41 protein-coding genes are annotated in these 43,156 nt (G+C 67.8%); 24 read left to right on the top strand and 17 right to left on the bottom strand.

What is annotated here, in order from left to right; all coding sequences use genetic code 11:
- Window positions 1-129: 129 nt before the first annotated feature.
- On the bottom strand, window positions 130-1,236 hold the full coding sequence (locus ABZW96_RS34425; protein ID WP_355080638.1) for a PQQ-dependent sugar dehydrogenase: 1,107 nt from the start codon (window positions 1,234-1,236) through the stop codon (window positions 130-132).
- A 119-nt stretch (window positions 1,237-1,355) separates the two neighbouring features.
- Between ABZW96_RS34425 and ABZW96_RS34420 the strand changes: the two genes are divergently transcribed.
- On the top strand, window positions 1,356-2,237 hold the full coding sequence (locus tag ABZW96_RS34420; RefSeq protein WP_355080636.1) for a DoxX family protein: 882 nt from the start codon (window positions 1,356-1,358) through the stop codon (window positions 2,235-2,237).
- A 210-nt stretch (window positions 2,238-2,447) separates the two neighbouring features.
- Here ABZW96_RS34420 and ilvD read toward each other — a convergent pair whose 3' ends face one another.
- Window positions 2,448-4,289: a dihydroxy-acid dehydratase gene (gene ilvD / locus ABZW96_RS34415; protein WP_355080634.1), complete on the bottom strand. Its 1,842-nt coding sequence runs from the start codon at window positions 4,287-4,289 to the stop codon at window positions 2,448-2,450.
- Between the two features lie 336 nt (window positions 4,290-4,625).
- The gene (locus ABZW96_RS34410; protein ID WP_355080632.1) at window positions 4,626-5,135 is read right to left on the bottom strand and encodes a PH domain-containing protein; all 510 of its coding nucleotides are present in this window, start codon (window positions 5,133-5,135) and stop codon (window positions 4,626-4,628) included.
- A 426-nt stretch (window positions 5,136-5,561) separates the two neighbouring features.
- On the opposite strand from ABZW96_RS34410, the gene ABZW96_RS34405 reads away from it, so the two are divergent.
- The 3 genes from ABZW96_RS34405 to ilvC all read left to right on the top strand — a co-directional run bounded on the left by ABZW96_RS34405 (window position 5,562) and on the right by ilvC (window position 9,224).
- Window positions 5,562-7,496, top strand: coding sequence for an acetolactate synthase large subunit (locus tag ABZW96_RS34405; RefSeq protein ID WP_355080631.1), 1,935 nt, complete (start codon window positions 5,562-5,564; stop codon window positions 7,494-7,496).
- Window positions 7,493-7,996, top strand: a complete 504-nt coding sequence (gene ilvN / locus ABZW96_RS34400; RefSeq protein WP_039799659.1) for an acetolactate synthase small subunit — start codon at window positions 7,493-7,495, stop codon at window positions 7,994-7,996. The genes ABZW96_RS34405 and ilvN overlap by 4 nt, the downstream gene beginning before the upstream one ends.
- Window positions 7,997-8,222: 226 nt before the next feature.
- Window positions 8,223-9,224: a ketol-acid reductoisomerase gene (gene ilvC / locus ABZW96_RS34395; RefSeq protein WP_174372187.1), complete on the top strand. Its 1,002-nt coding sequence runs from the start codon at window positions 8,223-8,225 to the stop codon at window positions 9,222-9,224.
- 72 nt (window positions 9,225-9,296) lie between these two features.
- Here ilvC and ABZW96_RS34390 read toward each other — a convergent pair whose 3' ends face one another.
- Window positions 9,297-9,713: a hypothetical protein gene (locus ABZW96_RS34390; protein WP_355080629.1), complete on the bottom strand. Its 417-nt coding sequence runs from the start codon at window positions 9,711-9,713 to the stop codon at window positions 9,297-9,299.
- A 251-nt stretch (window positions 9,714-9,964) separates the two neighbouring features.
- Window positions 9,965-10,579, bottom strand: a complete 615-nt coding sequence (locus tag ABZW96_RS34385) for a helix-turn-helix domain-containing protein (RefSeq protein WP_355080627.1) — start codon at window positions 10,577-10,579, stop codon at window positions 9,965-9,967.
- Window positions 10,580-10,676: 97 nt separating this feature from the next.
- On the opposite strand from ABZW96_RS34385, the gene ABZW96_RS34380 reads away from it, so the two are divergent.
- The 4 genes from ABZW96_RS34380 (at window position 10,677) to ABZW96_RS34365 (ending at window position 14,859) form a co-directional block, all read left to right on the top strand.
- Window positions 10,677-11,141 carry a nitroreductase family deazaflavin-dependent oxidoreductase gene (locus ABZW96_RS34380; RefSeq protein ID WP_355080625.1) on the top strand — a complete coding sequence of 155 codons (465 nt, stop codon included), beginning with the start codon at window positions 10,677-10,679 and terminating at the stop codon, window positions 11,139-11,141.
- Between the two features lie 187 nt (window positions 11,142-11,328).
- Complete coding sequence (locus tag ABZW96_RS34375; protein WP_355080623.1) at window positions 11,329-12,372, top strand: acyl-CoA thioesterase; 1,044 nt, start codon at window positions 11,329-11,331, stop codon at window positions 12,370-12,372.
- A 31-nt stretch (window positions 12,373-12,403) separates the two neighbouring features.
- A complete protein-coding gene (locus ABZW96_RS34370; protein ID WP_195042272.1) occupies window positions 12,404-13,288 on the top strand; it encodes a MoxR family ATPase in 885 nt (294 codons plus the stop codon).
- Between the two features lie 146 nt (window positions 13,289-13,434).
- A complete protein-coding gene (locus ABZW96_RS34365) occupies window positions 13,435-14,859 on the top strand; it encodes a VWA domain-containing protein (RefSeq protein ID WP_355080621.1) in 1,425 nt (474 codons plus the stop codon).
- Between the two features lie 195 nt (window positions 14,860-15,054).
- Here the strand turns inward: ABZW96_RS34365 and ABZW96_RS34360 are convergent, their stop codons facing one another.
- Window positions 15,055-15,675: a TetR/AcrR family transcriptional regulator gene (locus ABZW96_RS34360; protein WP_355080619.1), complete on the bottom strand. Its 621-nt coding sequence runs from the start codon at window positions 15,673-15,675 to the stop codon at window positions 15,055-15,057.
- A 30-nt stretch (window positions 15,676-15,705) separates the two neighbouring features.
- Between ABZW96_RS34360 and ABZW96_RS34355 the strand changes: the two genes are divergently transcribed.
- A complete protein-coding gene (locus ABZW96_RS34355; RefSeq protein WP_355080618.1) occupies window positions 15,706-16,056 on the top strand; it encodes a DUF6463 family protein in 351 nt (116 codons plus the stop codon).
- Between the two features lie 66 nt (window positions 16,057-16,122).
- Here ABZW96_RS34355 and ABZW96_RS34350 read toward each other — a convergent pair whose 3' ends face one another.
- The 4 genes from ABZW96_RS34350 to ABZW96_RS34335 form a co-directional block, all read right to left on the bottom strand.
- Entirely contained in the window at window positions 16,123-16,746 is a 624-nt protein-coding gene (locus ABZW96_RS34350; protein ID WP_355080617.1) for a GNAT family N-acetyltransferase, read from the bottom strand.
- Window positions 16,747-16,762: 16 nt separating this feature from the next.
- Entirely contained in the window at window positions 16,763-17,659 is an 897-nt protein-coding gene (locus ABZW96_RS34345; protein WP_355080616.1) for an HNH endonuclease, read from the bottom strand.
- Window positions 17,660-17,909: 250 nt separating this feature from the next.
- A complete protein-coding gene (locus tag ABZW96_RS34340) occupies window positions 17,910-18,266 on the bottom strand; it encodes a hypothetical protein (RefSeq protein ID WP_355080614.1) in 357 nt (118 codons plus the stop codon).
- 210 nt (window positions 18,267-18,476) lie between these two features.
- Complete coding sequence (locus tag ABZW96_RS34335) at window positions 18,477-18,689, bottom strand: hypothetical protein (protein ID WP_355080612.1); 213 nt, start codon at window positions 18,687-18,689, stop codon at window positions 18,477-18,479.
- Window positions 18,690-18,816: 127 nt separating this feature from the next.
- Between ABZW96_RS34335 and ABZW96_RS34330 the strand changes: the two genes are divergently transcribed.
- From ABZW96_RS34330 to ABZW96_RS34320, 3 genes are all read left to right on the top strand, one after another.
- Window positions 18,817-19,155 carry a hypothetical protein gene (locus ABZW96_RS34330; protein WP_355080610.1) on the top strand — a complete coding sequence of 113 codons (339 nt, stop codon included), beginning with the start codon at window positions 18,817-18,819 and terminating at the stop codon, window positions 19,153-19,155.
- A 368-nt stretch (window positions 19,156-19,523) separates the two neighbouring features.
- The gene (locus tag ABZW96_RS34325; RefSeq protein ID WP_355080608.1) at window positions 19,524-20,834 is read left to right on the top strand and encodes a hypothetical protein; all 1,311 of its coding nucleotides are present in this window, start codon (window positions 19,524-19,526) and stop codon (window positions 20,832-20,834) included.
- The gene (locus tag ABZW96_RS34320; RefSeq protein ID WP_355080606.1) at window positions 20,831-21,376 is read left to right on the top strand and encodes a GNAT family N-acetyltransferase; all 546 of its coding nucleotides are present in this window, start codon (window positions 20,831-20,833) and stop codon (window positions 21,374-21,376) included. Before ABZW96_RS34325 ends, ABZW96_RS34320 begins: the two co-directional genes overlap by 4 nt.
- Window positions 21,377-21,512: 136 nt before the next feature.
- On the opposite strand, the gene ABZW96_RS34315 is transcribed toward ABZW96_RS34320, so the two are convergent.
- Together ABZW96_RS34315 and ABZW96_RS34310 are read right to left on the bottom strand one after the other, a co-directional pair.
- Window positions 21,513-22,532, bottom strand: coding sequence for a Gfo/Idh/MocA family oxidoreductase (locus ABZW96_RS34315; protein ID WP_355080604.1), 1,020 nt, complete (start codon window positions 22,530-22,532; stop codon window positions 21,513-21,515).
- Between the two features lie 56 nt (window positions 22,533-22,588).
- A complete protein-coding gene (locus ABZW96_RS34310) occupies window positions 22,589-23,590 on the bottom strand; it encodes a LacI family DNA-binding transcriptional regulator (protein WP_355080602.1) in 1,002 nt (333 codons plus the stop codon).
- Between the two features lie 254 nt (window positions 23,591-23,844).
- Here ABZW96_RS34310 and ABZW96_RS34305 point away from each other — a divergent pair, with 254 nt between their 5' ends.
- The 9 genes from ABZW96_RS34305 to ABZW96_RS34265 all read left to right on the top strand — a co-directional run bounded on the left by ABZW96_RS34305 (window position 23,845) and on the right by ABZW96_RS34265 (window position 33,644).
- Complete coding sequence (locus ABZW96_RS34305; protein WP_355080601.1) at window positions 23,845-24,741, top strand: TIM barrel protein; 897 nt, start codon at window positions 23,845-23,847, stop codon at window positions 24,739-24,741.
- Between the two features lie 11 nt (window positions 24,742-24,752).
- Window positions 24,753-25,760 (top strand): sugar ABC transporter substrate-binding protein, encoded by a 1,008-nt coding sequence (locus ABZW96_RS34300; RefSeq protein ID WP_355080599.1) that lies wholly within the window; start codon window positions 24,753-24,755, stop codon window positions 25,758-25,760.
- Window positions 25,761-25,770: 10 nt separating this feature from the next.
- Window positions 25,771-26,814, top strand: a complete 1,044-nt coding sequence (locus ABZW96_RS34295) for an ABC transporter permease (RefSeq protein ID WP_355080597.1) — start codon at window positions 25,771-25,773, stop codon at window positions 26,812-26,814.
- Window positions 26,811-27,593 (top strand): ATP-binding cassette domain-containing protein, encoded by a 783-nt coding sequence (locus ABZW96_RS34290; RefSeq protein WP_355080596.1) that lies wholly within the window; start codon window positions 26,811-26,813, stop codon window positions 27,591-27,593. The genes ABZW96_RS34295 and ABZW96_RS34290 overlap by 4 nt, the downstream gene beginning before the upstream one ends.
- Window positions 27,594-27,609: 16 nt before the next feature.
- Entirely contained in the window at window positions 27,610-28,548 is a 939-nt protein-coding gene (gene iolC, locus ABZW96_RS34285) for a 5-dehydro-2-deoxygluconokinase (RefSeq protein ID WP_355080594.1), read from the top strand.
- A 581-nt stretch (window positions 28,549-29,129) separates the two neighbouring features.
- Window positions 29,130-30,023, top strand: coding sequence for an aldolase (locus ABZW96_RS34280; RefSeq protein ID WP_355080592.1), 894 nt, complete (start codon window positions 29,130-29,132; stop codon window positions 30,021-30,023).
- 220 nt (window positions 30,024-30,243) lie between these two features.
- Complete coding sequence (gene iolB, locus ABZW96_RS34275) at window positions 30,244-31,134, top strand: 5-deoxy-glucuronate isomerase (protein ID WP_355080590.1); 891 nt, start codon at window positions 30,244-30,246, stop codon at window positions 31,132-31,134.
- A complete protein-coding gene (gene iolD, locus ABZW96_RS34270; protein ID WP_355080588.1) occupies window positions 31,131-32,972 on the top strand; it encodes a 3D-(3,5/4)-trihydroxycyclohexane-1,2-dione acylhydrolase (decyclizing) in 1,842 nt (613 codons plus the stop codon). The genes iolB and iolD overlap by 4 nt, the downstream gene beginning before the upstream one ends.
- A 468-nt stretch (window positions 32,973-33,440) precedes the next feature.
- On the top strand, window positions 33,441-33,644 hold the full coding sequence (locus tag ABZW96_RS34265) for a cold-shock protein (protein WP_014987157.1): 204 nt from the start codon (window positions 33,441-33,443) through the stop codon (window positions 33,642-33,644).
- A gap of 68 nt (window positions 33,645-33,712) precedes the next feature.
- On the opposite strand, the gene ABZW96_RS34260 is transcribed toward ABZW96_RS34265, so the two are convergent.
- On the bottom strand, window positions 33,713-34,351 hold the full coding sequence (locus ABZW96_RS34260; RefSeq protein ID WP_355080586.1) for a dihydrofolate reductase family protein: 639 nt from the start codon (window positions 34,349-34,351) through the stop codon (window positions 33,713-33,715).
- Between the two features lie 110 nt (window positions 34,352-34,461).
- Between ABZW96_RS34260 and ABZW96_RS34255 the strand changes: the two genes are divergently transcribed.
- Window positions 34,462-34,974 carry a helix-turn-helix domain-containing protein gene (locus ABZW96_RS34255; RefSeq protein ID WP_355080584.1) on the top strand — a complete coding sequence of 171 codons (513 nt, stop codon included), beginning with the start codon at window positions 34,462-34,464 and terminating at the stop codon, window positions 34,972-34,974.
- A gap of 3 nt (window positions 34,975-34,977) precedes the next feature.
- Here ABZW96_RS34255 and ABZW96_RS34250 read toward each other — a convergent pair whose 3' ends face one another.
- Window positions 34,978-35,784 carry a nucleotidyltransferase domain-containing protein gene (locus tag ABZW96_RS34250; RefSeq protein ID WP_355080582.1) on the bottom strand — a complete coding sequence of 269 codons (807 nt, stop codon included), beginning with the start codon at window positions 35,782-35,784 and terminating at the stop codon, window positions 34,978-34,980.
- Window positions 35,785-35,835: 51 nt separating this feature from the next.
- Entirely contained in the window at window positions 35,836-37,026 is a 1,191-nt protein-coding gene (locus tag ABZW96_RS34245) for an MFS transporter (protein ID WP_355080580.1), read from the bottom strand.
- Between the two features lie 93 nt (window positions 37,027-37,119).
- Between ABZW96_RS34245 and ABZW96_RS34240 the strand changes: the two genes are divergently transcribed.
- Window positions 37,120-38,046 carry a LysR family transcriptional regulator gene (locus ABZW96_RS34240; RefSeq protein WP_355080578.1) on the top strand — a complete coding sequence of 309 codons (927 nt, stop codon included), beginning with the start codon at window positions 37,120-37,122 and terminating at the stop codon, window positions 38,044-38,046.
- Window positions 38,047-38,955: 909 nt separating this feature from the next.
- On the opposite strand, the gene ABZW96_RS34235 is transcribed toward ABZW96_RS34240, so the two are convergent.
- Together ABZW96_RS34235 and ABZW96_RS34230 are read right to left on the bottom strand one after the other, a co-directional pair.
- Window positions 38,956-40,665, bottom strand: coding sequence for an alpha/beta fold hydrolase (locus ABZW96_RS34235; RefSeq protein ID WP_355080576.1), 1,710 nt, complete (start codon window positions 40,663-40,665; stop codon window positions 38,956-38,958).
- Between the two features lie 75 nt (window positions 40,666-40,740).
- The gene (locus tag ABZW96_RS34230) at window positions 40,741-41,295 is read right to left on the bottom strand and encodes a TetR/AcrR family transcriptional regulator (protein WP_355080575.1); all 555 of its coding nucleotides are present in this window, start codon (window positions 41,293-41,295) and stop codon (window positions 40,741-40,743) included.
- A gap of 143 nt (window positions 41,296-41,438) precedes the next feature.
- Here ABZW96_RS34230 and serA point away from each other — a divergent pair, with 143 nt between their 5' ends.
- Window positions 41,439-43,037, top strand: coding sequence for a phosphoglycerate dehydrogenase (gene serA, locus ABZW96_RS34225; RefSeq protein ID WP_355080573.1), 1,599 nt, complete (start codon window positions 41,439-41,441; stop codon window positions 43,035-43,037).
- The last annotated feature ends 119 nt before the right edge of the window (window positions 43,038-43,156 follow it).

Raw genomic sequence — 43,156 nt, 5'->3', positions numbered from 1 at the left:
CGCCGCGTCCGCGACGAAGTCGCCAGCGGCGGTCGCTCGGACGCGAGCCATAAGAGGGCCGCGAACACCCAGCGCCGCAGGCGCTGGAAAAATCAACACAGCACACGCCGCGCCCGCGCGGCCGACAACTCAGTCTGGTCCGCCGCCTCCGGCCTGCGGGGGCGGGATGCGGACGACGCGGTCGTCGAACGGTCCCGGCTGGCCGTCGGTCTTGTTCACCGTGGTCACCCAGATGGTTCCGTCGGCGCCGACCGCCGCGCCGCCGAGTTGCCCGTACTTGTCCTGCGCGGTCAGCGTCGGCGTCGCGGTGACCGCGTGGGTGGTGGGGTCGGCGGCGGCGATGGCGAGGGCCTTCGCGCGGGTCATCGAGATCGCGACACCGTCCGAGGCGGCGGCGCACCCGGCGACGCCGGGCCGATCCGGCCAGGTCCACATGGTGGTGACCACGCCATCGCCGCCGAGTCGCTGCAGCCGGTCCTCGGCGGCGGTGCGGTCGGTGATCCAGATGCTGTCCTTGCTGTCCCGGCACACGTCCCCGGCGGTCCCGATGCCCGAGACGGCGACTTCCGGCGTGAGTGTGCGGCCGGGCACCGGGGAGTTCACGCGCAGCAGCTTGCCCGCGAGGGAGCCGGCCGAGGCGGCCGCGCCGGGATTGCCCGCGTCGCCGGTCAGCACGAGCATCTGGTCGGACGAGGCGAATTCGATCGCGCCGTGATTTCCGCTGGAGCCCTTCGGGATTCCGGTGAGCACGTCCTTCGGTGAGCCGCCTTCGGCGATGCGGACCACCCGGTTGTCGCTGCCGGTGGTGATGTACGCGTACATCAGGCCGTCTTCGTTGTAGGTCGGGGACAGCGCGATGTCGCTGAGGCCGCCGTCGCCGGAGCCGTCCACGTCCAGGCGGGCGATCTCGACCGGCGGCTGGTCGGGCACCACCTTCAGGATCCGCCCGGTCCTGCGCTCGGCGACCAGCGCGCCGTCGGGAAGCGCGACCAAGCCGCCGGTGGTGTCCAGGCAGGTGGCCACCACCGCGGGGTCGGGATCGATGCACGGGCCGCTCGGCCGGGTGGTCGAGGTGGGCGACTGGCTCGGTTTCTTCGGATCGATGTTGGCTCCGTGCAGGGTCGGTTCCGGGGTGAACGGACTGGACGCCGAATCGTCGAACCGGGCGCATCCGACCAGCAGGACGGAGCCGAGCGCCAAGCTCGCCGCGACGCGGCCCACGACAACCAAACTCATAGCCCAGACGTTACGGAAATTCCGTCGCCCGCGCCCTTCCGGGTGGGGGTGTCGCGCGCGCACTGACACGCCGCGCTGTACTTGCCCGCCCCGGTGCGGTGCGGCATAGGGTATTGGCCGTGACCGACAAGCCGAAAGACACGCCCGAATCCGAGGCCGGGAACGCCGCTCCTTCCACGGCCGAGCAGGCGGCGGTGTCGTCCACCGGTCGGGGAGTGACCAGCCCGTACGATTCGCCGACCGAGCAGTTCGAGCGGGTGGATCCGGCCCAGCGGCCGCAGCTGTCCAAGGACGTCCCGCGCACCGAGGAAGAACTCGGGCTCGAGCCCGAGGTCCCCACCACCGGCGCGAACAGAACCGCTGCGGGCGCGACAGCGGCGCCCACCTACGACTACGCCAGCATCCCACCCGCCCCGGCCCCGCCGAGCGACACCGCGCGTCTACGTCGCCGCAACGGCGAGGTCCGCCGCGGCACGCTCGATCTCGGATTGTTGCTGCTCCGCTTGGTCGTCGGCGCCACTTTCCTCTACCACGGCCTGCAGAAGCTGACCGGCTGGTTCCACGGCCCCGGCCTGGACGGCACCCGCGACATGATGGAGCGCGGCGGCTGGGACCACCCGAGCGTGTCCGCCCTCCTGGTGACAGCGGGCGAGGTCGGCGGCGGTGCGCTGCTGATCCTCGGCCTGCTGACTCCGCTGGCGGCCGGTGCGGTGCTCGCGGTCATCCTGGACGCCTGGGCCTGGAAGCAGGGCATGGCCCCCGGGTTCCAGTACAAAGCCGGTCCGGGAGCGGTGGAATACGAGAGCGTCCTCGCGGGCGTCTCGGCCGTCATTATCCTGACCGGCCCCGGTCGCCTGTCCTTCGACCGCAACCGTGGCTGGGCCATCCGCCCCGCCTCCGGCTCCTTCGTCATCCTGCTTCTCGCTGTGGCGGCCGCGGTCGGCGCGTACTGGTACCTGCACGGCGGCAACCCACTGACGGGCATCGGCCCCTTCGACTGATCAGGACGAACAAGAGGCCCTTCATCCCGTAACGGGATGAAGGGCCTCCGTCGTTCGACCACCTGAGGCTGCCCGTGACAACTGATTTCGTATGGACATGGGTAACTCGCCGGGTACGCCCAAAATCCGTGACCCACCTGACGCAGGACCTGAGACCAGGTCCTGTCGCACCGAACTCGTACGGCCTCGAGACCCGGAGAGGCGGGAAGCCTAGGGCACGTGGCGGACAGCGCCTTTGTCGGCCGAGGTCGCCATCGCGGCGTACGCCCGCAGCGCGGTCGTCACCGGACGATCGCGGTTGACCGGCTGCCACGGCCGTTCGGAGGCTTCCATCTTCGCGCGGCGCTCGGCGAGCGCCGCATCGTCGACGAGGACCTCGAGCGTGCGGGTGGTCACGTCGATGCGGATCTGGTCGCCGTTCTCGATCAGGCCGATGACACCGCCGCTGGCCGCCTCGGGGGAGATGTGCCCGATCGACAGGCCCGAAGTGCCGCCGGAGAAGCGGCCGTCGGTGATCAGCGCGCACTCCTTGCCGAGGCCGGAGCCTTTCAGGAAGGCGGTCGGGTGCAGCATCTCCTGCATGCCGGGGCCGCCCGCGGGCCCTTCGTAGCGGACCACGATCACGTCGCCCGGCTTGATCTTCTTGCCGAGGATGACCGACACGGCCTCCTCCTGCGAGTCCACCACCACCGCGGGGCCCTGGAAGGAGAACAACTCCTCGTCGATGCCCGCGGTCTTGAGCACCGCGCCGTCGGGCGCGATGTTGCCGCGCAGCACGACCAGGCCGCCTTCCTTGGTGTAGGCGTGCTCGAGGTCGCGGATGCAGCCGCCCTCGGCGTCGGTGTCCAGCGACGACCAGCGGTTGTCGGTGGAGAACGGCTCGGTGGTGCGCACCCCGCCCGGGGCGGCGTGGAAGAGTTCGATGGCTTCCTGAGAGGCCTTGCCCGAGCGGATGTCCCAGGTGTCGAGCCATTCGTCGAGGCTCGCGGTGTGCACCGTGGTGACGTCGGTCTCCAGCAGGCCCGCCCGGCGCAGCTCGCCGAGGATCGCGGGGATGCCGCCCGCGCGGTGCACGTCCTCCATGTGGTAGTCGGAGTTGGGCGACACCTTCGACAGCGTGGGCACCCGGCGGCTGATCTCCTCGATGGTGTGCAGATCGAAGTCGACCTCGCCTTCCTGCGCGGCGGCGAGCGTGTGCAGCACGGTGTTGGTCGAACCGCCCATCGCCACGTCCAGCGCCATCGCGTTGCGGAAAGCCTTGGCGTCGGCGACGTTGCGCGGCAGCACGGACGCGTCGTCCTCGCGGTACCAGCGGTTGGCGATGTCCACCACCACGGTGCCCGCCCGCTCGAACAGCGCCCGGCGCGCGGCGTGCGTAGCGAGGGTGGAGCCGTTGCCGGGCAGCGCCAGACCCAGTGCCTCGGTGAGGCAGTTCATCGAGTTCGCGGTGAACATGCCGGAGCAGGAACCGCAGGTCGGGCACGCGGAGCGCTCGACCTCGGACAGACCCTCCTCCGACACCGCCTGATTCGCGCTCGCGGAGATCGCGGTGATCAGGTCGGTCGGCGCCTGCGCGACCCCGCCGACGACGACGGCCTTGCCCGCTTCCATCGGGCCGCCGGAGACGAACACCGCCGGAATGTTCAGCCGCATGGCCGCATTGAGCATGCCCGGGGTGATCTTGTCGCAGTTGGAGATGCAGACCAGCGCGTCGGCGGTGTGCGCGTTCACCATGTACTCGACGGAGTCGGCGATGATCTCGCGCGAGGGCAGCGAGTAGAGCATGCCGCCGTGACCCATGGCGATGCCGTCGTCGACGGCGATGGTGTGGAATTCGCGCGGCACGCCACCGGCGGCGCGCACCGCGTCGGCCACGATCTCGCCGACGTTCTTCAGATGCACATGGCCGGGGACGAACTGGGTGTAGGAGTTCGCGATGGCGACGATCGGCTTGCCGAAGTCGGTGTCGGTCATGCCGGTGGCGCGCCAGAGTGCGCGTGCGCCTGCGGCATTGCGGCCGATGGTCGTGGTTCGTGAACGAAGCGGTGGCATTTCGATGGTCCTCGGGTCGCGGGGGCTGACGTGCGACGGCGCAGAGCGTGCTCGGCGGAGCACCACGTTACTCCCGGTGGGCGTGCCCACCTGCTGGGTGGTGTGGCGTCTCATCGCGGTCGGCCGGGTCGGGTGTGTCGCCGGTGCGTGGTGTCGCGGGCGACGACGGTGACGCCGGAGGTACCGGAACGTCGGGGTGGGGACGAGGAGGATCAGTGCTCCGGGGAAATCATCCCATCACTCGACCGCAACCTCCCAACGGCGGCGAATGTTCCGCTTCGGCGCGATGGGGCTCGAGCCGGGCAACTGGAGCGTCGGTCGGTGTGACCGAACTCGCTACGTCGCGCTGTCGCGTCGCGTGCCTTCTTCGGCGTTCTCACCGGACTTCGCCAAGCCATTGGTCGCCGGATCGCCCTCGGTATTCGAGGTCCCGCTACTCGCGTCCGAGGGTTCGGCGGGGGACTCTCCCGTCGCGGGTTCCCTCGGCTCCGCGAACGGGTCCGGAATCCGTCCGCCGGAGAAAGCGGCCAGATCGCGCAGCCGGTCATAACTCACCGCGGGCAACTTCACTTCGCTGCCGTCGGTCAGGTCGGCGCGCACGTATCCACGCTTCGGGATTCGCACACCCTTCACCTGTGCCCAGTCGAGGTGGCGGGAGCCGAACAGCGTCCGCAAATCCAGCCCCGCGTCCGAGACGCCGGTCTGCGTCCGCAGCACCCAAGCCAGCACCGCGACGGGGATCAGCAGCAGCCACCACAGTCCGGCGGGCCAGCCGACGAAGGGGAAGAACACGCACATCAGCAGGATGAATACGCCCAGGAACGCCAGCCGTGGGATGCGGATCACATGGGCGTCCGAGGCGCCACCCGTATCCGTCGTCCCCGCGGGTGTGTGGGACGATTCAGACGGTGGCACGGACTGATGCGGTGATGACACACCACCATCCTCGCATCCTGATGAACGGACACAAGCAACCGCACTCTCCCACATAATGGGACACACGGGGTCATCTGTTTGACTCTTCGGTTCACACCCGCTTAACGTCGTGCGCGTGAATCGAAACGAGTTGCTCGTAATCGGCCGGCGCGTCCAGCGTTGAGCCTGACACACTGAGTCGAATACGTCAGCTCGCGTTGCGACGCGCCACCCTCGATCAGCCCTGCGCTGTCGGGGGCTTTTTTATGTTCGGACTAATGTCCGGCATGGCGAAGCGCAAGACACCGCTGACACAACATCCGGGGTCGGAACCACAACCAGTAAGGAACGAAGACGGTGAGCGCACCTACCGCACGGCCCGGGCCTTCGGCCCGTAGGCCAGCGCCTTCGGCGAATCAGCAGGCCACGCCCGCTGCCAACGCGACGTCCGCGGCCAACCGCCGCCAGCTCCCGCCCGAGCGGGTCACCGGCGCGCAGTCGGTCATCCGGTCGCTCGAGGAGCTCGGTGTCGACACCGTATTCGGCATTCCGGGCGGCGCGATCCTTCCCGTCTACGACCCGCTTTTCGATTCCACCAAGGTGCGTCATGTGCTCGTCCGCCACGAGCAGGGCGCGGGCCACGCCGCCACCGGTTACGCCCAGGCGACCGGCAAGGTCGGTGTGTGTATGGCCACATCCGGCCCCGGCGCGACCAACCTGGTCACCCCGATCGCCGACGCGCAGATGGACTCCGTCCCGATCGTCGCCATCACCGGCCAGGTCGGCCGCGGCCTGATCGGCACCGACGCGTTCCAGGAAGCCGATATCTCCGGCATCACCATGCCGATCACCAAGCACAACTTCCTGATCACCGAGGGCGTCGACATCCCGCGCATCATCGCGGAAGCGTTCTACCTCGCCGCCTCGGGCCGTCCCGGCGCCGTGCTGGTCGACATCCCGAAGGACGTGCTGCAGGCGCAGACCACCTTCACCTGGCCGCCGGAGATGCGGCTGCCCGGCTACCGTCCGGTCACCAAGCCGCACGGCAAGCAGGTGCGCGAGGCCGCGCGGATGATCATGGAAGCCAAGGCTCCCGTGCTCTACGTCGGCGGCGGCGTGATCAAGGCCGACGCCTCGGCCGAGCTGCTGCAACTGGCCGAGCTCACCGGCATCCCCGTGGTCACCACGCTGATGGCGCGCGGCGCGTTCCCCGACAGCCACCGCCTGAACATGGGCATGCCCGGCATGCACGGCACCGTGGGCGCGGTCGCCGCGTTGCAGCGGTCGGATCTGCTGATCACCCTGGGCGCGCGGTTCGACGACCGCGTCACCGGTCAGCTGGACTCCTTCGCGCCCGGCGCCAAGGTCATCCACGCCGACATCGACCCGGCCGAGATCGGCAAGAACCGCCACGCCGATGTCCCGATCGTGGGCGACTGCCGCGAGGTGATCATCGAGCTGATCGAGACCCTGAAGGCCGACCCGTCCGCGGGTGACGCGCTGCCGCTGGCGCTGACCGACTGGTGGACCTACCTCGACGGCGTGCGCGACGCCTACCCGCTGGGCTGGACCCCGCCCGCGGACGGTTCGCTGTCGCCGGAGTTCGTCATCGAGGCGCTCGGCCGCCTGGCCGGACCCGACGCGATCTACTGCGCGGGCGTCGGCCAGCACCAGATGTGGGCCGCCCAGTTCATCAAGTACGAGAAGCCGCGCACCTGGCTGAACTCCGGTGGCCTGGGCACCATGGGCTACGCCGTCCCGGCGGCCATGGGCGCCAAGATGGGCGCGCCGGACAAAGAGGTGTGGGCGGTCGACGGTGACGGCTGCTTCCAGATGACCAACCAGGAGCTGGCCACCTGCGCCGTCGAGGGCGTCCCGATCAAGGTCGCGCTGATCAACAACGGCAACCTCGGCATGGTGCGCCAGTGGCAGACGCTGTTCTACCAGGAGCGTTACTCCAACACCGACCTTGGCACGCACACCTTGCGCATCCCCGACTTCGTGAAGCTCGCCGAAGCCCTCGGCTGCCACGGCATCCGCGTGGAGCGCGAGGAGGACGTGGAGGCCGCGATCCGCGAGGCGCAGTCCATCAACGACCGTCCCGTGGTGATCGACTTCATCGTCGGCAAGGACGCGCAGGTGTGGCCGATGGTCGCCGCGGGCACCAGCAACGACGAGATCATGGCCGCTCGCGGCATCCGCCCGCTGTTCGACGACGACGAGCAGGCCTCCGAGCCCGCGGTCATCCACACGGCGATGTCGCACGAACAGAACAAGGTGAACAACGGATGAGTACCACGCATACCCTCAGCGTTCTCGTCGAGGACAAACCGGGCGTGCTGGCACGGGTCGCGGCGCTGTTCTCCCGCCGCGGCTTCAACATCGAGTCGCTGGCGGTCGGTGGCACCGAGCTCCCCGAGATCTCGCGCATGACCATCGTCGTCACCGTCGAAGACCTGCCGCTGGAGCAGGTCACCAAGCAGCTCAACAAGCTGGTGAACGTCATCAAGATCGTGGAGCAGGATTCCGACAGCTCGGTGGCCCGCGAACTGATCCTGGTGAAGGTGCGCGCCGACGCCAGCGTGCGGACCCAGGTGATCGAGGCCGTGGGGCTGTTCCGCGCGAAGGTCATCGACGTGTCGCCGGACGCGCTCACCGTCGAGGCGACCGGAACCCGGTCCAAGCTCGACGCGCTGCTGCGGATGCTCGAACCGTACGGCATCCGGGAGATCGTGCAGTCCGGTGTCGTCGCGGTGGGGCGTGGACCGAAGTCCATCACCGCCACGCGATGAGCTGACGAGCGGCATACCGATGGGGCCGACCGCACAGCGGCGGCCACACGCTAGTCTTTCTGCGATCGACGGTTGGCGTGCCGCCTCCCCGCTCACGCGGGAATGATCCCCTCCCGCGGCTGCGGGGGTGATCCGATCCAGAACAACGTAAATCCGCACCGGCGCAAGCCGGTGTGCCCCGCCTCGCGCGGGGATGATCCCGGAAGGAACCACAGTGGCAGTCGAGATGTTCTACGACGACGATGCCGACCTGTCGATCATCCAGGGCCGCAAGGTCGCTGTCATCGGCTACGGCAGCCAGGGTCACGCGCACTCGCTGAGCCTGCGCGACTCGGGCGTCGAGGTCCGCGTCGGTCTGGCCGAGGGTTCGAAGTCGCGTCCGAAGGCCGAGGAGGCGGGCCTGACCGTCGGCACGCCCGCCGAGGTCTCGGAGTGGGCGGACGTCATCATGGTGCTCGCGCCCGACACCGCGCAGGCGTCGATCTTCACCAACGACATCGAGCCGAACCTGAAGGACGGCGACGCGCTGTTCTTCGGCCACGGCCTCAACATCCACTTCGGCCTGATCAAGCCGCCCGCCAACGTCACCATCGGCATGGTCGCCCCGAAGGGCCCGGGCCACCTGGTGCGTCGTCAGTTCGTCGACGGCAAGGGCGTTCCGGCGCTGATCGCGATCGATCAGGACCCGAAGGGCGAGGGCCAGGCGCTGGCGCTGTCCTACGCCAAGGGCATCGGCGGCACCCGGGCGGGCGTCATCAAGACCACCTTCAAGGAAGAGACCGAGACCGACCTGTTCGGTGAGCAGGCCGTGCTGTGCGGCGGCACCGAGGAACTGGTGAAGACCGGTTTCGAGGTCATGGTCGAGGCCGGTTACGCGCCGGAGATGGCCTACTTCGAGGTGCTGCACGAGCTGAAGCTGATCGTCGACCTGATGTACGAGGGCGGCATCGCGCGGATGAACTACTCGGTCTCCGACACCGCCGAGTTCGGTGGCTACCTGTCGGGCCCGCGGGTCATCGACGCCGACACCAAGAAGCGCATGCAGGACATCCTCAAGGACATCCAGGACGGCAGCTTCGTCAAGCGTCTGGTCGCCAACGTCGAGGGCGGCAACAAGGAGCTCGAGGCGCTGCGCAAGAAGAACGCCGAGCACCCGATCGAGGTCACCGGCGCCAAGCTGCGCGGCCTGATGAGCTGGGTCGATCGCCCGATCACCGAGACCGCCTGATACCCAGGCCGATTCGCGCGGTGGCCCGCTCCGGAGTTCCGGAGCGGGCCACCGGCGTCTTTCGCGGAGTTTCTAACTGCTGCCGAACGAGCCAGTGCCCGGGAAGCCCTGACCCCAGCCGCCGCCCTGGCCCCAGCCTTGGTTCCAGCCTCCGCCCCAGCCTTGGTTCCAGCCTCCGCCCCAGCCTTGGTTCCAGCCTCCGTCGCCCCAGCCCTGGTTCCAGCCTCCGCCGCCCCAGCCACCACCCTGGCCCCAGCCAGGACCGCGGCCATAAGGTGGTGCGCCGTAGTGCGGTTTGTCGATCAAGACGTTGTTGTTGCAACTCCAGTCCTGGAACGGGCCGAAGGCGCACTGGTTGTAAGCCGGAGCGACCTCGGGTGTGCTCGGGGTGGCGGAGGCGGGCATCGCCAGCGCGGTCAACGGAATCGCGGCGATCGCACCGGCGACGGCCACACGAAATATACGGCGTGCGCTGATTGACGAGAACAACGTAAATCCCTTTCACTCTGCGGCGAGCGTCTCCGCCCGCCATCCCCCCGTTGCGGTGTCCGCCCACGGCCCACCCCCGCAGACAGATCTTGGATCTACGGTCACTGCTTCGCGGTCGCGCTTACCGACGGGACAGCGACTGCATAGCTACACTCTTGCGCACTCGCCGCCGAAGGTCACGGGTGTTTTCTCCCCTGCGGGGCAAATCGAACCGCGGTATTAGGGAGTTCCCCTATCGCCGCACCCCGGGATCAACCGAAGAGTGGCAGCACCGTGTCCACGATGTCGGTCGGCGACGGCAGTGACGTGAACGCGCTCGCTGGGCTCAGGTGGCGTTGCAGCGCGCGCTGATGCGCCGCGCCCACCAGCAGAAGCGCTGCCGCGCGCAGATTTACGGCGCTCGGGGCGGAGGGTTGCGCGGCCGCGAGCCGCGCCTGCATCGCGTCCACCGCGCGGTGCGGATCGATGTCCGCCTCCTGGGCGCGATCGAGGTAGCGCGCGCGTAGTTCGGCGTCGGATTGGATCGCGGCGGCTACGGGGATCGTGGCGACGAAGAAATCTTCCAGCGCTTCCATCAGGGCGACGAGATCGGCGCGCAGGTCTCGGTGCGCGTCGATGTCGCCGAGGACGTCCTTGACCGGTCGCAGATGCCGTTGGACCACCGCCTGCAAAAGCCCGGTCCGGTCGCGGAAGTGATAGAAGATGCTCGACTCGGCGACACCGGCGCGGTCGGCGACCCCTTTCGTGGACAGCCGCGCCACACCCTCCTCGGCGAGGGTTCGCTCCGCGGCGGCGATCACCGCGTCGCGGACGCCCGTCGAGGGACGCCCACGGCGGCGGCCTTCGACCCGGCCGGATGCCGTCACGAATCCTCCGATCTTTCGTTCGTCACCCCTTGCAGTATGCCCGACGCGGTCGTATTTTCTGAGTAGATACTCAGTAAATCTCTCGGAGGTGACCGATATGTCCAGCCAGGCTTCGGTGCGGCGGCCCCCATCGCGATTCCAGCGCACCGGGGACGCGGTCGTAAGGTCGTTGCTCCGGTCTCCGCTGCATCGGGTGCTCAGCGGCAGGTTGCTGCTGGTCACGGTGCTCGGGCGGAAATCGGGGCGCGAGTACACCAATCCGGTCGGATATGCCGACCATGACGGAGCGCTGCTCGTCGGCACGACGGCCGGATGGCGGCGCAATCTCCGCGACGGTGAAGCCGTGCGTGTCCGGCTGCGCGGCAGTGAGATTCGTGCCAGAGCCGAAGTGATCGCCGACGAGGCCCGTCTCGCCGCGCTCGCTCCGGTGGTGGTGTCGGCGAATCCGATCCACGGGCGCTACGCGGGTATCGAACTGGAGCCGGACGGGACGGTCGATCGCGACGATCTGCGGCGAGCCATGGCGAACGGATATGCGATCGTTCGTCTGATCCCGGTCTGAGGCGGGCCGGATCGTTGGTCCGTTTCGCGTCGTCCGGATCGCTCTCCCGCCGCCGCGCGGTAAGGCATCCGTTGTAGCGACCGCCTGGTTACTCGCTCGTACGGCGGTTGGGGCCTACTGTTCTCCCGGACAACGAGGTCGGAGAAATGTACACCCGGAGATTCCCTGTCCGAACGGATTCCGCACCGTGGCCCACTCGACAAAGCTCGACCGCACCGTGACCGTCCCGACCTCGGCCGGCCGCCGACCCGAGGCGATCCACCGATTTCTCGTGAAGCCCGACGACGCGGGCATCGTCGGATCGGTCGACGGCGGCAAACTCCTGGAATGGATCGACAAGGTCGCCTACGCGGCGGCGGCCCAGTGGAGCGGTCGCTACTGCGTCACCGCCTACGTCGGCAATATCCATCTCGACCGGCCGATCGCGATCGGTGAGCTGGTCGAATTGCATGCGAATCTGGTCCACACCGGGCGCACCAGCATGCACATCCTGGTCACCGTCTATTCGACCGATCCCACCCGGGTGCAGCCGGTGCAGTCGGCGCAATGCCTGACGATCTTCGTCGCCGTGGACGACGACCGGCGCACCGTGGAAGTGCCGCAATGGAATCCCGCCACGCTGCTGGAATTGCAGCGGCACCGCCAGGCGCGAGCCCGGGTCTCGGTGCGCAAGCTGATCGAGGAGGCGATGGCCGCGCAGCGGTACACGTCGGCGGGCACCGCGCCGAGCGCCACACTGCGGTTCCTGGCCGCGCCGTCGGACATCAACTGGGGCGGCAAGGTGCATGGCGGCCGCACGATGCGATGGATCGACGAGGCGGCCTATGTCTGCGGTGCGGACTGGGCGGGGCAGCGGGTCATCACTTCGTACTTCGGCGGCATCCGCTTCTACCGGCCGATCGTCATCGGCCATGTCGTCGAGGTCACCGCGCGGCTGATCCACACCGGCCCGCGCAGCATGCACGTCAGCGTGCATGTGACCTCCACCGACGCCCACTCCGACGAGCCCGCGCTCGCCGCGCACGGTCTCGCCGTGGTCGTCGCGCTGGACGGCGAGGGCAAAGCGCGGCCGGTGCCGCGGTGGGAGCCGGTCTCCGAGGAGGATCGCGCGCTGGACGCGCACGCCCGGCACCTCATCGAACTGCGCTCGCTGGTCGAGCCGTTCACCGTGGCGAGCGCCGTGCCGTCGGACGCCGAGCCGAGCCATTTCCGCATACCTGCGCCGAGCTGAGGCCCAAGCGCCCGGTCTAGACTAGTTACCGATGAGTAAGTTCTTCGCGTCGGTGGACGAGGTGACCGGGCGTCTCACCGAGGCCGGGTACCTCCCGTCCCTCGATATCGCCACCGCCGTGTTCCTCGCGGGCCACCTCGGCAAGCCCCTGCTGATCGAAGGCCCGGCGGGCGTCGGCAAGACCGAGCTGGCCAAGGCCGTCGCCGCGGCGACCACGTCCGACCTGGTGCGGCTGCAGTGTTACGAGGGCATCGACGAGGCCCGCGCCCTCTACGAGTGGAACCACGCCAAGCAGCTGCTGCGCATCACCGCCTCGGACGACGAAGGCTGGGACAGCACCCGCGACCACGTCTTCACCGAAGAGTTCCTCCTCGCGCGCCCGCTACTGGCCGCCATCCGTAACCCGCGCTCCACGGTGCTGCTCATCGATGAACTCGACAAAGCCGATGTGGAGTTGGAAGGCCTGCTGCTCGAGGTGCTCGGCGACTACCAGGTGAGCATCCCGGAACTCGGCACCGTCACCGCGGTGCGCAAGCCGTTCGTGATCGTGACCTCCAATGCCAACCGCGAGCTGTCCGAAGCGCTCAAGCGGCGCTGCCTGTACCTGCACATCGATTACCCGACGGCGGAATTGGAGCGGGCGATCGTGCGGATGAAGGTTCCGGAGCTGGACGAGGCGCTGGGAGAGCCGGTGGTCCGCGTGGTCGGTGCGTTGCGCCAGCTCTCGTTGCGCAAAGCGCCGTCGATCGCCGAAACCGTCGATTGGGCGAAGACGCTGGTCGCTCTGGGTGCGCGCAATCTATCCGGTGGCGTCGTCCGCTCGACGCTCGGTGTGCTGTTGAAATATCAATCCGACCACCGCGTGGCGATCGAGCGGCTCGGACTCGATCTGGATGCCGAGCAAGGAGGACGGTGAGATGAAGTGCCCCCTCGGGCTCGCGCCACTCCTGCCGTTCGCAACCCAACCCGCCCCGAGGCTCGGCGCGTCTGCTCCCTCGAACCGGACTTACCGTCCGGGCGGATCATTGCGCTGCTTGTGGCGCGAGGTTGCCGGAGTCGAGCATGAGCATCGCTGAAAACCGCCTCGGCGAGACGGGCCGCCGAGGCTCCGACTCGATAACCGATCGCCTCGTCGAGTTCGTCGGACTCCTGCGGGATCACGGCATCAACGCGGGGCCGAGTGAAACCATCGACGCGGCTGAGGCGATGATCGCCCTCGGAATCGATGATCGCAATCGCTTGCGCTCCGGCATGGCCGCCTGCCTGCTGCGCCGCAATGGTCAACGCGCCGTGTTCGATCAACTCTTCGACCTGTATTTCCTTACCGCCCAACAGCCACAGTCCGTCGATCCGTCGACGCCCGAATCCATCGAAGCGCTGCGAGATCGGCTCGTCTCCACACTGGCACAGGACGATTCGGAATCGGTCGCCGAACTGGCCCGCCAGGCACTGACCGAACTCGGCGGCTACGGCGGCGCGGGCGCCGGGCAGTCCACCGCGCCGATCACCACCGCATCCGGCGCGGGCTGGTCCTCTTACCTGACCATGAAAGCCCTACGCCCGGACGAACTCATCGATCGCGTCGTGGCGGGCATGAACGGCTCCTCCCAGCTCGACACCACCGTCCACACCATCGAGGCCAACCGCCGCCTCGCCGCTTTCCGCACCGCCGTCCAAACCGAGGCCCGCCTGCGCTCGGCACAGCTGCGCGGCACCGAATACATCGCCCGCCGCGGCGTCGAATCCAGCACCGACCAGATCGATTTCCTCGGCGCACGCGAACAGGACCTCGCCGAAATGCGTCGCCTGGTCCACCCTTTGGCCCGCAAACTCGCCACCCGCCTCGCCGTCCGCCGCCGCAAAGCCGTGCGCGGCCAGATCGACCTACGCCGCACCCTGCGCCGCTCCATGGCCACCGGAGGCGTCCCCATCGACCCGGTCCTGCGCGCCCGCAAACACGGCCGCCCCGACCTGGTCGTCCTCGCCGACATCTCCGGCTCGGTCACCGGCTTCGCCGAATTCACCCTTCAGCTGATCCAGGCCCTGCAAGACCAGTTCAGCAAGGTCCGCAGCTTCGGCTTCGTCGACACCTGCGACGAGATCACCCACTTCTTCACCCCCGGCGAACCTTCGACCCCCGGCACCGCCGCCCGAATCATCCGCTCCACCAAGGTCGCCCGCTTCGGCAGTTCCAACTACGGGGAAGCCTTCCAAGGGTTCCTCGACAACTACGCCGATGCCCTCGGCCCGCGCACGTCCGTTCTTATCCTCGGCGACGGGCGCACGAACCGCACGGACCCGAATCTCGCTGCGGTGCAGACGATTACCGACCGGGCGAAGCACACCTACTGGCTGAATCCCGAGCCGTCTCGGTCATGGTCGACGGGGGATTCCGCAGCCCACGTGTACGCGGAATGCGTGACGATGCACGAGTGCCAGAACGTCAAGCAGTTGAGCGAAGTCGTCGCGCGGTTGCTGCCTGCGTGACTCGGCTCGCTGAGGGACGTCGAATCGCATCGGCGCGTCTCCGGCCGAGCTATTCTGCTACCCGCACCGGCGTCAGCAGACGCAGTCGGCGAGCGAATCGGGGGCCGACTCGTCTCGTTGGTCCCGAAACCGCTTCCTCCCGTCGGCTACGGGCATGGTCGACCTGGCGCTGACGATGAGAAGATCAGGCCCGGCTCAGCCACTACCGGCGTCGCCGCCCACTCGGATGCCTGTCGGGCGCAGCTTGTGCACAACGGCGGCCGTGGCGGTGGCGATGACGTCGTCGACCCAGTCCGGAATGGGCGCCGCGTTCGCGATGTACTCGCGGACGAGCCCGTATGGAATCGCCTTGACGGCAGCCACCGCGATCGCCATGCGATGCTCGTCGGCCTCGCCGAATTCCGCCGCGACGGCAGCGCGTAGCGCGTCGTTCATTCGGTCGTTGACTCCTGCGATGTCGGCGCGCAACTCGGCAGAGCCCACTTCGAGCAGTTCCTCCCGCCGGAACATCTTCATCGCCCGAGCTTCGGTGGGATGCTCGCGGCAGTATCGCGGCAGGTGCATCGCGGCGGTGAGCAGCGGGTCGGCTCCCTCCAGCGCGGCGACGACTCCGATCTGGAAGCGCCGGATCGAGCGCAGCCAGAGTCGTGCGAGCAATTCTTCCCGGGAAGCGAAGCGCACGTAGATCGATCCGGTGTGGATGCCGGAGGCGGCGCTGATCGCGGCGATCGTGGGCCGGGTCGTCGCCGGATCGGCGAGCAAGTCGCGCGCGGCGTCGAGAACCTGGTCATCGGTGAATCGCCGGGGTCTTGCCATGAGGGACAGCCTAAGGCAGAGTTTAAGAATATGGATTCAAAAATTGCGCTTCCGCTGACCGGCGGCCTACTCGCATTCATCGGATCGGCGCATACCGCGCTCGGTGTTGTCATCTGGGCAACCGGTCGAGAGCAGACCGAACTCGCCTTCTGGTTCACCGCGTTCGGCGTCGCCGCCGTCGGCTTCGGCATCGCCGTGATCGAGACGGAGCGAACCCGCGGCTACGTACCAGCGCCGATCCTCGGCGCAATCGCTGTTCTCACCGCGTTCGGCCTCGTATTCGAGCCTGTGTCAGGGTTTCTCACCGTCCTGATACCGCTGGCCATCGGTGTCCGCGGGTGGGTGCGCCACCGGCGTATTGCCGCGGTCCCGGCAGGGTGAGTCGGACCCCGCTCGGCCACGGCGGACACGAATCGCTGCATGGAAGCGCTGAGCCGCAGCTCTTCCTCAACGTGCAGCAGCACCTTTCTGGTCCACGTGAGCCTGTTGAAGATCGCGCATCAGAACATCGAATCGCGGCGCATCGGGCCAATCCGGGCGCAGTGTGCCGACGCGATACCACCCCCAGCGGCGATAGTTGTCATACGCCCGGCGGTTATCCGGTCGGATAAGCAGCGTCGCGCGCTGTTCCGGCCGACCCTCGAGCAACTCGTCGTGCAGGGCACGCGCAATCCCCTTCCTCGTGAACTGTTTGCGCACCATGATCTCGCTGAACGCGAATGTGCGAGAGCCGTTCTCGGCGGTGAAGGACGCTTGGTCGCCCGCGTCAAGTTTCAGTCCGTCCCACCACGCGGTCTTGGCAGTGAGCGGCCAACCCCATGCCTGGCCGCAGGGTTCGCCGTCGAGGCGGGCGATCACCAGCTCGAAGGCACCGGCGCGGGCGGGGTCGGTGTAGGCGTCGAAGCGGTGCATGAACGCTTCGGGCGATTCGAACTCCTCACCGGACTCGATCGCGTCAACGTAGGATTCTCGGAAGATGCGCTCGACGTCATCGCGGAGTTCGCGTGCCTGCGCGGCGGTGTAGCGCTGAAAGTTGATGCCAACCGTTGACGCGAAGTCCTCAGAGGTCATACTTTGACCGCCCTGGTCAGCTAGCTTCCTTGAATTCGGCAAACCGTTCCTCGAGTCGCTCTGCCGATGGCCAGTCCTTCCGCCGCCGCGGTAGTGCTAGTGGCTGACCGTCCATTGCTTGTAACCCGTAACGTAACATCGGACCCTTGCCCGGGTCCTGCATCAGCTGTGTGCCGACGTGGATTTGGTATCTGGGAGAGATACCAATCAGATTGCTGTCGTAGGCGGCGTGGTGGATTTTGCAAAGACTCAGGCCATTGTCGACATCTGCCGTGCCGTGTTCCTTGCCGTCTCCGATGATGTGGGCGGCGTCCAGCAATTGCGCGTGGCGTACCTTGCACATCGCGCAGCGGTTGTCGTAGGCCAGCAGAACCCGACCTCGGAACTCCGGCTGGTGTAGTCGTTGCTTCGTCACGCGTTGGACGTAGGCGCGCTCGATCGGTTTGAGATGTAACGGATCGCTGACTTCTCGCAGACTCTCGTCCAGCGCCAGGATGAACCGTTTACCCGGCTGGTCGTCCGCAACGACGTAGACAGGAAATACGGGGACGTACCGGATCGCTGAACCGATCTTGATCCATCGCAGCAGGATGATGGGTAGTGCTAGCTCGTACGCGCGCCTCAACTTGGTGTTGTCGCCTCGGATATTGCCATCTCGATATGCATAGGCATAGAGAGAATCGCCAACCACCTCATCGTCGTAGGGGCTGTCGGGCTTCGAGAGAATCGACAAGGTGGCGGCGAATTGCGAAGGATTCCAGATTCCCTTGTTGCGGTCGATCAGCCGATAGGTCTCGGTGCCGACCTCGAACTCGGTCAGCTCCTCGCGAGTCAGCGAACCCTGCTCCTCGACTCGTCGCGTCAGGTGATCGAAGATCATCTGACGCAGCTCGCGCTCCACCTCGCTCTCCATGTATGGAGTGTGCCATGGTCACCCGAGCTCGACTGCCTAACGGGGTTCCTGCGTCAGAGTGCCCCGTGGACACAGCTTTTCATAGGACGGAACTGGCTGTTCCCGGTGGACGAGACCACCTCGAACTTGAGCTCTGTTGGCCCTGGTGAAGGGGAGGAAGGGACACTGAGAACCAGTTGAAATGGAAGGCCCGGCGTACTGCCGGGGCCTCTCGTCATTCTGCGACAGCTCCCAGGCTGCCTATGGACTGTCAGCAGGGTCCGGGAATCCGGTGCCGCTGCTGGTCTGCGATCCACCATGACAGTGCTCCGAACCCGGCGCCGACCAACGCAGCGGGGACGGCACCGATGATGAAGATGGGCAGTCCGGCGAGGGCACCGATCGCGGCACCGATACCGGCGCGGAGTTCCATGGTGTCCCAAGGCATCATGCACATCGATACCGGCTGACCCGTCGCGTCGACGGTGACCAGGATGGCGGCAGGCGCTGCGGCTGCCTCGGTAGTCACAGTGGAGATCGCAGCGGCCGGAGCTTCGGCGTAGGCGGCCGCTACGCTGCTTCCGGCGATCAGGGTAGTCGCGATTATGGCGGCGGTGAACAGTTTCATGGCATCCCTTCGATCGGTGCTGCAGGGCGACCTTCATGTCGCAGGAAAAGCGGTGTCGGGCAGTTACTTAGCAGCCGACTCCACGCCTGCAGGCACGGCGAAGACGATAACCTGCACCAGGCTCTACTATCGGGCGGTCGCCCTAAGGAGGGACTGGCCAGATGCGATCCCGCTATTCGAGTCTCTCCGTCCGTGGGTGTCATCTTTGGGTCACGTCTGAGCGGACATCGGTTCAGCCAGTGCTCTCGAGCCGAGCTGGACCACCTCGGCCAGTGTGACGCGGTCGAGCATCAGCTCGAATTCGTTGCCCGAAGTACCGAACACGAAGGTGACGTAATCGCGGTGCTCATCGACAACGGTTCTCACGGGGCAGCCTTCATACGTGCTGACCCAGCTGCCGATGGTCAGTCGGTCCCCTGTCATCGTTGCTTCTTCTCGCCTATCGCGCTCGACGTCGACGAGGCAGGGCACATGCCCGGATGGCTTCGATTACAGCCAGCCCTGACGGGCGGTAACTGTCACGTGGCGGGTTCACCCACACTCGAAATCCATGGCGGTCGGCGGGCGATGGGAGTGCGATTTGGGCGCCGAGTCTGGCGACGGACGCGTTGAGGCGGAACAGTTCGCCGAACAGAGCCATGTCGTCGTTGGGGACATCCGGTATGACGAGGAAGGTCCACCGCTTGGAGCGGGGATGCGAGACGATCGGGCCGGGCCGAATGCCGCGCCCCTGCATGTGAACTTTGATGGAAGCGCCGAGTTCGGCTGGAACGGTGATTCCTCCGACGCTGCCCGAGGGGATGAAGATCTGGCGGAGTTGCGGCTGTACACGCGCAGGCAGACCGCAAATCTCCCTGTAGAAACGGCATCTCGACATCAATGTGTCTGACGGTATGCCGTGCACGAGTGGCGTTTGGTGCGTCGCGCCACCCGTCGCATATCTGTGTACGGATCGCATTCCTTGCCTCCTGCTCCAGTCGATCGAAGACGAGCACCTGACGCCGCAAAGCCTGAAAGCGCTTCGGCGCGGGATGCTGTGGCTACCTTCCGCCTCGAAGTGGCTCTGCGGGAACGCCTGTTTGGGGGAGGCCAAGGGGAGAATCGGGGGATGTCGGGCTGGTTCGGGTCTGGCGGCCTGGGGCGGATGCAATGATTTGGCTGCGGGTTACCGAACGAGGGGGACGGGACTTGTCTGAACCGAATCACCAGCTCAGAGCGGCACGAGCACGAACGAAGTCCGAAGTCACGGGGCATCCGTTGTCTCGCGCAGAGCTCGCCGACGCGGTGAACGCCTGGGTCTATCGGCGAACAGGTCGGGCTGTTCAACTGTCGGGCAACTACATCGGGAAGTTGGAGCGCGGCGTCTTCCACTGGCCGAACGCGGACTACCGCGCCGGGCTGAGGGCCGTACTCGGCGTCGCGACTGACGCCGAACTCGGTTTTCGCCCGGTCGAGCGCGGAACCGGCGGCGATACCATGGAGTCGGACGATCCACCGATGTTCCTGCCGAGCGCGGCGAAAGAGGTTGACGACGTGCAACGCCGAACCTTTCTGCTCAGCGCGTCAGCCGCCGGTGTCGGTATGGCCTTCGGATTGGAGTCGGCTCGGCACGGCCTGAATCGCGCCGTGTCAGAGGGTGTTCCGATCGTTCTGGAGGACTGGAACGAGATAGTCCGCGAATACGGAGCCGCATACGTCACCCACACGTCCACCGAGTTGCAAGAGATGCTGTTGGTGGATGTCCTGAACCTCGAGGCGGCGCTCGGTCTATCGCGGAGCGCCAGCCAGCGCCGCGAGCTGTACAAGATAGGCGCTCTTTTGAGCCAGTACATGGCCCAATCCATCGGAGATCTCGGCCGCCGACGCGAAGGAGCACGGTGGTGGCGCACGGCTCGCTACGCCGCAGACTGCTCAGGCGATCCCCACACCCTCATGTTCGTGCGGGGACGCAAAGCCATCCGGGGGATCTATGACGGACTGGATCCAGAAACCATCATCGATGAGATCGGCAAATGCGATCCCCTGATCGCGGACGGTCCGGCAGTCGGGAGACCCAGCCTGCTTGCTGCGCGGGCTCAGTCCTTCGCTTTGTTGGGTCGCGCGGAGGAGGCGGAGTCGTCATTGAACGATCTGCGGGAGACATTCGCAGCTCTGCCGTCTTCCATGACCAAGGATCACGGCTGGCACTGCTGGGCATATCCGGAAGAACGAGTCAGATTCACCGAAAGCTTCGTATACTCCCATCTCGGCGATAGCCGCCGGGCAGAAGAGGCGCAGGCGGCGGCGCTCAACCTGTATCCGCCGAATAGTCGGCGCGGGCCGGTCCAGATCGAGTTGCAGCGTGCCATCTGCTTGGTCTCGGCAGGAGACCCAACTGAGGGTGCTGGTCATGCAACTACCACCTTGGCGGGTTTGCCGATCGAGCACCGGACGCGGTTTGTCATGGGTTTGGGGGAACAAGTCCTCGCGGCCGTACCGAAGGGTCAGCGGCGCATGCGCAGCGCTCGGGAACTCCACGAACTACTGCGGGACGACGCCTTTTGTCGTGAGAAGGCCATCGGGTCATGACCTCGCGCCTGCTAGATCTCGCCCACTACGACGCCGCTGAGGCACTCGAACTCGAAGACGAACTCAAGGCCCTGTACTTCGACTCCCACCGCGAGCAGCAAGACAACCCGTGGTACAGCCCAGTGCGATTCTGGGAACGACTCGAAGAAATGTACGCACCGATAACAGGCTTCGAACTGGTCGCGGGACGAATAGACGGCCGGATGATCGGCTATGCCTTCGGCACTCCCTACAGCAGACCACAAGCGGTGTGGAAGAAAGCAATTCGGGTCTACCCGCAATCGGCCCCGGAAACAGAGGGCGCACCCGTCTACATCTTTCGCGAGTTCGCCGTACATCCCGACTACCAAGGCCAAGGTTTCGCGAGGACCATCCACGATGCCTTGCTGACGCGGCGGCCGGAATCACTGGCGTACCTGCTGGTGCGAGTCGGCAACCCGGCCCGCGCCGCATACGAGGCATGGGGTTGGCGCGTGATCGGCCAAGACCAGCCGTTCGCCGACTCTCCGATTATGGATGAGATGGCCCGGCTGTTGAGCTGACTCATCCATTGCCGGTCACGTGCGCCCGCAGGAAGAGCGCAAGCTCATCGAATAGCTCCGCGATGCCCATATGAGTCTTCCGCCGACAACCTGATCACTGAATCGGAATGTCGGCTCCACCGACCCCGGGTATCTCTCAGCGCCGTACTTCTGCTATTTCGACAGCCCTACCCTGTCGCCGCGACAGCTCGCATGCCTCTGCTACATAGAACGCCTCCAGAGCCTCCGCCGGAGTGCAGGGGCTATCGAGCCGCCCGGCCGCAACCTCGATGAACGCCGCCAGCTCCTCCGCATACGCCGGACGGAACCGTTCCATGAAACCCCCATAGGGAGGGTAGGGGGAGGGATTGTGATCGGGTTCGACGGAAATCAGCGGCGAGCGGTCGTCCAATCCGACGATGGCATTCCCGCTGGAACCCAACGCTTCCAGCCGAACGTCATACCCAGCCCCGTTGTACCGGGTCAGCGATACGGTGGCCAGCGTCCCATCATCCAGACGCAGCACCACCACCGCCGTGTCGACGTCATCCGCTTCGGCGAAGAACGCCGCGCCCCGGTTCGCCCCGAGCGCATACACCTCGACGATCTCCCGCCCCGTCACCCACCGAATGATGTCGAAATCATGCACCCCGCAGTCGCGGAAGATCCCACCCGACCGCGGAATGTACTCGGCGGGCGGCGGGGCCGGATCGAGTGTGGTCGCCCGCAAGGTATGCAGCCACCCCAGCTTGCCGGAGCGGATCGCTTCGCGCGCCGCCCGATAACCGGCGTCGAACCGCCGTTGGAAGCCGATCTGGACGGGAACCGAGGAGTTGCGGGTGTGGTCGATGACGGCGAGCGTGCCGGTGATGTCGGCCGCCACGGGCTTCTCGCAGAAGACGGGGATCCCCGCGTCGACCGCGCGGATGATGAGGTCCGGGTGGGAGTCGGTGGCGGTGGCGATGATCAGGCCGTCGAGGTCGGCGGCGAAGAGGGTGTCGAGGTCGGGGGCGAATTCGACGCCGAGGACGGCGGCGGTGGTGCGGGCGCGGTCGGCGTCGGCGTCGGCTACCAGGACGGTGGCGACGTTCGGGAGCTTCTTCAGGGTCTCGGCGTGCGAGGTTCCGATGCGGCCGGTTCCGGCGAGGCCCAGCGTGACGGGTCGGTGAGGTGACATCGGCTCTCCTTATATATGGACGCGACGTGTGTCGGCGGGCCTCCGGGCCCGGTGGTTCAGCGTGGGGCGGCTGTGGTGGAGCGGACGACGAGTGACGGTTCCACCCGGCGGCGCGCTGGGGTGGTGCGGCCGTCGCGGAGTCGTTCGGTGAGCGCGTCGATCGCTAGGCGGCCCATCTGGATGCGGGGCTGGTCGATGGTGGTCAGCGCGACGTGACGCAGTGCGGCAAGCGAGGTGTTGTCGTAGCCGACCACCGAGACGTCCTCTGGCACCCGCAGGCCCGCTTCCTCCAGCGCGGACATCGCCCCCACGGCGTTGAAGTCGTTGCCGCAGACCAGTGCGGTGGGGAAGTTGTCGTGGGAGAACAGGTTCAGCAGTTTGCGCACCGCGGCCATGCCCGCGGAGTCGGTGTGCTCGCTCGGCACGACCATCGGTTCCAGGCCGTGGCGCTGCATGGCGGCGCGGTAGCCCTTGCGGCGTGGGGCCGAGGTGAAAGCGCCGCCGCCGTCGAGGTGCACGATGCGCCGATGTCCGAGCATGACCAGGTGGTCGACGGCCAATCCGGTGCCGACCTCGCCGTTGTCGTTGACCGTGTCGATCTCGGTGACGGTGGACGTGCGGGATACCAGCACCAGCGGAGCCTGCTGCGCCGCTGCGCGAATGGCGGCGGCGGGCAGGATCGGCGACAGCAGGATGATGCCCCCGGGACGGAAGGAGAGCAGGCTCTCCAGCGCGGTGCGCTCGCGGGCGGCGGTGCGTCTGCCGGTGTTGAGGATCAGTTCGAGGCCGGCGGCCTGGGCGGCGGCGTCCATGCCTTCGACGACGTCGGCGAAGAAGGCGTTGCGCAGGTCGGAGACCATGACGCCGACGATGTTGGAGGTCCGGCTGGCCAGCGAGCGCGCCATGATGTGCGGTTGGTAGCCGAGGTCTTTCGCCGCGTCGAGCACGGCGCGGCGACGGTGCTCGCTGACCTTCGGGGAGTTGCGCATGACCAGCGAGACGAGGGCGCGGGAGACGCCGGCGCGGGCGGCGACATCTTCCATGGTCGGTCGTGCCATGTCGCCTCCGTTCCGCGTTCGCAGGCCTTTTCGGCTCGGACGATACAAGCTCCGCGCGGGCTGATCAATAGAGCGCTCTAATCGGACTTCACGAGTGGCGTATCGGTTCGGGCGAGGCGCTCACAGCCGAATATCGCCTGGTAATTGCGTGTTGGCGGCGCGCTGACGACTCTTGACACGCTATGACCTGCGTTACATAGTTGGAGCGCTCCAATAGAGCGGTTCACCTCGACGTCGAAGGTCGGAGAGCACCGATGACCGAATCCCTCTACCCGCTGCGCATCGCGGCCGCGCCGATCTCCTGGGGAGTATGCGAGGTCCCCGGTTGGGGCCACATGCTCGACGCGCACACCGTCTTGGCGGAGATGGCCGCACTCGGCCTGACCGCGACGGAACTCGGTCCTCCCGGCTATCTGCCACGCGACCCAGGTGAGCTGCGCCGGTTGCTGGAGACCTTCGGACTCACCGCCGTCGGCGGATTCCTCGCCGCCGTGCTGCACCGCGACCGGCAGGACGCCGTCGCCCGCGCCGAGGACACCGCCGCCCAGCTGGCCGCCGCGGGCGCTGAAGTCCTCGTCCTCGCCGCCGCGACCGGATTCGACGGGTACGACGCGCGCCCGCAACTGGACGGCTCCGAGTGGAGCGCCTTGGTCGACACGGCCACCGCGATCCGGGACGTCGCCGCCGCGCACGGCCTGCGCACGGTGCTCCACCCGCATGTCGGCACCCATGTGGAGAGCGAGGCCGAGGTCGAGCGGTTCCTCGCCGATTCCGATCTCGACATCTGCCTGGACACCGGGCATCTGCTCATCGGCGGCACCGACCCGGTCCGGCTCGCGCGACGGCACGCGGAGCGGATCGGGCACATCCATCTCAAAGACGTGCGCGGCGCGCTGGCCGATCAGGTCCGTGCCGGAAAGCTGGACTACAGCTCGGCCGTGTGCCGTGGGCTGTATGTGCCGCTGGGCGAGGGCGAGGTCGACATCGCGGCACTCGTGCACACCGCGCGGGCCGCGGGCTACCGGGGCTGGTACGTGCTGGAGCAGGACACCGCGCTGCGACCGGGCGAGTCGGCGCGGCAGGCGAGCGACGACACCGGGCGCAGCCTGCGCCACCTCGCGGACATCGCGCTCGCCGCCGCGGGAATCTGAAGGAAGCGACGATGTCTCCGACACCACAGCGCTGCCTCACCGCGAGAGGGCGGCGTTCGAGCCGCCTGCTGCCGTGGATCGCCACGGCCGCGCTCCTGGCCGCGTGCACCGGCCCCGGCGCCGACGCGCCCGCGCCCTCGCAAACACCGATGGCCGCTGGGACGGTGGAATCCGTCGCGGTGGTGACCCACGGCAGCCCCGGCGACGCGTTCTGGAACGTCGTCAAGAACGGTGCGGAAGCGGCGGGCAAGGACCTCGGAATCCGGGTGGAGTACAACGCCTCCGGTGATCCCGGCCAGCAGGCGAAGCTGATCGACAACGCGGTGGCGCAGGGCGTCGACGGGCTCGTCGTCTCCATGGCCAATCCGGAGGCGCTGCGGCCGTCGGTGGAAAAGGCTGTCGCAAAGTGCATTCCGGTTGTGACCATCAATTCGGGCGAGTCCGAGAGCGCGAAGTTCGGCGCGTTCGTCCATGTGGGACAAAGCGAATCGCTGGCCGGGCAGGCCGCGGGCAGACGGCTCGCCGAGGCGCGGCGCACCAAAATGCTGTGCGTCATCCACGAAGCGGGCAATATCGGCGCGAACGAGCGCTGCGCGGGCGCGACCAAGGCCTTCGGCAATGCCACCACGCTCCAGGTGGACATCAACAATCCGACCGACGCGCAATCACGGATCAAAGGAGCGCTGGAGGCCGACCGCTCCATCGACGCGGTTCTGACGTTGAACTCGCAAGTCGCCGCGCGAGCCGTGGACGCGGTGCGGGAAGCCGGTTCGGCCGCGACCGTCGCCACCTTCGACCTGAATTCCGATGTGGTGGAAGCGATCCGGGCCGGGAAGCTGCTGTTCGCGGTGGATCAGCAACAGTACGAGCAAGGCTATCTGCCGATCGTGCTGCTGAAGCTGTACCGGACGAATCTGAACACCGCCGGAGGCGGCGCTCCGGTGCAGACCGGACCCGGTTTCGTCGACAAGAGCAATGTGGACGCCGTCGCCGCGCTCGTCGCGCAGGGCACGCGATGAGGTGGATGAAATGACCGTTGCCACAAAGACACCCGACCGGACCCAAGACACGGGCCGCTCACCGCTGCAACGCCTGGCCGTGCGGCCGGAGATCGGCGCGGCGCTGGGGGCGCTGCTGGTGTTCGTCTTCTTCTCCGTCATCACCGACCGGTTCCTGAGTCCGCTCGGCGTCGCGACCTGGCTGGACGACGCCTCCACGCTGGGCATCATGGCGGTGGCCGTGGCCCTGCTGATGATCGGCGGCGAGTTCGACTTGTCGGCGGGCGTGATGACCGCCTCCACGGCGTTGGTCACCGCCCTGCTCGCGGTGCACGCCGGCTGGAACGTGTGGGTCGCGCTGCTCGCTTCGCTGGTGTTCGCGCTGGTCGTCGGCGCGTTCAACGGCTGGGTGGTGATGCGGACCGGCCTGCCCAGCTTCATCGTCACCCTGGGTACGTTCCTCGCCCTTCAGGGCCTGAATCTCGGCGTGACACGGCTGGTCACCGACACGGTGCAAGTATCGGGGGTGCGCGGCGCGGACGGCTACCAGTCGGCGGGCTGGGTGTTCGCCTCGACACTCGATATCGGGGAAGCGCACCTCCAGGCGTCGGTGGTCTGGTGGGTCGTGCTCACCGCGATCGCCGCGATAGTTCTGGTCCGCACGAGGTTCGGCAACTGGATCTTCGCCGTCGGCGGCGCGCTGCCCAGCGCCCGCGCGGTGGGCGTGCCCGCGGATCGCACCAAGATCCTGCTGTTCATGGGCACGGCGTTCGCCGGCTGGGTGGTCGGCTCCTGCAACATCCTGCGGTTCGCGAGCGTGCAGGCCAACCAGGGCGTCGGGCTGGAGCTGCACTACATCATCGCCGCCGTCGTCGGCGGGTGTCTGCTCACCGGTGGCTTCGGTTCGGCGGTGGGGGCCGCGATCGGCGCGCTGATCTTCGGCATGGCGCGCCAAGGCATCGTGTTCGCCCGCTGGGACAGCGACTGGTTCATGCTGTTCCTCGGTGTGCTGCTGCTGGCTGCGGTGCTGGTCAACAACCGATTCCAGAAACGAGCCGAAAGGGTGCGCCGATGACTTCCCTCATCGAGGCCGTCGACCTCGGCAAGAGCTACGGCGGCGTGGTCGCCCTGCGCGAGGTGTCGACGGTGGTGAACGCGGGCGAGGTGACCTGCGTGCTCGGCGACAACGGCGCGGGCAAATCCACGCTGATCAAGATCCTCGCCGGAGTGCACCGGCACGACCGAGGCGAACTGCGCGTCGAGGGCGAATCGGTGCGGTTCGCCTCACCGCGCGAGGCGTTGGATCGCGGTATCGCCACGGTGTACCAGGATCTCGCGGTGGTGCCGTTGATGAGCGTGTGGCGCAACTTCGTGCTCGGCTCGGAGCCGACATTCGGATTCGGCCCGTTCCGGCTGCTGGACCGCAAGAAAGGCTGCGCGATCGCGCGAACGGCGTTGGCGGATATGGGTATCGAGATCCGCGACATGGAACAGCCGGTCGGCACGCTGTCGGGTGGGCAGCGGCAGTGCGTCGCCATCGCGCGGGCCGTGCACTACGGCGCGAAGGTGCTGATTCTCGACGAGCCGACCGCCGCGTTGGGCGTGAAGCAGGCGGGGGTGGTGTTGCAGTACGTCGTGCGGGCACGCGAACGCGGGCTCGGCGTCGTGCTCATCACGCACAACCCGCACCACGCCTATCCGGTCGGTGACCGATTCCTGCTGCTGAAGCGGGGCGCGATGCTCGGCTCGTACGAGAAATCGGAGATCGACCTGCCGGAACTGACCCGCCAGATGGCGGGCGGGGCGGAACTGGAGGCGCTGCAGCACGAACTGCGACGCGTGGTGACGCCGTGAACGAGGAGGCGGATTCGTGACCGAGCTGGAGGCGTTGACCATCGGCCGGGTCGGGGTGGACCTGTATCCCGAACAAAGCGGCGTCGCCTTGGCACAGGTGCGCAGCTTCTCGAAGTTCCTCGGCGGCACCGCGACCAACGTCGCCGTGGCCGCCGCCCGGCTCGGTCGCCGTACGGCGGTGCTGACCAAGGTGGGCCCCGACGGCTTCGGCGACTTCGTGCGCACGACGCTGGAGGACTTCGGCGTCTCGTCCCGTTATGTGACGACCGCGCCGAACCTCCAGACGCCCGTGGTCTTCTGCGAGCTCACGCCGCCGTCCGATCCGCCACTGCTGTTCTACCGCGCGCCGATCGCGCCGGACCTGACCATCACTCCGGACGAAGTGCCCTGGGAAGTCGTGGATGCCGTGCCCCTGCTGTGGGTCACGGGTACCGGAGTGAGCGCGGAGCCGGGGCGCGGCACGCAGCGGGACATATTGCTGCGGCGTGCACGACGCGGGCATACGGTGCTCGACCTGGACTACCGGCCGATGTTCTGGCCGGATGTCGAGACCGCGCGGACCGAGATCGGGTGGATGGTCGACCATGTGAACGTAGTGGTCGGAAACCGTGCCGAGGTAGAGATGGCGGTGGGCACCGCTGACCCGCACGCGGCGGCCGATCGGTTGCTCGCCCGTGGAGTGCGCCTCGCGGTGATCAAGCAAGGCGGCGACGGCGTGCTGGTGGCCACCGGCGAGGAACGTTGGACGGTGCCGCCGTGCCGCGTGGACGTGGTGTGCGGGCTCGGCGCGGGTGACGGATTCGGCGGCGCGCTGGTCCACGGCCTCCTCTCGGAGTGGGACCCACGACGCATCGCTACCTACGCCAACGCGGCAGGCGCCCTGGTCGCCGCGCGTCTGGCCTGCGCGGACGCGATGCCCACGGCCGCGGAGATCGAGGAACTGCTGTGCGGCTGAAGTCGCGAGGGCGGGGCGAAGGGGCTGTCGTGCCGGTGTCCGACGGCTCTGGGGCGAGTCACTGCGCGTGTGTGCGAGGGATGCCCGTCGGGACGGAGCGCAGCTACGGGCTCCGGCAGCTCGGTGGCCCGCGAAGCGCAAGTGCCGCTATCCGATCCATGGTCTGCTTTCGGATCGGCCTCGCGTGCACCGACACCAACGCCGACACGATGGGCGCATCGGCCGCTTCTTGCCCAGCGTGCGGCGGATGCGATGGCACACGGACGCGGAGATCGAGCATCTGCCAGGCAGCCGCACCGAATGGGGAGCGGCCGTGTTGTGGAGCCGGGCTGGAATTCCGGGGCAGCCGCACCGAATGGGGAGCGGCCGTGTTGTGGAGCCGGGCTGGAATTCCGGGGCAGCCGCACCGAATGGGGAGCAGCTGTGTGGTCGAGCCGGGCCGGAAATCAGGGGCAGCCGCACCGATGGAGACTCAGCTGTGCGGTTGAGCTGGGCCGGCAATCGAGAAGCGGCGCGCGGACCGATCTGTGATCGAGCCGCGGACCGTGGCTGAGCACTGAGTGCGGGAAGGAGTAACTGTCATGCATGTGACCGACGAACGCTGGCGTGAGTTACTGCACGTGCGCGCGACGGACCCCGCCGCGGTCGAACGGGCCTACGCCGAACGAGTACGCCGCGCCGACTTGTTGGCGGGCAAGCAGACCTTGTTCCTCGTCGCCGCCGACCACCCGGCCCGCGGGGCGCTGGGCGTCGGCGCGGATCGCACGGCCATGGCGGATCGGCGCGCGTTGCTGGAACGGCTGCTGATCGCGCTGGCCGACCCGGATGTCGACGGCGTGCTCGGCTCGCCGGACGTGGTCGAGGAACTGTTGCTGCTGGACGCGCTCGACGACAAGGTCGTGATCGGTTCGATGAACCGCGGTGGGCTGGCGGGCGCGGAGTGGGAGATCGACGACCGCTTCACCGGATACGACGCGGACTCCATCGCGCGGTTCCGGCTCGACGGCGGCAAAATGCTGCTGCGCCTGGTCGACTCCGACGCGGGCACCGTGCCGACGCTGCAAGCTTGCGCGGAGGCGGTCTCGGAGCTAGCGGCGCACGAGCTGATGGCGATGGTCGAGCCGCTTCCGTATCACCGGGACGGCTCCGATGCGCTGGTGATGAGCAAGGACGCGGTCTCGCTGTCGCGGGCGATCACGGTGGCCTCCGGACTCGGCGTCACCTCGGCCTACACCTGGCTGAAGATCCCCGCACCGCAGGATATTTCGGTACTGGACGCCACCACACTGCCGGTTCTCGTGCTGGGCGGTGCACCGTCCGGAGATCCGGCGGTGGATCGAGCGCTGTGGGGCGGGGCGCTCGGCCACGACGTTGTTCGCGGTCTCGTCGTCGGCCGCACCCTGCTGTACCCACCGGACGGCGACGTCGCCAGGGCGGTCGAAACCGCCGCCCGCTTGCTGAAAGAAGCCCGATGAGGCGGGACAGCATCCGGGTACCGGCCTCGCGATGTGCCACAGACGGCGGCGATCGCTCACCGACAGAGCCGATCCGAGCGGTTCCCGTCGTTCCTGCCGTGTACAGCACGGGCACAGTCTCCGACCACTGGCACGGTCGTCGGCGAAGGGGTCGGCCGAATGTGTTCGCCCGGCGAGGCGACCGAGTTGCCGGTTCTGGATCGAGCATGGAGGAGGTGCGATGACACTGCATCGTCCGGAAGGAACGCTGCGTCATGACGGTGACCCGATCCTGCTGACTCCCGACGACGCCGGATGGACCTATGCCGGGCTGCGGGTGCTGCGGATCGACGCGGGCGAGTCGCGGACAGTTCGGACGGGGGAGTTCGAGGCGTTCGTCCTGCCGCTGTCAGGGGCGTGCACGGTACGCGTCGACGGGGAGACCTACGCGCTGACCGGCCGGGAATCGGTCTTCACCCGAGTGACGGATTTCGCCTACGTCCCGCGCGACGCCGAACTGGAACTCGTGGCCGAGGGCGGCGACCTCGAGGTAGCACTGCCGATGGCGCGATGCGGGAAGCGGCTCGAGCCGAGATACGGCCCTGCCGAGGAGGTGCCGGTCGAAATCCGAGGCGCGGGAAGCGCGACGCGTCAGGTGACCAACTTCGGCATACCCGGTGTGTGGGAACACGCGGACAAGCTCAACGCCTGCGAGTTGATCACCCCGGACGGCAACTGGTCGTCCTATCCGCCGCACAAGCACGACGAGGCCAGCGCCTGCGAGGTCGTCAACGAGGAGATCTACTACTTCCGCATCGCCGGACGGGACGGCATCACCCCGTCCCGCGAGGGATTCGGTATGCACCGCACGTACACCGCCGACGGCACGGTGAACGAGAACGTCGTGGTCCGCGACGGTGACGTCGTCCTGATCCCGCGCGGTTATCACGGCCCGTGCATCGCCGCGCCTGGTTACCCCATGTACTACCTCAACGTGCTGGCCGGTCCGGCGCCCGAGCGATCGATGGCGTTCTGCGACGACCCCGCGCACAGCTGGGTGCGGGCGCGCTGGGACGCCGAGCCGATCGATCCGCGCTGCCCGGTCACTTCCCACGAAGGACGGATCGGATGAAGCTCACCACGGCGCAGGCGCTGGTGGCCTGGTTGATCGCCCAGCGCTCGGAGACACTCGACGGCCGCGAGGCGCCGTTGTTCCCCGCCGTCTTCGCGATCTTCGGCCACGGAAACGTGCTCGGCCTCGGCACCGCGCTGCACGAGCGGCGCGCCGAACTCCCCGTCTGGCGCGGGCACGCCGAAGAGGGGATGGCGCTGGCCGCCGTCGGCTATGCGAAGGCCACTCATCGGCGTCAGGTCGGTGTCGCCACCTCATCGATCGGTCCCGGCGCGCTCAACATGGTGACGGCGGCGGGCGTCGCACACGCGAATCGCCTCCCGCTCCTCCTCCTTCCTGGCGACACCTTCACCGGACGCGCGCCGGACCCGGTTCTGCAACAGGTCGAGCACTTCGGCGACCCGACCGTCACTGTGAACGACGCGTTCCGCGCGGTGAGCCGCTACTTCGACCGCGTCACACGCCCGGAACAGTTGATCGCCACTTTGCCCCAGGCGGCCGGGGTGCTCACCGACCCGGCCGACGTCGGCCCGGTCGTCCTGGCGCTTCCACAGGATGTCCAGGCCGAGACCTACGACTTCCCTGACACGCTTTTCGAGCCGGTGCTGCACCGTCTCACCCGGCCACGTCCCGACCACCGGGCACTCGCCGCGGCCGTCGCCGCACTGCGCGCCGCGCACCGTCCGCTGCTGATCCTCGGCGGCGGCGTCCGGTATTCGGGCGCGGGACGCACCCTGCTGGAATTCGCCGAGAAGCACGGCATTCCGATCGTGGAGACCACCGCGGGCCGCACCCTGGTGCCGCACGAGCATCCGCTGTACGCGGGACCGCTCGGCATCACCGGCTCGGCGTCGGCGAACGCGATGGCGGCCGACGCCGACCTGGTCCTCGCGGTCGGCACCCGGTTGCAGGACTTCACCACCGCGTCCTGGACGGTCTTCGCACGGGACGTTCGCCTGGTCACCATCAACGTGGCACGCTTCGACGCCCTCAAGCACGGCGCGCTGGCGGTGGTCGGCGACGCCGAGGCCACCGTGTGCGAGCTGGCCGGGCGGATGGGGAAGTGGCGAGTCGACGCCGAGTGGACCGCGCGAGCCGCCGAGCAGCGGGGCGCCTGGGACGCGCATATCGATAAATTGCGCGCGCCGACCCCGGGCGCGCCGAGCTACGCCCAGGTGGTCGGCGCCGTGAACGACCTGAGCGGGCCGAGCGACTATGTGCTGACGGCCTCCGGCGGCCTGCCCGGTGAACTCGTCGGCGGCTGGCGGGCGACCGGTGGCGCGCCGACCATGGACGTGGAATACGGCTTCTCCTGCATGGGCTACGAGCTGGCGGGCGCGTGGGGCGCGGCCATGGCGCGCACCGACGGCGTGGTGACGACGCTGCTCGGCGACGGCTCGTATCTGATGCTGAACTCGGAGTTGTTCTCGGCGGCCTTCGCCGGGCATCCGTTCGTCGCGGTGGTCTGCGACAACGACGGCTATGCCGTGATCGCGAGGCTGCAAGAGGGGCAGGGCGGCGAGCCGTTCAACAACTTCTATGCCGATTGCCGCACCACGCGGGAACAACCGCCGCGAGTCGATTTCGCCGCCCATGCCGCCGCTCTGGGGTGTGCCGCTTTCACCGCCGCCGACCTGGACGAATTTCGTGACGCGTACCTGCGGGCGCGGGCGACGGCGATGGCCGAGCAGCGGCCCGCCGTGCTGGTTGTGCGGACGCGGCCGTCGTCGTGGACCGACGCGGGCGCCTGGTGGGAGGTCGGCGTGCCCGAGCAGCTGCCGGGCCGCGCCGCCTACGACGAGGCGAAACCGCGCCAGGTGCGCTACCTCCGGCCGTGAACAGAACTTAATGAACAGTGCGCCCGATGGGCCACGGACCTAGGCTGAAGTAGGAGTCTAGGCGTGGTACGCTGAAATACGCTGCGGCACAAGATAACTGGTAGCGAATCCGTATCGGTTTCGAGCCGTGTCGCAAAGAAGCTCCACGCTGCCTGGCGCAGGTCGGTGGGGCATGCTCGTCAGGGAGGGTGACGGGCGTTATCCGGCGAAAAGTACGGGTACCCGACGGGCGGGCCCCGGCGATGTCGCGTGATCGGGACCCGACCGAGCGTGGGAGGTGACAGACCAGCCCGCCCCTGAGCGAGCATTGCGAGTGCACTCGCGCACGACCGAGCCGAGCGTCCTCGTGAGCGTTAGCTCACAGTTGGTGGTGCGAAACGTGAGTAATTCGTCGGATCATGGCATCGTTGATCTACGAGACCAGGGCATCTCGATAACACCACCTGGCTCGTCTACAGAAAGTATGAAATGGCTCAAGGCATTGTGAAGTGGTTCAACAGCGAGAAGGGCTTCGGCTTCATCGCACAAGACGGCGGAGGGCCCGACGTCTTCGTGCACTACTCGGCTGTGAGCGGCTCGGGTTTCCGGTCCCTCGATGAGGGGCAGCGCGTGGAGTTCGAGATCGGCCAGGGACAGAAGGGTCCGCAGGCCCAGGACGTCCGCGTTCTCTGATCGCGACTTGACTTTCGAAAGGCCCCGCACCGGGACGGTGTGGGGCCTTTCCGCTTGTTCGGAGGTCCTCACGCCTCGGAGCGGGTGAAGGTGACATGGGTGACGGCGGGGGAGTGGGTCACCGAGGCGACCTGGTAGCCGGGCAGTTCGCCCAGATCGTCGTAGAGGCGCTCGCCCGCGCCGAGCAGGATCGGGACGACGGCCAAATGCAACTCGTCCACCAGCCGCGTCCGCAGGAACTGCCGCACCGTGGAGCAACCGCCGCCCAAGCGCACGTCTTGGCCGTTCGCCGCGTCGAACGCGCGGTGCAGCACCGCCTCGGGGGTTTCGTCCACGAAGTGGAATGTGGTCCCGCCCTCCATCCCGAACGACGGGCGTGGATGGTGCGTCAGTACGAAGACGTCGTGGTGGTACGGCGGATTGTCGCCCCACCAACCCGTCCATTCGTGGTTCGGCCATGCTCCGCGAATCGGACCGAACATATTGCGGCCCATGATGGTCGCGCCGATGCCGCGATCGCCCGCGGCCAGATGCTCATCGTCGACGCCGGGATCGTTCGTGGCCTCCGGGTTGGCGTAAGGGGTCGCGAAGACCCACTCGTGCAGTCGCGTGCCGCTTTCGCCCAGCGGATTGTCCGGCCCTTGGTTCGGACCGGCGACATAGCCGTCCAGGGAGATCGCCAGGTTGTGTACGCGCAGCTTCGGCATGGCCCACTCATTCCCACTAAGTGATTGCAATTCGCAATCGGTTATGCGGCAGCGTACGTCCAACTGGTTGTATATTGCAAGCAGTAGTTGACGATCGACAGGAGTGCCGGATGCGCGAGGAGGGACGTTCGGGATGCCCGATCAACGCGACGATCGAGGTGATCGGCGATCGGTGGACGCTGCTGGTGCTGCGTGACGTGATGTTCGGCAACCGGCGGCACTTCCGCGAACTGCTGGCCGGATCGGAGGAGGGCATCGCCTCCAACATCCTGTCCGACCGGCTCAAGCGCCTAGTGGCCACCGGGCTGCTCAGCCGTGCGGACACCAGGCCCGGCCAGAAGGCCGAATACCGGCTCACCGAAGCGGCCATCCAATTGGTGCCGATCATGGCGCAGCTCGGCGCGTGGGGTCTGCGGCACCGCCCGACCACCAAGCGTCTCCGGGTTCGCGCCGAATTGCTCGAGGCGGGCGGTCCGCGGCTATGGGCGGATTTCATGGACGAATTGCGCGAGGGCCACCTCGGCATCCCGCGCCCGGATCCGGACCGTCCGACCGCCACGCAGCGACTCGCCCAGGCTTACGCCGACGCCGTCGCCGAGGACGATCGGAAAGTCGCCTCGTAGGCGTCAGCCCGCCAGTGCCTCGGAGCGGAAGAACTCCGCGGTGATCGCCCTGGCCCGAGTGATGTCCTGACCCCGAGATTTAACGAAAACATCCTCCGCACAGGCGAATTCGGCGGCGATGAACGCGGAGATCGGCGCGGGCGCCGAACCGCTGCCCATCTCGCGGGTTCGTGATTTGAGGTCGGTCAGCTCGGTTACCGCCGCCGACAACTCCGCGGGCAGTTCGCACTGCCGCAACAGTGTGGGCAGATGCATCGGCGCCACCGCCGCCCCGGGACGCTCGCGCAGCCAGTGCAGTGCCATCGCCGGACGCAGCGCGTAGAACACCTTCTTCAGCGATCCGGTGCGCTCGAACAGCTCCCACTGCTTGGCGCCCAGGTGCAGATAGTGCCGGGCGACCCTGTCACGGTCGGCGACCTCATCGGCCAGCGCGCGCAATCGGTCGCGAAACAGCGGGTCGCCGCGGTACACGATCGGCGACATCAGCCATTCGATCAGCACGGCGTTGCCCTGCACCAGCAAGCGCAGCGCTTTGGCCAGATCCCAGCCGTTCACGTCGAGCAGGTCTGTGAGCGGCGTCTCCACCACGTCGCGGGTGCGCCACGGGGACAGGTAGGTCTCCAGCGTGGCGACGTAGACGAACCGGCAGTCGTAGTCCGAATCGGGAGACGGAAAGCCCCACGCGCGGCTGCCGCTTTCGATCGCCAACCGGATCGACACCCGGTGGTCCAGCTCCACCCGGTCCAGCTCGCGATCGATGGACCCGACCACCGTCGGGTCCATCGAATCCGGTATCGCGCGCAGAGACATGGAGCGATGGTAGGTGCCGCAGCGCGGTTGTCGCAGCTGCATTTTCGTCGTTCAGGACCGGTGGACGCCCCTTCCGAGCGCGGCGACCGGCACGGCCATGAGCGCGAGCGTCCCGCCCAGCCACATGGCGGCGGCCACGCCGATCGCGTCCGCCGCCAGACCGCCGGTCAGCGACCCCAGCGCGATGGCGGCATTGAAAACACCCGCGAACAGCGCGGACGCGCCTTCCTTCGCCTGCGGCGCCGCGGCGAAGACCCAGCTTTGCGTGCTCACCGAGACCCCGCCGTAGGCCACGCCCCACACGATCATCAGCACGACAGCCCCCGGCAGGGAGGCGCCCAGCGCAGGCAAGGCGATCGTGGTCGCGGCGAGAATCGAGCCGATCGCGATCAAGGTCTTCCGCGGTGCCCGCGCCGCAGCGGTGCCCGCGCCGAAATTGCCTGCGACACCGGCGATCCCGTAGATGAGCAACAGCGCACCGAGCGTTTCCGCATCGACGCCGGTCGCTCGCTCGAGCGCAGGCCGCACATAGGTGTAGGCGGTGAAGTGGCCGGTTACCAGGAATGCGACAACGAGCAAGGCGATTCGCAAGCCGGGCTGCCGCGAAAGTCGCAACACGCCACGCAATGCCGAGGTTTCCGTCGCGGGCAGACGCGGCAGCAGCACCGCCAGAGCCGCGAGCACCAGTACTGCCAGGCAGGCCGCGGCCACGAACGCGATCCGCCACCCGGCGAGCCCACCCAAGAAAGTTCCGGCCGGAATGCCGAGCACCGACGCGACCGCGACGCCGGAGAAGACCAGCGAGGTCGCGGCGGCGACCGATCGCGCGGGCACCAGCCGCGCGGCCAGGCTCGCCGCGATCGCCCACACCCCGCCCATGCCGACGCCGACCAGCACCCGCGCCCCGATCAGCACGCCGAAGGTGGGGGCGGCGGCCGCGCCGAGATTGCCCAGCGCGAGGAGCGCCAGCAATCCGCACAGCACCACCTTGCGCTCGACTCGGCGCAGCGTCGCGGTGACCAAGGGCGCGGCCAGCGCGGCGACCAGGCCTGTCACCGTCAACGCGAGACCGGCGCGGCCTTCGCTCACTCGCAGCGCCGAGCCGATCGGAGTGAGCAGTCCGACCGGCAACATCTCGGCGGTGACCACCGTGAACGTGCCCGCTGCCACCGCGCCCACTCCGAGCCAACCGCGTAGCGACGAAACCGGCTGCGAAGCAACGACTTCTCGAACCTGTGTCATGTCTTCCAGACAAAAGGCTCCCGGTATGGGGAAACAACGGCGAAGGTCTCATAGTTCTATGAGCTGGACTCATCGACCGTGGAAGGGAAGCAGATGAGTGGGCTGGAGGTCCGTGAACTGGAAGCGTTTCTCGCGCTCGCCGAGGAACTGCACTTCGGGCGGGCCGGTGCTCGGCTGTATGTGTCGCAGAGCCGGGTGAGCCAGCTACTGCGCTCGCTGGAGCGGCGCATCGGCGGACAGCTGGTGGAACGGACCAGTCGCACCGTCCGGTTGACCCCGCTCGGCGCGGATTTCCTCGCCGCGCTGCGGCCCGCCTATGCCGCGTTGCGCGCGACGGTCGACGATGCTCGCGCCGCCGCCCGGGGTGCGGACGGGATCTTGCGCATCGGATTCCAAGGCGCGGGCAACGATCACCTGATGGCCGCGGTCGAGTTGTTCCAGCAGTGGCACCCGGACTGCTCGGCCGAGCTGGTCGAAATACCGCTGGCCGACCCGTTTGGTGCGGTGCGGCGCGACGAGGTCGACGCCGCCGTCGTGCTGCTGCCGATGGGCGAGGGAGATCTCGTGCTCGGCTCGGTGTTCGCGGGGCAGCCGCAGACGCTCGCGCTGGCCAGTGCCCACCCGCTTGCGGGCCGGGCCGAACTGTCGGTAGAGGAACTCGCCGCTCTTCCACTGATAGGAGTGCGCGCGCCCGCGCCGGAGTATTGGCGCAGAGCTCAGGCGCTCGACGTCACGCCGGGCGGTCGAAGGGTGCGCTCCGGGCCCGAGGTCGGCACGTTGGAAGAAGGTCTCGCCGCGGTGGCGGCCGGCCGCGGAGCGATGTTGCTGTGTCATCCCACCGCGGATTCCCACCGCAGACGGCCGGTGGCCTTCGTGCCGGTCACCGGGATCGCCGAGTCCCGGCTCGGACTGGTGTGGCGTCGGTATCGCGAGACACCGCGGGTGCGCGCGTTCTCCCGCGCCGTCGCGGCCACCAAGCCGTCCGAAGATGTGCGATCGGTCACTGTCGGGGCATCCTGACGGTCTGCCGCCGCGGCACCCGGAGAATCGGGAACAGGGCCGCCGACGTGGAGCCGAGCATTTCTCCGTCTACCCCTTCGACGTATTCGAAAGTTATTTGGTATCTCTATTGCCGGGTTTGTCGAAGTGGCTCGAATCACTCGGCGGCCTCATTCCCGGACGCGGCGCGAGATTCGTACGAAGTTTTTCTGGAATGTCGCATTCGACTTCTATTAGCGAGGGAAATCTTCTAGCGCTTTCGGTGTCTTGACCTGGACAAACGTATAGATTCCCAGCTCATTCGCAATGGGATGAGTGTCGTGAGTCACATTTCGATTGATATGTGGTCTGCATTACCAAACATTCGAATTCTGTAACTGTCGCCGATCCGGCGCCGACATGCCCCGTGTCAGCCAGTTCGACTGGATAAGTTTCGAGGAAGAGGTATTTCCATGATCCCCGTTATCATCGACACCGGTAGCGCTGCCCTGAACGGTCTTTTCGGCACCCTTGGCGCCGCGCTGCACGGTCTTGTCGACACCCTGTGGACGGGTTCCTTCGGCGGCCGCTGACCGACGTAACGGTCGAGCAGAGTCGACCGGGTCGCGCGCCGACCGATGGCGTGGCCGAGCGGGCCCCCGCACCTGGTGGTGTGGGGGCCCGCCGCTATGTGCGGTTGGTGGACGAGCCGGGGTGGTCGGGTTCCGCCGCGATGAGGTCCGCGCCGATGCCGGGAAGGTCGAAGCACAGTGCGGCCGCGTGTGCTGCGCGTCGACAAGCCGCGCCCCGCAACGGGCGGGATCGGCCGCGCGGCCGGGATGTCGGCGGTCGGGATCGGCCTCGTGCCGCGTGGTCAGCGGTGGGTGTGGCCCCGTGCCCTCGACGCCGGAGTCGGAGATCAGCCTTGCGCCGCGATGTCGGAGTGCGAGATCAGCCCTGCGCCGCGACGGCGGAGATCCGGCTGAGTTCTGCCGCCACCTGGGCCGGGTGGGTCAGTTGCGGGTAGTGGCCCGCGCCTTCGATCGAAATCCGCTCTCGCGCGGTCGGAGCGGTGATCGGGTCGTCGGAACCGGCGATGATCCGCACCGGCACGTCGATCCGTTCCAGCAGAGTTCGCAACTCTGCACGCCGCGCGGGAGCGCTCGCCTCGCGCAACGCGCCGACCGTTCGACCCGCGACGCCCGGCCTGCGCAGGTTCGCCGCCGCGCTCGCGATGGCGTCGCTCTCGGGCACGCCGAGCCGTTTCGACAAGGCCGCCGCCGAGCTCCGGCGCATCGCCGCGGTCGCGAGTGGCGAGCGCAGCAGCCGGCCCGACCGCGGCTGCAAGAAGGCGGGCGCGACCAGCGCCACGCCGGAGACTCGGTCGGGATGCTGCGCCGCGTACCGCAGCACCGGGCCGCAGCCGAGCGAGTGGCCGACCAGAACGGGGCGCGTGTGCACCGAAGCGAGCAATCCCGGCAGCACCGCGTCACGATCCCCGGGCGCCGAACGCCCGAGGCCGGGCAGGTCCACGACCAGGGCGGGCCCGTCCAGTTCCGCGCGCACCTCGTTCCACGACTCGCCGTCCAGCGGAAGGCCGTGCGCCAGGACGTAAGCGGGGCGGACGCGCTCGCCGCCGACCCAGACACCGTCGGCGAAACCGGCTGTCGGGTCATCGGCCACCGCGCCGAACCGGGTGGCCACGAGATGGTCGGCCCAGCCCAGGAGGGTCGCCTCGGTCGGCGGCATGGTGAGACCGGCTCGGCGCGCCACTTCCAGCGCCGCCGATGTGTCGTAGCGGTCGTCGGCGATGAAGCTGAGCGTCTCCGGGTCGGCGCCGGTGAGTGTGGGCGGAAGCTTCGAGATGACGCCGACCGGAATCGAGAACCGGGGCGCACGGACGCCCAGGTGATCCGCCAGTAGCCGAACAAGCTTCGGCAGCACGGGAGTCCGATCATCCAGAACCGTGTAGGACCGGCCCGCGGTATCGGGCAGCGTGGGCAGGCTGATCAAGAAATCCGTGAAGTAGTCCAGATCCACGATGGGCACGAAGGTCTCGGGCCCGCCGGGGAGAGCCGGGAGCCGCCCGTTCCACAGATCCTCGACGACGCTCGCCAGCCCGATGTATTGACCGGGGCCGATGACGCTGCTCGGGTTCGCGATGGTCAGCGCGACGCCGAGTTCCGCCGCCCGGCGGCGCAGCAGCGGATCCGATTCGAACTTCGACGCGCCGTACGCGCCGTTCTCGTAGTGCTGCTCCTCGGATTCCTCCACGGTGATCCGGTACCCGGTGATGTGCACGACGCGTCGCAACTCGGGGAGGGCGGCGGCCCATTCCAGCACCCGCAGCGCCCCGGTGACGTTCACCGCGTACGCGTCCTCGGGGGCGAGCCCGAAGGCGAAGCGGGCCGCGCAGTTGTACACGTCGCGCACGCCGGACGAATCGAACTCGGCGGGCAGGCCGAGGTCCGGCGCGGTCACGTCACAGGTGAGGATCTCCAACCCGCTCTCGTCCACGCCTTGTCTGCGCAGCCAACTGGTGAGCCGCTCCGCGCTGCCCGCACGCAATGCGGCGGCGACGGAATGCCCCTGCTGGAGCAGGCGGGCGACCGCATTGCGGCCGAGGAACCCGGCGGCTCCGAAAACGATGCTGTCGGACATGACATCCTCCTTACTAGACCGGTCTACATATTCTGGGGACATGGAAAACTCCTTGCGGTATCGGCGGATTCGGCCTCAGATCATGGCGCGCAGTGTGCGTTCGACCCGTTCCAAGGGTTCACGGCTTCGCTGCGCACGTGCCAGCAGCAGTGCGCCCTCGACCATCGCGAGCACCGCTGCCGCCAGATCGTCCGCATCGTCACGGCCGTCGGCCCGCAGCCGGATGCGCAGCGCCTGCTCCCATGCGGCGTAGGCGGCGGCGCACTCGGCCTGGATCGGGTCGTTCGCCGCCGCGACGTCCAGGGCGACGGTGGCGACCGGGCAGCCTTGTTGCCAGCCGGATGCTTCCAGCCGGTCGCCGAACGCTCGGAGCAGCCTGCTCGCGGCCTCGGCGGCATCGCCGGGCTCGATGGTGTCGATCAGCGCGGCGATCTCCTTGCCCGCTTGGGCGACCGCCGCCGCGACCAATTCATCCTTGCCGCCGGGGAAATGGAAGTACAACGATCCGCGCGGCGCCCCGCTGGCCGCCAGGATCTGGTTGAGCCCGGCGCCGTAGTAACCGTGCCGCTCCACCAGCGTGCGCGCCGCGTCGACGAGTTTGCCGCGAGTCTCGGTGCCTTTGACGCCCATGCGGTGACTGTAGACCGGTCTGCATATTTTTGCCAGCGTCGGGACTGACGACGGCCGCCCACCAGGTGGTAGCCGGGTCGGAAATCGCGCGCACTAAGCTGGTCGGCGGTAATTGCCGACCCCATTCCCCAGGAGTACTCCACGTGAGCCAAGCAGGCCGTCCTGTAGTTCTGATCGCCGACAAGCTCGCCCAGTCGACCGTCGACGCGCTCGGTGACGGTGTCGAGGTCCGGTGGGTGGACGGACCGGACCGCCCGGCCCTGCTGGCCGCGGTGCCCGAGGCCGACGCGCTGCTCGTGCGGTCGGCGACCACGGTCGACGCCGAGGTCCTGGAAGCCGGGAAGAACCTGAAGATCGTCGCTCGCGCGGGCGTCGGCCTGGACAACGTCGACGTTCCCGCCGCCACCGAGCGCGGCGTCATGGTCGTGAACGCGCCCACCTCGAACATCCACACCGCCGCCGAGCACGCGGTCACCCTCTTGCTGTCCGCCGCCCGCCAGATCCCGGCCGCGGACGCCACCCTGCGTGAGCACACCTGGCAGCGCAGCAAGTTCAACGGCGTCGAGATCTTCGACAAGACCGTCGGCGTCGTCGGCCTCGGCCGCATCGGCCAGCTGTTCGCCGCGCGACTGGCCGCCTTCGAGACCAAGATCGTCGCCTACGACCCCTACGTGTCGCCCGCGCGCGCCGCGCAGCTCGGCATCGAGCTGCTCAGCCTGGACGAACTGCTCGAGCGTGCCGATCTGATCTCGATCCACCTGCCGAAGACCCCGGAGACCAAGGGCATCATCGGCAAGGAGGCCATCGCCAAGACCAAGCCCGGCGTGATCATCGTCAACGCCGCGCGCGGTGGCCTGGTCGACGAGGCCGCCCTGGCCGAGGCGATCAAGTCCGGCCACGTGCGCGCCGCGGGCCTGGACGTGTTCGAGACCGAGCCGTGCACCGACAGCCCGCTGTTCGACCTGCCGCAGGTCGTGGTGACCCCGCACCTGGGCGCCTCCACCTCCGAGGCGCAGGACCGCGCGGGCACCGACGTCGCCAAGTCGGTGCTGCTGGCGCTCGCCGGTGAGTTCGTGCCCGGCGCGGTGAACGTCACCGGTGGCGCCGTCGGCGAAGAGGTCGCCCCCTGGCTGGACATCGTCCGCAAGCAGGGCGCCCTGCTCGGCGCGCTGTCCAACGAGCTGCCGGTCAGCGTGGAGGTGCAGGTGCGCGGCGAGCTGGCCGCGCAAGAGGTCGGCGTACTGGAGCTGTCCGCGCTGCGTGGCATCTTCTCCGCGCTGGTCGAGGACCAGGTCACCTTCGTCAACGCGCCCGCGCTGGCCAAGGAGCGGGGCATCACCGCCGAGGTCACTACCGCGACGGAGAGCCCGAGCCACCGCAGCGTCGTCGACCTGCGCGCCGTGTTCGGCGACGGCAGCACCCTGAACGTGGCGGGCACGCTGACCGAGCCGCAGCTGGTGGAGAAGATCGTCAACGTCAACGGCCGCAACTACGACATGCGCGCCGAGGGCCTCAACCTGGCCATCCTGAACTACGACGACCGGCCGGGCGCGCTGGGCAAGATCGGCACCAAACTCGGCGAGGCCGAGGTCGACATCCTGGCCGCGCAGCTGACCCAGGACGTCGACAAGGAGGGCGCCACCGTGGTGCTGCGCGTGGCCCGCGAGGTGCCCGCCGACGTCCAGGCCGCGATCGCCGAGTCCGTCGGCGCGGCCAAGGTCGTCCAGGTAGACCTGTCCTGATCCGATCCGGGGCGCGGCCCCGGTGAACTCGGAATCGGCGCCGCGCATGTCGTGCCACAGCTCGGCGAGCTGCAGATAGACCGGATTGTTCTTGTCCTCGGCGCGGGTGACCAGCGCGT

The sequence above is a fragment of the Nocardia sp. NPDC004168 genome, assembly GCF_040610355.1.
GTDB classification, from domain to species: Bacteria; Actinomycetota; Actinomycetes; order Mycobacteriales; family Mycobacteriaceae; genus Nocardia; species Nocardia sichangensis.
The sequence above is the reverse complement of the archived record's forward strand: the minus strand, read 5'-3'. Positions and strand labels throughout refer to the sequence as shown.

Excerpts from the sequence above, each read along its gene's own strand:
- ABZW96_RS34425 (WP_355080638.1), bottom strand. The coding sequence starts at position 1,236 with ATGAGTTTGGTTGTCGTGGGCCGCGTCGCGGCGAGCTTGGCGCTCGGC.
- ilvD (WP_355080634.1), bottom strand. The coding sequence starts at position 4,289 with ATGCCACCGCTTCGTTCACGAACCACGACCATCGGCCGCAATGCCGCA.
- ilvN (WP_039799659.1), top strand. The coding sequence starts at position 7,493 with ATGAGTACCACGCATACCCTCAGCGTTCTCGTCGAGGACAAACCGGGC.
- ilvC (WP_174372187.1), top strand. The coding sequence starts at position 8,223 with ATGTTCTACGACGACGATGCCGACCTGTCGATCATCCAGGGCCGCAAG.
- ABZW96_RS34380 (WP_355080625.1), top strand. The coding sequence starts at position 10,677 with ATGTCCAGCCAGGCTTCGGTGCGGCGGCCCCCATCGCGATTCCAGCGC.
- ABZW96_RS34370 (WP_195042272.1), top strand. The coding sequence starts at position 12,404 with ATGAGTAAGTTCTTCGCGTCGGTGGACGAGGTGACCGGGCGTCTCACC.
- ABZW96_RS34365 (WP_355080621.1), top strand. The coding sequence starts at position 13,435 with ATGAGCATCGCTGAAAACCGCCTCGGCGAGACGGGCCGCCGAGGCTCC.
- ABZW96_RS34360 (WP_355080619.1), bottom strand. The coding sequence starts at position 15,675 with ATGGCAAGACCCCGGCGATTCACCGATGACCAGGTTCTCGACGCCGCG.
- ABZW96_RS34355 (WP_355080618.1), top strand. The coding sequence starts at position 15,706 with ATGGATTCAAAAATTGCGCTTCCGCTGACCGGCGGCCTACTCGCATTC.
- ABZW96_RS34350 (WP_355080617.1), bottom strand. The coding sequence starts at position 16,746 with ATGACCTCTGAGGACTTCGCGTCAACGGTTGGCATCAACTTTCAGCGC.
- ABZW96_RS34345 (WP_355080616.1), bottom strand. The coding sequence starts at position 17,659 with ATGGAGAGCGAGGTGGAGCGCGAGCTGCGTCAGATGATCTTCGATCAC.
- ABZW96_RS34340 (WP_355080614.1), bottom strand. The coding sequence starts at position 18,266 with ATGAAACTGTTCACCGCCGCCATAATCGCGACTACCCTGATCGCCGGA.
- ABZW96_RS34335 (WP_355080612.1), bottom strand. The coding sequence starts at position 18,689 with ATGACAGGGGACCGACTGACCATCGGCAGCTGGGTCAGCACGTATGAA.
- ABZW96_RS34330 (WP_355080610.1), top strand. The coding sequence starts at position 18,817 with ATGGCGGTCGGCGGGCGATGGGAGTGCGATTTGGGCGCCGAGTCTGGC.
- ABZW96_RS34320 (WP_355080606.1), top strand. The coding sequence starts at position 20,831 with ATGACCTCGCGCCTGCTAGATCTCGCCCACTACGACGCCGCTGAGGCA.
- ABZW96_RS34315 (WP_355080604.1), bottom strand. The coding sequence starts at position 22,532 with ATGTCACCTCACCGACCCGTCACGCTGGGCCTCGCCGGAACCGGCCGC.
- ABZW96_RS34310 (WP_355080602.1), bottom strand. The coding sequence starts at position 23,590 with ATGGCACGACCGACCATGGAAGATGTCGCCGCCCGCGCCGGCGTCTCC.
- ABZW96_RS34305 (WP_355080601.1), top strand. The coding sequence starts at position 23,845 with ATGACCGAATCCCTCTACCCGCTGCGCATCGCGGCCGCGCCGATCTCC.
- ABZW96_RS34300 (WP_355080599.1), top strand. The coding sequence starts at position 24,753 with ATGTCTCCGACACCACAGCGCTGCCTCACCGCGAGAGGGCGGCGTTCG.
- ABZW96_RS34295 (WP_355080597.1), top strand. The coding sequence starts at position 25,771 with ATGACCGTTGCCACAAAGACACCCGACCGGACCCAAGACACGGGCCGC.
- ABZW96_RS34290 (WP_355080596.1), top strand. The coding sequence starts at position 26,811 with ATGACTTCCCTCATCGAGGCCGTCGACCTCGGCAAGAGCTACGGCGGC.
- ABZW96_RS34280 (WP_355080592.1), top strand. The coding sequence starts at position 29,130 with ATGCATGTGACCGACGAACGCTGGCGTGAGTTACTGCACGTGCGCGCG.
- iolB (WP_355080590.1), top strand. The coding sequence starts at position 30,244 with ATGACACTGCATCGTCCGGAAGGAACGCTGCGTCATGACGGTGACCCG.
- iolD (WP_355080588.1), top strand. The coding sequence starts at position 31,131 with ATGAAGCTCACCACGGCGCAGGCGCTGGTGGCCTGGTTGATCGCCCAG.
- ABZW96_RS34265 (WP_014987157.1), top strand. The coding sequence starts at position 33,441 with ATGGCTCAAGGCATTGTGAAGTGGTTCAACAGCGAGAAGGGCTTCGGC.
- ABZW96_RS34260 (WP_355080586.1), bottom strand. The coding sequence starts at position 34,351 with ATGCCGAAGCTGCGCGTACACAACCTGGCGATCTCCCTGGACGGCTAT.
- ABZW96_RS34255 (WP_355080584.1), top strand. The coding sequence starts at position 34,462 with ATGCGCGAGGAGGGACGTTCGGGATGCCCGATCAACGCGACGATCGAG.
- ABZW96_RS34250 (WP_355080582.1), bottom strand. The coding sequence starts at position 35,784 with ATGTCTCTGCGCGCGATACCGGATTCGATGGACCCGACGGTGGTCGGG.
- ABZW96_RS34245 (WP_355080580.1), bottom strand. The coding sequence starts at position 37,026 with ATGACACAGGTTCGAGAAGTCGTTGCTTCGCAGCCGGTTTCGTCGCTA.
- ABZW96_RS34240 (WP_355080578.1), top strand. The coding sequence starts at position 37,120 with ATGAGTGGGCTGGAGGTCCGTGAACTGGAAGCGTTTCTCGCGCTCGCC.
- ABZW96_RS34235 (WP_355080576.1), bottom strand. The coding sequence starts at position 40,665 with ATGTCCGACAGCATCGTTTTCGGAGCCGCCGGGTTCCTCGGCCGCAAT.
- ABZW96_RS34230 (WP_355080575.1), bottom strand. The coding sequence starts at position 41,295 with ATGGGCGTCAAAGGCACCGAGACTCGCGGCAAACTCGTCGACGCGGCG.